Source organism: Vibrio sp. EA2 (assembly GCF_033042495.1).
GTDB lineage: Bacteria > Pseudomonadota > Gammaproteobacteria > Enterobacterales > Vibrionaceae > Vibrio.
Map to the genome: position 1 here is coordinate 115343 of NZ_JAWLID010000009.1, position 57671 is coordinate 173013.

At 44.8% G+C, this 57671-nt stretch carries 55 protein-coding genes (1 of these 55 cut by a window edge); 27 read left to right on the forward strand and 28 right to left on the reverse strand.

Annotated features, from left to right (window positions below):
- The 7 genes from sucC to sdhC all read right to left on the reverse strand — a co-directional run.
- Nucleotides 1-496, reverse strand: the start of a protein-coding gene (gene sucC, locus RXX31_RS17440; RefSeq protein ID WP_264902568.1) for an ADP-forming succinate--CoA ligase subunit beta. The gene continues 671 nt to the left of window position 1, outside the view; 496 of the gene's 1167 nt are visible here — the first part of the coding sequence; the start codon lies at nucleotides 494-496; its stop codon lies off the left edge, out of view.
- Nucleotides 497-690: 194 nt separating this feature from the next.
- Nucleotides 691-1896 (reverse strand): 2-oxoglutarate dehydrogenase complex dihydrolipoyllysine-residue succinyltransferase, encoded by a 1206-nt coding sequence (gene odhB, locus RXX31_RS17445; protein ID WP_317590928.1) that lies wholly within the window; start codon nucleotides 1894-1896, stop codon nucleotides 691-693.
- A 28-nt stretch (nucleotides 1897-1924) separates the two neighbouring features.
- Entirely contained in the window at nucleotides 1925-4750 is a 2826-nt protein-coding gene (gene sucA / locus RXX31_RS17450; protein ID WP_317590929.1) for a 2-oxoglutarate dehydrogenase E1 component, read from the reverse strand.
- Nucleotides 4751-4919: 169 nt separating this feature from the next.
- Entirely contained in the window at nucleotides 4920-5630 is a 711-nt protein-coding gene (locus RXX31_RS17455; RefSeq protein WP_264902571.1) for a succinate dehydrogenase iron-sulfur subunit, read from the reverse strand.
- A 14-nt stretch (nucleotides 5631-5644) separates the two neighbouring features.
- Entirely contained in the window at nucleotides 5645-7411 is a 1767-nt protein-coding gene (sdhA, locus tag RXX31_RS17460) for a succinate dehydrogenase flavoprotein subunit (RefSeq protein ID WP_317590930.1), read from the reverse strand.
- A complete protein-coding gene (sdhD, locus tag RXX31_RS17465) occupies nucleotides 7412-7756 on the reverse strand; it encodes a succinate dehydrogenase, hydrophobic membrane anchor protein (RefSeq protein WP_014231147.1) in 345 nt (114 codons plus the stop codon). It abuts the gene before it with no gap.
- Entirely contained in the window at nucleotides 7750-8142 is a 393-nt protein-coding gene (gene sdhC / locus RXX31_RS17470; RefSeq protein ID WP_317590931.1) for a succinate dehydrogenase cytochrome b556 subunit, read from the reverse strand. Before sdhC ends, sdhD begins: the two co-directional genes overlap by 7 nt.
- A 394-nt stretch (nucleotides 8143-8536) precedes the next feature.
- Here sdhC and RXX31_RS17475 point away from each other — a divergent pair, with 394 nt between their 5' ends.
- Nucleotides 8537-9826 carry a citrate synthase gene (locus RXX31_RS17475; protein WP_317590933.1) on the forward strand — a complete coding sequence of 430 codons (1290 nt, stop codon included), beginning with the start codon at nucleotides 8537-8539 and terminating at the stop codon, nucleotides 9824-9826.
- A 93-nt stretch (nucleotides 9827-9919) separates the two neighbouring features.
- Here the strand turns inward: RXX31_RS17475 and RXX31_RS17480 are convergent, their stop codons facing one another.
- Nucleotides 9920-10678: a Nif3-like dinuclear metal center hexameric protein gene (locus RXX31_RS17480; RefSeq protein WP_317590935.1), complete on the reverse strand. Its 759-nt coding sequence runs from the start codon at nucleotides 10676-10678 to the stop codon at nucleotides 9920-9922.
- Nucleotides 10679-10827: 149 nt separating this feature from the next.
- Here RXX31_RS17480 and RXX31_RS17485 point away from each other — a divergent pair, with 149 nt between their 5' ends.
- Nucleotides 10828-11580, forward strand: a complete 753-nt coding sequence (locus RXX31_RS17485; RefSeq protein WP_317590937.1) for a DUF1853 family protein — start codon at nucleotides 10828-10830, stop codon at nucleotides 11578-11580.
- Nucleotides 11581-11687: 107 nt separating this feature from the next.
- Here the strand turns inward: RXX31_RS17485 and pgm are convergent, their stop codons facing one another.
- On the reverse strand, nucleotides 11688-13334 hold the full coding sequence (pgm, locus tag RXX31_RS17490; protein ID WP_317590939.1) for a phosphoglucomutase (alpha-D-glucose-1,6-bisphosphate-dependent): 1647 nt from the start codon (nucleotides 13332-13334) through the stop codon (nucleotides 11688-11690).
- Nucleotides 13335-13423: 89 nt separating this feature from the next.
- Entirely contained in the window at nucleotides 13424-13966 is a 543-nt protein-coding gene (seqA, locus tag RXX31_RS17495) for a replication initiation negative regulator SeqA (protein WP_317590940.1), read from the reverse strand.
- Nucleotides 13967-14058: 92 nt separating this feature from the next.
- Between seqA and RXX31_RS17500 the strand changes: the two genes are divergently transcribed.
- The 3 genes from RXX31_RS17500 to fldA all read left to right on the forward strand — a co-directional run bounded on the left by RXX31_RS17500 (nucleotide 14059) and on the right by fldA (nucleotide 15741).
- The gene (locus tag RXX31_RS17500; RefSeq protein WP_317590941.1) at nucleotides 14059-14826 is read left to right on the forward strand and encodes an alpha/beta fold hydrolase; all 768 of its coding nucleotides are present in this window, start codon (nucleotides 14059-14061) and stop codon (nucleotides 14824-14826) included.
- Between the two features lie 111 nt (nucleotides 14827-14937).
- Complete coding sequence (locus tag RXX31_RS17505; protein ID WP_005461613.1) at nucleotides 14938-15159, forward strand: DUF2788 domain-containing protein; 222 nt, start codon at nucleotides 14938-14940, stop codon at nucleotides 15157-15159.
- A 48-nt stretch (nucleotides 15160-15207) separates the two neighbouring features.
- Nucleotides 15208-15741 carry a flavodoxin FldA gene (gene fldA / locus RXX31_RS17510; RefSeq protein ID WP_317590943.1) on the forward strand — a complete coding sequence of 178 codons (534 nt, stop codon included), beginning with the start codon at nucleotides 15208-15210 and terminating at the stop codon, nucleotides 15739-15741.
- Between the two features lie 53 nt (nucleotides 15742-15794).
- Here the strand turns inward: fldA and RXX31_RS17515 are convergent, their stop codons facing one another.
- Nucleotides 15795-16298: a DUF4442 domain-containing protein gene (locus RXX31_RS17515; protein ID WP_317590944.1), complete on the reverse strand. Its 504-nt coding sequence runs from the start codon at nucleotides 16296-16298 to the stop codon at nucleotides 15795-15797.
- A gap of 202 nt (nucleotides 16299-16500) precedes the next feature.
- Here RXX31_RS17515 and fcrX point away from each other — a divergent pair, with 202 nt between their 5' ends.
- A complete protein-coding gene (gene fcrX, locus RXX31_RS17520; RefSeq protein WP_264902713.1) occupies nucleotides 16501-16950 on the forward strand; it encodes a ferric iron uptake transcriptional regulator FcrX in 450 nt (149 codons plus the stop codon).
- A gap of 113 nt (nucleotides 16951-17063) precedes the next feature.
- Here fcrX and glnS read toward each other — a convergent pair whose 3' ends face one another.
- Nucleotides 17064-18734, reverse strand: a complete 1671-nt coding sequence (glnS, locus tag RXX31_RS17525) for a glutamine--tRNA ligase (RefSeq protein WP_317590945.1) — start codon at nucleotides 18732-18734, stop codon at nucleotides 17064-17066.
- Nucleotides 18735-18969: 235 nt separating this feature from the next.
- Complete coding sequence (gene nagE, locus RXX31_RS17530; RefSeq protein ID WP_317590946.1) at nucleotides 18970-20541, reverse strand: N-acetylglucosamine-specific PTS transporter subunit IIBC; 1572 nt, start codon at nucleotides 20539-20541, stop codon at nucleotides 18970-18972.
- Between the two features lie 494 nt (nucleotides 20542-21035).
- Here nagE and nagA point away from each other — a divergent pair, with 494 nt between their 5' ends.
- From nagA to asnB, 4 genes are all read left to right on the forward strand, one after another.
- On the forward strand, nucleotides 21036-22172 hold the full coding sequence (gene nagA, locus RXX31_RS17535; protein ID WP_317590947.1) for an N-acetylglucosamine-6-phosphate deacetylase: 1137 nt from the start codon (nucleotides 21036-21038) through the stop codon (nucleotides 22170-22172).
- Between the two features lie 2 nt (nucleotides 22173-22174).
- Nucleotides 22175-23389: an ROK family protein gene (locus RXX31_RS17540; RefSeq protein WP_317590948.1), complete on the forward strand. Its 1215-nt coding sequence runs from the start codon at nucleotides 22175-22177 to the stop codon at nucleotides 23387-23389.
- Between the two features lie 165 nt (nucleotides 23390-23554).
- Nucleotides 23555-25144 carry a cation:proton antiporter family protein gene (locus tag RXX31_RS17545; protein ID WP_317590949.1) on the forward strand — a complete coding sequence of 530 codons (1590 nt, stop codon included), beginning with the start codon at nucleotides 23555-23557 and terminating at the stop codon, nucleotides 25142-25144.
- Between the two features lie 247 nt (nucleotides 25145-25391).
- Entirely contained in the window at nucleotides 25392-27056 is a 1665-nt protein-coding gene (asnB, locus tag RXX31_RS17550; RefSeq protein WP_317590950.1) for an asparagine synthase B, read from the forward strand.
- A gap of 66 nt (nucleotides 27057-27122) precedes the next feature.
- Here asnB and rfaH read toward each other — a convergent pair whose 3' ends face one another.
- The gene (rfaH, locus tag RXX31_RS17555; RefSeq protein WP_317590951.1) at nucleotides 27123-27623 is read right to left on the reverse strand and encodes a transcription/translation regulatory transformer protein RfaH; all 501 of its coding nucleotides are present in this window, start codon (nucleotides 27621-27623) and stop codon (nucleotides 27123-27125) included.
- Between the two features lie 328 nt (nucleotides 27624-27951).
- Here rfaH and RXX31_RS17560 point away from each other — a divergent pair, with 328 nt between their 5' ends.
- Nucleotides 27952-29340: a peptide MFS transporter gene (locus tag RXX31_RS17560; RefSeq protein ID WP_317590953.1), complete on the forward strand. Its 1389-nt coding sequence runs from the start codon at nucleotides 27952-27954 to the stop codon at nucleotides 29338-29340.
- A 67-nt stretch (nucleotides 29341-29407) separates the two neighbouring features.
- On the opposite strand, the gene hemH is transcribed toward RXX31_RS17560, so the two are convergent.
- From hemH to htpG, 3 genes are all read right to left on the reverse strand, one after another.
- On the reverse strand, nucleotides 29408-30370 hold the full coding sequence (hemH, locus tag RXX31_RS17565; protein ID WP_317590955.1) for a ferrochelatase: 963 nt from the start codon (nucleotides 30368-30370) through the stop codon (nucleotides 29408-29410).
- A 163-nt stretch (nucleotides 30371-30533) separates the two neighbouring features.
- Complete coding sequence (gene adk / locus RXX31_RS17570; protein WP_317590956.1) at nucleotides 30534-31178, reverse strand: adenylate kinase; 645 nt, start codon at nucleotides 31176-31178, stop codon at nucleotides 30534-30536.
- 317 nt (nucleotides 31179-31495) lie between these two features.
- A complete protein-coding gene (gene htpG / locus RXX31_RS17575; RefSeq protein ID WP_317590957.1) occupies nucleotides 31496-33400 on the reverse strand; it encodes a molecular chaperone HtpG in 1905 nt (634 codons plus the stop codon).
- A gap of 273 nt (nucleotides 33401-33673) precedes the next feature.
- Between htpG and RXX31_RS17580 the strand changes: the two genes are divergently transcribed.
- The 4 genes from RXX31_RS17580 to RXX31_RS17595 are packed head-to-tail and all read left to right on the forward strand — an operon-like array spanning nucleotide 33674 to nucleotide 36204.
- Nucleotides 33674-34549 carry a transcriptional regulator gene (locus tag RXX31_RS17580; RefSeq protein ID WP_317590958.1) on the forward strand — a complete coding sequence of 292 codons (876 nt, stop codon included), beginning with the start codon at nucleotides 33674-33676 and terminating at the stop codon, nucleotides 34547-34549.
- Nucleotides 34550-34561: 12 nt separating this feature from the next.
- Entirely contained in the window at nucleotides 34562-35077 is a 516-nt protein-coding gene (locus RXX31_RS17585) for a regulatory protein ToxS (protein WP_317590959.1), read from the forward strand.
- Nucleotides 35078-35121: 44 nt separating this feature from the next.
- Nucleotides 35122-35877 carry a sulfite exporter TauE/SafE family protein gene (locus tag RXX31_RS17590; protein ID WP_317590960.1) on the forward strand — a complete coding sequence of 252 codons (756 nt, stop codon included), beginning with the start codon at nucleotides 35122-35124 and terminating at the stop codon, nucleotides 35875-35877.
- Between the two features lie 48 nt (nucleotides 35878-35925).
- Nucleotides 35926-36204: a SelT/SelW/SelH family protein gene (locus tag RXX31_RS17595; protein WP_317590961.1), complete on the forward strand. Its 279-nt coding sequence runs from the start codon at nucleotides 35926-35928 to the stop codon at nucleotides 36202-36204.
- A 57-nt stretch (nucleotides 36205-36261) separates the two neighbouring features.
- Here the strand turns inward: RXX31_RS17595 and yfcE are convergent, their stop codons facing one another.
- The 6 genes from yfcE to RXX31_RS17625 all read right to left on the reverse strand — a co-directional run bounded on the left by yfcE (nucleotide 36262) and on the right by RXX31_RS17625 (nucleotide 39478).
- Entirely contained in the window at nucleotides 36262-36807 is a 546-nt protein-coding gene (gene yfcE / locus RXX31_RS17600; RefSeq protein WP_317590962.1) for a phosphodiesterase, read from the reverse strand.
- Between the two features lie 58 nt (nucleotides 36808-36865).
- Nucleotides 36866-37075, reverse strand: coding sequence for a hypothetical protein (locus tag RXX31_RS17605; RefSeq protein WP_317590964.1), 210 nt, complete (start codon nucleotides 37073-37075; stop codon nucleotides 36866-36868).
- A gap of 142 nt (nucleotides 37076-37217) precedes the next feature.
- Nucleotides 37218-37619 (reverse strand): CBS domain-containing protein, encoded by a 402-nt coding sequence (locus tag RXX31_RS17610; protein ID WP_264902734.1) that lies wholly within the window; start codon nucleotides 37617-37619, stop codon nucleotides 37218-37220.
- Nucleotides 37616-37966 (reverse strand): P-II family nitrogen regulator, encoded by a 351-nt coding sequence (locus tag RXX31_RS17615; protein WP_264902735.1) that lies wholly within the window; start codon nucleotides 37964-37966, stop codon nucleotides 37616-37618. The genes RXX31_RS17610 and RXX31_RS17615 overlap by 4 nt, the downstream gene beginning before the upstream one ends.
- Nucleotides 37956-38747, reverse strand: coding sequence for a DUF1538 domain-containing protein (locus RXX31_RS17620; protein WP_317590966.1), 792 nt, complete (start codon nucleotides 38745-38747; stop codon nucleotides 37956-37958). Before RXX31_RS17620 ends, RXX31_RS17615 begins: the two co-directional genes overlap by 11 nt.
- Nucleotides 38744-39478, reverse strand: coding sequence for a DUF1538 domain-containing protein (locus tag RXX31_RS17625; protein WP_317590967.1), 735 nt, complete (start codon nucleotides 39476-39478; stop codon nucleotides 38744-38746). Before RXX31_RS17625 ends, RXX31_RS17620 begins: the two co-directional genes overlap by 4 nt.
- A gap of 274 nt (nucleotides 39479-39752) precedes the next feature.
- On the opposite strand from RXX31_RS17625, the gene RXX31_RS17630 reads away from it, so the two are divergent.
- From RXX31_RS17630 to RXX31_RS17655, 6 genes are all read left to right on the forward strand, one after another.
- On the forward strand, nucleotides 39753-40670 hold the full coding sequence (locus tag RXX31_RS17630; RefSeq protein ID WP_317590968.1) for a TIGR01777 family oxidoreductase: 918 nt from the start codon (nucleotides 39753-39755) through the stop codon (nucleotides 40668-40670).
- Nucleotides 40671-40709: 39 nt separating this feature from the next.
- Nucleotides 40710-41537, forward strand: coding sequence for an SDR family oxidoreductase (locus RXX31_RS17635; protein WP_317590969.1), 828 nt, complete (start codon nucleotides 40710-40712; stop codon nucleotides 41535-41537).
- Between the two features lie 499 nt (nucleotides 41538-42036).
- Nucleotides 42037-42891: a co-chaperone YbbN gene (locus RXX31_RS17640; protein WP_317590970.1), complete on the forward strand. Its 855-nt coding sequence runs from the start codon at nucleotides 42037-42039 to the stop codon at nucleotides 42889-42891.
- Nucleotides 42892-43048: 157 nt separating this feature from the next.
- Nucleotides 43049-43966 (forward strand): SPFH domain-containing protein, encoded by a 918-nt coding sequence (locus tag RXX31_RS17645; RefSeq protein WP_317590971.1) that lies wholly within the window; start codon nucleotides 43049-43051, stop codon nucleotides 43964-43966.
- Nucleotides 43967-43975: 9 nt separating this feature from the next.
- Nucleotides 43976-44437, forward strand: coding sequence for an NfeD family protein (locus RXX31_RS17650; protein WP_317590972.1), 462 nt, complete (start codon nucleotides 43976-43978; stop codon nucleotides 44435-44437).
- A 575-nt stretch (nucleotides 44438-45012) separates the two neighbouring features.
- Nucleotides 45013-45186, forward strand: a complete 174-nt coding sequence (locus RXX31_RS17655) for a hypothetical protein (RefSeq protein WP_317590973.1) — start codon at nucleotides 45013-45015, stop codon at nucleotides 45184-45186.
- Between the two features lie 105 nt (nucleotides 45187-45291).
- On the opposite strand, the gene RXX31_RS17660 is transcribed toward RXX31_RS17655, so the two are convergent.
- From RXX31_RS17660 to zipA, 4 genes are all read right to left on the reverse strand, one after another.
- Nucleotides 45292-45654 (reverse strand): DUF2799 domain-containing protein, encoded by a 363-nt coding sequence (locus RXX31_RS17660; protein ID WP_317590974.1) that lies wholly within the window; start codon nucleotides 45652-45654, stop codon nucleotides 45292-45294.
- Between the two features lie 96 nt (nucleotides 45655-45750).
- Nucleotides 45751-47148, reverse strand: a complete 1398-nt coding sequence (locus tag RXX31_RS17665) for a multidrug transporter (RefSeq protein WP_317590975.1) — start codon at nucleotides 47146-47148, stop codon at nucleotides 45751-45753.
- A 509-nt stretch (nucleotides 47149-47657) separates the two neighbouring features.
- Nucleotides 47658-49670 carry an NAD-dependent DNA ligase LigA gene (gene ligA, locus RXX31_RS17670; RefSeq protein ID WP_317590977.1) on the reverse strand — a complete coding sequence of 671 codons (2013 nt, stop codon included), beginning with the start codon at nucleotides 49668-49670 and terminating at the stop codon, nucleotides 47658-47660.
- 89 nt (nucleotides 49671-49759) lie between these two features.
- Complete coding sequence (gene zipA / locus RXX31_RS17675) at nucleotides 49760-50701, reverse strand: cell division protein ZipA (RefSeq protein ID WP_317590978.1); 942 nt, start codon at nucleotides 50699-50701, stop codon at nucleotides 49760-49762.
- 243 nt (nucleotides 50702-50944) lie between these two features.
- Between zipA and cysZ the strand changes: the two genes are divergently transcribed.
- The 6 genes from cysZ to RXX31_RS17705 all read left to right on the forward strand — a co-directional run bounded on the left by cysZ (nucleotide 50945) and on the right by RXX31_RS17705 (nucleotide 56323).
- Nucleotides 50945-51694 (forward strand): sulfate transporter CysZ, encoded by a 750-nt coding sequence (cysZ, locus tag RXX31_RS17680; RefSeq protein WP_317590979.1) that lies wholly within the window; start codon nucleotides 50945-50947, stop codon nucleotides 51692-51694.
- A 163-nt stretch (nucleotides 51695-51857) separates the two neighbouring features.
- The gene (gene cysK / locus RXX31_RS17685) at nucleotides 51858-52826 is read left to right on the forward strand and encodes a cysteine synthase A (protein ID WP_317590980.1); all 969 of its coding nucleotides are present in this window, start codon (nucleotides 51858-51860) and stop codon (nucleotides 52824-52826) included.
- A gap of 297 nt (nucleotides 52827-53123) precedes the next feature.
- Nucleotides 53124-53381 (forward strand): HPr family phosphocarrier protein, encoded by a 258-nt coding sequence (locus tag RXX31_RS17690; RefSeq protein WP_317590981.1) that lies wholly within the window; start codon nucleotides 53124-53126, stop codon nucleotides 53379-53381.
- 140 nt (nucleotides 53382-53521) lie between these two features.
- Nucleotides 53522-55246, forward strand: a complete 1725-nt coding sequence (gene ptsI, locus RXX31_RS17695; RefSeq protein WP_317590982.1) for a phosphoenolpyruvate-protein phosphotransferase PtsI — start codon at nucleotides 53522-53524, stop codon at nucleotides 55244-55246.
- Between the two features lie 121 nt (nucleotides 55247-55367).
- Nucleotides 55368-55877, forward strand: coding sequence for a PTS glucose transporter subunit IIA (gene crr / locus RXX31_RS17700; protein ID WP_317590983.1), 510 nt, complete (start codon nucleotides 55368-55370; stop codon nucleotides 55875-55877).
- A 299-nt stretch (nucleotides 55878-56176) separates the two neighbouring features.
- Nucleotides 56177-56323, forward strand: coding sequence for a hypothetical protein (locus RXX31_RS17705; RefSeq protein WP_317590984.1), 147 nt, complete (start codon nucleotides 56177-56179; stop codon nucleotides 56321-56323).
- Between the two features lie 5 nt (nucleotides 56324-56328).
- On the opposite strand, the gene RXX31_RS17710 is transcribed toward RXX31_RS17705, so the two are convergent.
- Nucleotides 56329-57483, reverse strand: coding sequence for a flagellin (locus RXX31_RS17710; RefSeq protein ID WP_317590986.1), 1155 nt, complete (start codon nucleotides 57481-57483; stop codon nucleotides 56329-56331).
- Nucleotides 57484-57671: the final 188 nt, after the last annotated feature.

Here is a 57671-nt window from a genome sequence, read left to right on the forward strand (position 1 = left end):
TGAACGCAAGCTCACGACCTTGGTAAGCTTGTGGGCCGACTAGTGGATCGATTGCTGCTTTGTGGATTAGCTCCGGAGTTTCTTCCGCAACTTTTTCGATTTCCACACCGCCTTCAGTAGAAGCCATGAAAACGATCTTACGGCTAGCACGGTCAACTACCGCGCCTAAGTAAAGTTCGTTTGCAATGTTTGATGCTTCTTCAACAAGGATTTTTGTTACAGGCTGACCATTTGCATCTGTTTGGTAAGTTACTAGGTTTTGACCTAGCCATTTCTGTGCAAACTCTTTTACGCCATCTTTTGTATCGTGTAGCTCTACGCCGCCCGCTTTACCGCGGCCGCCTGCGTGAACCTGACACTTAACGACTTTCTTCGCTGTGCTGATACGGCCCGCAGCTTCAAAAGCTTCTTGTGGTGTATCACATGCGTAGCCTTCTGGCACAGGCAAACCGAATTCTGCAAACAGCTGTTTGGCTTGGTATTCATGCAAATTCATTTCGATATTCCGTTTGTTTTTCCCCAAAGGGATTTATTATTTCCATAACGCTGCAGTCTTGGCTGCTTGTACGTCTGTAGGGTCTTCTCAAATAAACCACAGAGTGATTCAGATGAAGGCCAGACGTCGAGCTAGTCTAGCCATTGAAATTTTTAACGTCTAGCCACGCAAGGCAACTAGACGTTTTAGCGATATTAAACGTCTAATAGGAGACGTGCTGGATCTTCTAGTAGCTCTTTAATGGTTACTAAGAAACCAACAGACTCACGACCATCGATTAAACGGTGATCGTAAGATAGCGCTAGGTACATCATCGGCAGGATTTCTACCTTACCGTCCACCGCCATTGGACGCTCTTGGATCTTATGCATACCAAGAATCGCCGATTGCGGTGGGTTGATGATAGGTGTAGACATTAATGAACCGAACACACCACCGTTAGTGATAGTGAAGTTACCGCCCATTAGCTCGTCTACTGTTAGCTTACCGTCACGACCTTTGATCGCTAGCTCTTTGATGCCTTTTTCTACATCAGCGAAGCCTAGTGTGTCACAGTCTTTTAGTACTGGAGTCACTAGACCACGTGGTGTAGATACTGCCATGCTGATGTCGAAGTAGTTGTGGTAAACGATATCATCGCCATCGATAGACGCGTTTACTTCAGGGTAACGTTTTAGCGCTTCAGTGACGGCTTTCACATAGAAAGACATGAAGCCAAGACGAATACCATGACGCTCTTCGAACTGATCTTTGTACTGTTTACGAAGGTCCATGATTGGCTTCATGTTAACTTCGTTAAACGTCGTTAGCATCGCCGTGCTGTTCTTCGCTTCCAGTAGACGGTTTGCAACAGTCTTACGTAAGCGAGTCATAGGAACACGTTTCTCACTGCGTGCCGCTGCTGGTGCTTCAACCACTGGCGCTTCCGCTTTAGGCGCTGCTTTCGCATTCGCTAGGTGTGCTTCGATGTCTTCACGAGTAATACGACCACCAACACCTGTGCCTTTCACTTGGCCAGCTTCTAGGTTGTGTTCAGCCAGTAGACGACGAACTGCTGGGCTTAGCGCGTCATTATTCTCTTCAGTAAGTGCCGCTTTGTGACGCTTATCTGGAGATGCTTGCGTACCTTCTGTTTTATCTGCAGTTGGCTCACCCGCAACCGCACCAGGCTTCAATTTAGCAATCAGCTGCTTTGAAAGTACTGTCGCACCTTCGCCTTCAACAATAGCTTCCAAAACACCCGCTTCCGGAGCCGGTACTTCTAGCACTACTTTATCGGTCTCGATATCAACCAGTACTTCATCTCGCTCAATAGCGTCGCCTGGTTGTTTGTGCCATGTCGCTACGGTTGCATCTGCAACTGATTCAGGTAAATCTGGAACCAGAATTTCAATTGTCATATCTGTTTCTTCCTTTAACTTCTAGTTCTTAATTCGAAGTTTTTGAGTTCACGTTCAGAGCGTCTTCAACCAACGCTTTTTGTTGTTTCAAGTGCACCGACATGTAGCCAACTGCTGGCGAAGCAGAAGCTGGGCGACCTGCGTATTTAAGATCTGCACCTGCAGGAATAGCGGCACGGAAGTTATGTTGACTACAGTACCAAGCACCTTGGTTCTGAGGCTCTTCCTGACACCACACGAAGTCTTCAACGTTAGTGTATTGAGCAATAGCGGCTTGCACTTCTTCCATTGGGAATGGGTAAAGCTGTTCAATACGCACAATCGCTACGTCTTCTTGTTCGTTGTTGCGACGTTGTTCTAATAGGTCGAAATAAACCTTACCAGAACAGAACACAACACGTTTCACTTTGCTTGCTTCCAGGCTATCAACTTCTGGGATAGCAGCTTGGAATGTACCTTCCGCAAGGTCTTCAATCGAAGAAGTACAAAGTGGATGACGCAGCAATGATTTCGGAGACATTACAATCAGAGGTCTACGCATTGGGCGCACCACCTGACGTCGAATCATGTGGTAAACCTGCGCTGGCGTTGAAGGAACAACCACCTGCATGTTTTGCTCAGCACATAGCTGCAGGTAACGCTCTAGGCGCGCAGATGAGTGCTCAGGTCCCTGACCTTCATAGCCATGAGGCAGAAGCATCGTTAAGCCACATAGACGAGCCCACTTCTGTTCACCAGAAGAGATAAACTGGTCGATAACCACTTGAGCGCCGTTGGCAAAGTCACCAAACTGAGCTTCCCAAATCGTCAAGCCGCCAGGTTCTGCTGTCGCATAACCATATTCAAACGCCAATACAGCCTCTTCTGACAATACAGAGTCGAATACCTGGAAAGGGCCTTGATTATCATGAACGTTTGCTAACGGAATGTACGTGCTAGCGTCCGTTTGGTTGTGAAGAACCGAGTGACGGTGGAAGAAAGTACCACGACCCGAGTCCTGACCAGAGATACGGATACGCTTGCCATCGTCAACCAGTGTTGCGTAAGCCAGAGTTTCTGCCATACCCCAGTCAATCGCCTTTTCACCAGTCATCATTGCTAGACGGTCGTTGTAAAGCTTGTTTACGCGACTTTGTAGCTTATGACTTTCTGGGTACTGACATAGACGAGTACCAAGGTCAACCAGACGTTGCTTATCGTATTGAGAGTCCCACTGCATGTCCCACTCGTGACCTAGATAAGGAGACCAGTCAACCGAGTGCAATGCCATTGGACGCCACTCTTTCACCACAACTTCACCACGGTCAAGCGCATCACGGTACTCGTTGACTAATTGTGTTGCTATCTCAATGTCTGATTCGTTTTTATCGATCAGAACATCTGCGTATAGCTTGCGAGGTGTTGGGTGTTTCTTGATTTTTTGGTACATCAAAGGCTGAGTTGCATTTGGCTCATCGGCCTCGTTGTGGCCATGACGGCGGTAACATACCAAATCAATGACGACATCACGCTTAAATTCGTTACGGTAATCCAGTGCAATACGCGTTACAAAAGCAACGGCTTCTGGATCATCCGCATTTACGTGGAAAATCGGTGCCTGTACCATCTTAGCGATATCAGTACAGTACATGGTCGAGCGAGTATCACGAGGGTTAGATGTTGTAAAACCGACTTGGTTGTTAACCACAACGCGAACCGTACCACCAACACAGAAACCACGAGAAAGAGACATGTTGAATGTTTCCGCAACCACGCCCTGGCCAGCGACAGCAGAGTCACCATGAATCGTGATAGGAAGAACTTTACTGCCTTCTTTGTCACCCAGACGGTCTTGACGAGCGCGCACAGAACCGATAACCACTGGGTTTACGATTTCTAAGTGTGATGGGTTAAATGCTAGCGCTAAGTGAACATCGCCACCTGGCGTTGCGAAGTCTGCGGAGAAACCTTGGTGGTATTTAACGTCACCCGTTCCCCACGTTTCATCGTGCTTGCCTGCGAATTCGTCGAACAGATCTTGTGGCTTCTTACCGAGTACGTTGACCAACATGTTCAAACGACCGCGGTGAGCCATACCAATAACCACTTCACGCATGCCACTGTTACCAGCATGACGGATCAATTCTTTGGTCATTGGGATAAGCGCGTCACCACCTTCTAGAGAGAAGCGTTTTGCGCCTGGGAATTTAGCGCCAAGGTAGCGCTCAAGGCCTTCTGCTGCTGTCAGCTCTTCTAGGAAAGTACGTTTCTCATCGTTATTGAATGATGGCTGGCCTACGACAGACTCAAGTCGTTGTTGAATCCAACGCTTTTGCTCTGTGTCAGTCATGTGCATGTATTCAGCACCGATGGAACCGCAGTAAGTTTTGTTGAGGGCTTCGTAAATGTCTTTCAACTTCATGGTTTCTTGCCCAACAGCAAAAGAACCTACGTTGAAAGTTTCTTCGAAATCTTCTTCGGTAAGATTATGAAATGCAGGGTCTAGCTCAGCAACGGTTGGACGTTGCCATAGACCTAATGGATCTAATTCTGCAGCTTCGTGTCCGCGGAAACGGTATGCGTTGATTAGCTGTAGAACTTTTACTTGTTTTGCATCGACATCAGGGTCACTAACTTGGACATTGTAATGCTTTGTTTCTTGAGCGAGTCGTCGGAAGTAGTCACGGACACGTGAATGCGGCTGTTCTGCCACTTCTTTTGATGGCTTAGGCAAGCCGTCAAAAACACGTTTCCACTCCTCACTTACCAGATCGGGATCACTTAGATACAGTTCGTAGAGTTCCTCTACATACGTTGCATTGGCGCCAGCCAAGTGTGAAGACTCGAGCCATGCCTTCATCACGCCGTTGTGCATATTTTCCCTTAACCAGTAGTTTTCACGTTTGCTTCGGTCTACGCCGAGCTATAAACAGCCGACTAACATAATCGGCAATTTTCATATTCTTCTACTCGAGTGTTTAAGTTGCAGTGAAGTGACAGGGTTTGCTTTGCACAACACTGCAACTGTATCAATTGCGAGTAAATTACACCGAGCGATTGACCAGCATCGACTTAATATGGCCGATAGCTTTCGTCGGGTTGAGTCCTTTAGGACAAACACTTACACAGTTCATGATGCCGTGGCAACGAAAAACGCTAAATGCGTCATCAAGATCTGACAGACGTTCATCTGTCGCAGTATCACGACTATCAATTAACCAGCGGTAAGCAGCTAGTAGTCCTGCAGGACCAATAAATTTGTCCGGATTCCACCAGAATGACGGACAAGAAGTTGTACAACATGCACACATGATACATTCGTACAAACCATCTAGATGCGCACGGTCATCTGGAGACTGCAGATTCTCACGAGAAGGTGGTAATGCACCATCATCGATTAAGAATGGCTTAACTTTCGCATAGTTATCATAGAACTGTGTCATGTCAACAATAAGATCACGTACCACAGGTAGACCTGGTAGAGGACGAATTACGATCTTATCGCCTTGCAGTGCAGATAAAGGTGTTATACATGCCAAACCGTTTTTACCGTTCATGTTCAAGCCGTCAGAGCCACAAACACCTTCACGGCAAGAACGACGGAATGCGATGCTTGGATCTTGCTCTTTAAGCAGGATCAGTGCATCCAGAACCATCATATCTGAGCCTTCATCGACTTCTAGCGTGTAGTCTTTCATGTAAGGCTTAGTATCTACGTCCGGATTGTAACGGTACAAAGAGAAGTTCAGTTTCATAGTCATATCCTCCCTTAGTATGTACGTACTTTCGGCGGGAACGCGTCACGGTGTACTGGCGTCATGTTTACATCACGCTTCGTCATCGCTTCCGTTTCCGGGTTGTAGATTGAGTGGCATAGCCAGTTCTCATCATCACGCTCAGGGAAGTCAAAGCGAGCGTGTGCACCACGGCTTTCCGTACGGTAGTTCGCAGCAACTGCGGTTGAGAATGCCGTTTCCATCAAGTTATCGAGTTCCAGACACTCAATACGTTGCGTGTTGAACTCTGAAGATTTGTCCGCTAAGTGCGCATCTTTCAGACGTTCACGGATAACTTTCAACTCTTCCAGGCCTGTTGCCATTGCATCACCTTCACGGAATACCGAGAAGCTGTTTTGCATGCAGCTTTGCAGGTCTTTACGGATTTGTACTGGATCTTCGCCACCTGTGCTGTTTTCCCAACGCATAGTGCGCGCCAGAGAAGCTTCGATGTCAGATTCAGTTGCCGGACGAGCTTCCGATTGCGCTGCCAACGTTTCACCTAGGTGAAGACCTGTTGCACGACCGAATACCACCAAGTCTAGTAGTGAGTTACCACCTAGACGGTTTGCACCGTGAACCGATACAGAAGCGATTTCACCACATGCGTAGAGGCCTTGAACTTCCGCTTCGCTGCCGTCAGCCTTCTGTGTAATTGCCTGACCAGAAACCTGAGTTGGAACACCACCCATCATGTAGTGACAGGTTGGGATGACTGGAATTGGTTCTTTCACTGGATCAACGTGGGCGAATGTACGAGATAGCTCACAGATACCTGGTAGACGAGATTCAAGTACGTCTTTACCTAAGTGATCAAGTTTCAGCTTGATATGTGGACCCCAAGGGCCTTCGCAACCACGGCCTTCGCGGATTTCGATCATCATAGAACGAGCCACAACGTCACGACCAGCAAGGTCTTTTGCGTTTGGTGCGTAACGTTCCATGAAGCGTTCACCGTCTTTATTCAGAAGGTAACCACCTTCTCCACGACAACCTTCTGTTACAAGAACACCTGCGCCAGCGATACCCGTTGGGTGGAACTGCCACATTTCCATGTCTTGCATTTGAACGCCAGCACGTAGTGCCATACCAACACCGTCACCAGTGTTAATGTGTGCGTTCGTTGTCGAAGCGTAGATACGACCAGCACCGCCAGTCGCCAGGATAGTTGCTTTTGATTTGAAGTAACAGATTTCGCCTGTTTCCATACAAATCGCAGTACAACCCATGATCGCGCCGTCTTGGTTTTTCACCAAATCTAACGCATACCACTCAGAGAAAATGGTTGTCTTATGTTTAACGTTCTGTTGGTAAAGCGTGTGTAGAAGCGCGTGACCGGTACGGTCTGCCGCTGCTGCTGTGCGTGCAGCCTGCTCACCACCAAACTCTTTTGACTGACCGCCAAATGGACGTTGATAAATACTGCCGTTATCAAAACGAGAGAATGGAAGACCCATTTTCTCTAGTTCGATAACAGACTCAGGTCCATTTTTACACATGTATTCGATAGCATTTTGGTCACCGATGTAATCCGAACCTTTTACCGTATCGTACATGTGCCACTGCCAATCATCCTTATGCGAGTTACCTAACGCAACAGTGATACCACCCTGCGCAGATACCGTATGAGAACGAGTTGGGAATACTTTAGACAGCAAAGCACATGAAAGGCCTTGCTCTGAAATTTGTAGTGCAGCGCGCATACCTGCACCACCAGCGCCGATTACTACGGCGTCAAACTCACGAACTGGAATAGACACTTACGCACCCCACAAAATAAATAGACCAGAGAAGACATAGCCGAATAGAACGGCAATAACACCAAGTTGCAATGCGCCACGAAGTTTCGCGCACTTAATATAGTCGGTGAACACTTGCCACATACCAACCCAAGCGTGAATCAGTACCGAAACAAGAGCCAACATGGTGAATACTTTAGTGAAAGTGCCACCAAAGAATTGGGTCCAAGATGCGTAAGAGATATCTGAGAATGCACAGAAGCTAACCAGATAAATCGTGTATAAGGTCATAATGATGGCGGTAGCACGAATCAGTAGGAAATCGTGTACACCGTTACGACCGAATGATGAAACGTGTTTTACCATACCATTATCCCCGCCAATAGTGACAATACTGCAGTCGCACCGAAAGCAACTTTCGCGCTCATCGTGCCTGTATCTAGCTCTTCAAAATAGCCTAGATCCATCATCAGGTGACGGATACCACCAGCAATGTGGTACGCAAGTGCAGTTAGAATTCCCCATAGGATGAATTTTACGAAGAAACCATCAACGATGTCAGCGGCTTCCATAAAACCCATTGGGGATGACAGAGAAATGGACAGTAACCAAAGTAGTATACCCACCGCAACAAACGTAATTACCCCGGACACACGGTGCAGGATGGATGCGATTGCTGTGATAGGAAAGCGGATGGTCTGTAAATCTAAATTAACAGGTCTTGACTTTCTTTCTTTCACGGGCTTGCTCACTCAGCTCCATTGAGCATTTATTGTTATAACCAATTTCAGCGTCCAAATGTACAAAAGTTAACATTTATTTAACAGATACAACCGATAATCACCGAGAATATTGTAAACGAGTTGTTAACACCGGGAGCCATTACCAAACCTCACACTTTGTTATAGCCCCGAATTTATAAGGATTTAACTAAAATTTTCTTTGCCAATATACGGCGAGCAACATTCTAATACAATTGGTGTAACAAATTATGCTACATAGAACAGATTTTTAACGATTTTCAAAGAAAAAATCATAACAAGTGCACACAAAGATGTAGAAAAATTGACTTTACGCCTTAACAACAGTAAAAACATTGCACACAAACATCCTGGACGGATTAAAAAATAAACAAAGGAGATTGTTATGGCGGATAAGAAAGCGACCCTTCATGTTGAAGGTCAAGCGCCAATCGAGCTGCCAATTATGGACGGTACACTAGGTACTCCTGTAATTGACGTTCGTAAACTGGGTGCCAATGGTTACTTTACTTTTGACCCTGGTTTTCTTGCCACTGCATCTTGTGAATCATCAATCACGTATATCGATGGCAGCAAAGGTATCCTTTTGCACCGCGGTTACCCGATTGATCAATTAGCCAATAACGCAGATTACCTAGAAGTATGTTACATCCTTCTTTATGGTGAAGCCCCTACCCGAGACCAATACGAGCAATTCAAGAAAACCGTTACTCGTCATACTATGGTACATGAGCAAATCGCAAGCTTTTTCCACGGCTTCCGACGTGATGCTCACCCAATGGCGGTAATGTGTGGCGTAGTCGGTGCATTAGCAGCCTTCTACCACGATTCGCTCGATATTAATAACGACGAACACCGTGATATTGCGGCGTACCGTCTAATTTCGAAAATGCCTACGCTGGCAGCGATGTGTTACAAATACTCTATCGGTCAGCCATTTATCTACCCACGCAACGACTTAAGCTACGCGGAAAACTACCTACACATGATGTTTGCAAACCCATGTGAAGAGTATGAAGTGAACCCTGTTGTTGCGCGCGCAATGGATAAAATCTTTACGCTTCATGCGGATCACGAACAAAACGCGTCTACATCAACAGTACGTCTGGCTGGTTCTTCTGGTGCTAACCCATTTGCATGTATTGCAGCGGGTATCGCATCTCTTTGGGGCCCGGCACACGGCGGTGCTAACGAAGCATGTCTGAAGATGCTGGAAGAAATCGGCAGTGTCGATAAAATTCCTGAGTACGTAGAGCGTGCGAAAGATAAAGATGACCCATTCCGTTTGATGGGCTTCGGTCACCGTGTTTACAAAAACTACGACCCACGTGCAACTGTAATGCGTGAAACGTGTCACGAAGTTCTAAAAGAGCTAAACATCCAAGATCCGCTGCTTGACGTAGCAATGGAACTTGAACGTATTGCGCTTTCAGATGAGTACTTCGTTTCTAAGAAACTGTACCCGAACGTAGACTTCTACTCAGGTATCATTCTTAAAGCGATTGGTATTCCAGTATCAATGTTTACGGTTATCTTCGCTCTATCTCGTACCGTTGGCTGGATTGCTCACTGGAACGAGATGCACAGCGATCCACTAAACCGCATTGGCCGTCCACGTCAGCTATACACTGGTGAGGAACAACGTGAATTTTCGCCACTGCATGAGCGCGAATAGTCACTTAGCAACATGCTAATTAAAAAAGGGGTTGAGATGTAAGTCTCAACCCCTTTTTATTTTTGCCTATTACTCTAGCAGATAAAACCGCGATTAAACCGGGTTATCAATATCAATAAACTCAACCTGTAAGCCGTATTCATCAGCTAACCATTTTCCGAGTGCTTTAACGCCGTAACGCTCTGTTGCATGATGTCCCGCCGAGAAATAGTGAATATCCATCTCCCGCGCGGTATAGGTGGTACGCTCTGATATTTCACCAGAGATATACGCATCCAACCCATGCTGAACAGCCAGCTCGATAAAATCTTGTCCACCACCAGTACACCAACCCACGGTCTCAATCATCTTATCTGCATTTTCTGGGGCGATATGCAGGGGCGCTCTATCGAGCACCTGATTGATTTTGCTCGCAAATTCAGCACCTGTTAACGACTTTTTCAAACGGCCAAACATCGCTACTGATTGAGGATGACCTTCCAGACCACCTTCAACATCAATTTCCAGCAGCTTTGCCAGCTCTGCGTTGTTACCTAGGTCCGGGTGAATATCAAGCGGAAGGTGGTAGCCGTACAAATTAATATCATTTTTAATTAGGCTTCGGATTCGATTGCCTTTCATGCCACGAATGGGCTCAGGCTCGCCCTTCCAAAAGTAGCCATGATGGACAATCAATGCATCAGCATTAAGCTCAACGGCTTTATCGATCAAAGCCTGTGAAGCCGTCACACCAGTGACGATACGGTTGACGACCGATGTACCTTCTACCTGCAATCCATTCGGGGCGTAATCTTTAATTAATTGTGGTGACAGTTTGTCGTTAAGAATCTGTTCTAGCTTTAAGTTATTCATCATCACTTCCGATTTCTAATGCATATTTAAAGTGTATATCGAACCTGGATACTGATGCCAGACATCCTGTCCCTATCGTTGGCAAATTTCGTTACAATAACGCCACTTAATCACTTATTGTTAATGCTAACGGGTTAAAAGGAAACGAGATGAATCAACTGCAGCGCTTTTATGATTGGATCGCATCATCGCCTCCACTTTTTCAATTACGACCACCGTTTGCAACACTTGAAGATTTATCTGTTACTCCCCTATGCGAGTCTGAAGAATACACGGGCAATCCTAGACTCGGCTTTCTCTACCAGCACTTATGTACCGCAGCACTCGCTAATTCTCATCGATACCAAGTTGTCGCAGAGGAAATTCAACTCAATGACACTAATGGAAGAACCATTGGCGCTGTGGATTTAGTCTTGAAAAATACCGAGTCAGGTCAGTTGGAGCATTGGGAAGTGGCGATTAAATTCTACCTTCTTCATCAAGGCATTTGGTACGGGCCCAATGCTCATGACCAATTACACAAAAAATTAGATAGAATGCTCAGTCATCAATTGAAGATGAGTGAAAGACCAGAGTTTCAGCAAATATTACCTCTTGAAGTACCACCGAAAGAGCGACTGTTGATGCAAGGACGCCTTTATATCAATCCATTTTCTACCGAAGTTACCCCCTCTGACTGCTTGGGTTACGAACTTAATCCCAGTCAGATAAACGGGTATTGGTGCTATCAAAGCCAGTGGGACCTAATTAAAAAGCCGCTCTATCACTTGAGCAAGCCGTGTTGGGCGATTGGCACGGATGACTACTCGCATCAGATTGAAAAACCATCAGATCGATTTGAGCATGCACAGACGCAAGATGGCGAATTCTGGTTTATTGTGCCGGATCAGTGGCCAAACTAGCTTTGATGCGCTGAACGTTATCTTCTTTAATCTCGGCAAAACCAAAATAAAAAGGGTTGATGCTTTCACATCAACCCTTAACGTTTCCATTAAAAAAATTGTCTCGTTTACAGACCTGCGGCTGCAAATACCTGATTAACAATTTCTTGCGCTTCGGCTTCGATTTGTTTTAGGTGCTCTTCACCCTTGAAGCTTTCACAGTAAATTTTGTAGATGTCTTCTGTACCAGATGGACGAGCTGCAAACCAGCCATTTTCAGTCGTGACTTTCAACCCGCCGATTGCCGCACCGTTACCAGGAGCATGAGTGAGTCGAGCAGTGATTGCATCGCCCGCCAATGTTTCAGCAGAGACCATTTCAGGAGACAGTTTCTTCAGTACATCTTTTTGTGGACCGTTGGCAACCGCTTGGATACGGTTGTACTTAGATTCACCGTGCTTCGCCGCTAGCTCTTCGTAGTACTCTTGTGGGTTTTTACCCGTCACTGCTGTGATTTCTGCAGCTAGTAGACAAAGTAGGATGCCATCTTTATCTGTTGACCACGGTGTGCCATCTTTGCGCAGGAAAGAAGCCCCTGCACTTTCTTCGCCACCGAAGCCAAATTTACCGGTGTAAAGGCCATCAACAAACCATTTAAAGCCAACGGGTACTTCACACAGCTCTCGACCAAGATCAGCAACAACACGGTCGATCAGTGCGCTCGAAACCAGTGTCTTACCGACTGCGACATCTTTACCCCATGCATCACGATGACGGTATAAATAGTCGATACATACCGCTAAGTAATGGTTCGGATTCATTAAACCTTTTGGAGTAACAATACCGTGGCGGTCATAATCCGGGTCATTACCAAACGCCAGATCGTATTCATCTTTCAGTGCTAGCAGACCTGCCATGGCATAAGGAGAAGAACAGTCCATACGAACTACGCCATCTTTATCCAGTGACATAAATTGGAAAGATGGGTCAATTGCTTCACTCACCAGAGTAAGGTCTAAGTTGTAAGCTTTGCCAATTTGGCGCCAGTAGTCGATACCGCTGCCACCTAGTGGGTCAACACCAATTTTTAGGTTGGCTTTTTGAATCGCTTCCATATCGATCACGTTAACTAAGTCATCGATGTATGGTTTTACTAAATCAACTTCCACAAACAAGTCAGACGCTTTTGCTTCTTGTAGCGGCAGACGTTTCACGCCTGTTAGCCCTTCGGCGATCAGTGCATTCGCTCTGTCTTCAATTGCCTGAGTCAGTTCAGCTTCTGCGGGACCGCCATGAGTCGGATTGTATTTGATACCGCCGTCTTGTGGTGGGTTGTGCGAAGGAGTGATCACAATGCCATCTGCTTTCTCATCGTGTTTGATGTTGTAAGTCAGAATCGCGTGTGAGATACCTGGGGTTGGTGTGTAACCATTGTCTTGCTGAACGATCACTTTTACACCGTTCGCAATCAAAACTTCGATAACACTAGAAAAAGCTGGCTCTGATAATGCGTGAGTATCTTTACCGACAAACAGTGGCCCTGTCGTGCCCTGATCTGCACGGACTTCTGCAACTGCCTGTGCAATGGCTAAGATGTGATTCTCATTAAAGGTATGCTTGTCTGCAGTACCACGGTGACCTGATGTACCGAATAGAACCTTATGCTCTGGGTTAGTCGTATCTGGTTGAAGTAAGAAGTAGTTAGCAACTAACGCCGGAATATTATGAAGATTTTCCTGTTGCGCTTTTTGCCCGGCACGAGGGTGCATAGCCATATCTGACATCCTTTCTTTAAATATAACAAACTAAAAAGCCTCATAATATCCGCTAAATGCTACACATTATGAGGCTTCTATCAGGTTTCTTATATTGAACCTGTTACTTTTTCTATTAAGTCCGGTTGGAAACCCATGTGTGTCATCACTTGCTCAACCATCTGTCTCTTACGGCTGGTATTATTATTGGTGATAACCCAGAATGGTGTTTCTGGAATGGCTTTAGGTTTGGTTGTATTGCCGTTAGCCAGCAAGGTTTCTTCATTATCCGCAAAGTAGACGCGCTTACGTCCCTTCACATTTGTCGCTTGCGCGAACCCTTCTGGATTTAATTTATGTAATGTTGATAGCACCAACATGAAGCGATCAATCGCTTTCTTAAGATCTGCAAACTCATCAGAGATTAACAGTGAACGCATTGCTTTCACTGTATCAACCTGTTCGGTTTTACCGGCATCTTTACTAACTACAATCCCTTGTGGCTTCTCTACTACAGGCGCAGTTTCTGCTTCCTGCAACTGACCATCAAGGTTTAAAAGGCGTCGCAAAATATCCGAGGCACTTTCACCGATATGCTTAGTCTGACCAGCAATGTAACGGTAAAGATCCTCATCAACCTCAATTGTTTTCATTCGCTTTTCACATTCTCAATGTTTAAACTCTGGGGGATTATAACGAGATCCTTTCGGATACTCCACGTTAAACCCATCACGAATAAGATAAAATGTCAGCATTACTCAACTATAAGCAGGAAGGCCAAGGCCAAACAGTTGTTTTGATTCACGGATTGTTTGGTAGTTTAAGTAATCTGGGCCTTTTGGCTCGTGATCTTGTCCAAGATTACTCCGTGATCAGTATTGATCTGCGAAATCATGGTCTTTCGTTCCACTCGGACACACATACTTACACCGATATGGCGCAAGACGTTGCCGAATTACTTCGCCACTTGAATATTGAGCCAGCGATCATTATTGGCCATTCCATGGGTGGAAAAGTCGCGATGAAGCTCGTAGACATCGCACCACAATTTGTGGAGCAGTTAGTCGTGCTGGACATCGCTCCTGTAGCCTACACAACAAATCGTCATGAAAATGTGTTTAATGGTCTGCAGGCCGTCATTGCTCAGAAGCCAACAAGCCGCCAGCAGGCGATGGACGTGCTTGCACAACACGTGGAGATCGATGGTGTCAGACAGTTTCTTTCTAAGTCTCTGTATAAAGACGGCGAGACAATGGCGTGGCGCTTTAACGTAGAAAGCCTATTGGCTAACTACGCGGAAATCATCGGCTGGCAAGAGATAGCAGCCACTGAGATACCGACTCTATTTATTAAAGGTAGTGAATCAGACTATTTAATGCCAGAGCATCAACCTGCCGTACAGAGACAGTTTAAGCAAGCGAAAGCGCATATCATCGCTAACACAGGCCATTGGTTACATGCAGAAAAGCCAGCGGAAGTGATGCGAGTGATCAGGAAATACATCTCGGGTTAACAAATTCACCAACAACCCTTGATTATTGAAATAACCGCCCTGGTATTGCATTAACTTTACCGGTTAACAGTGGTATAGTGCGCGCAATAATTTTCGGCATGAAGGACTACAATGCTCTACGACTACATGGATATGCTCGAATCTATCGGGCTCGATCTTCTTTTTGCTGCTATCTTCTTCTTCATCGGGATGGCAATAAAAGATGTGCTAAAGCAAGGCAATGTACCTGTTTTTGGTCGTCGTATTGTATGGTTAGTCCTTTTTCTAGGCTGTGCTGGTTTTATCGCGAAAGGGATAATTCAGCTAACGTGGGAAGGCTCAGGGTTAGGCTAAACCCTTAGTACCATCGCCAACAACAAACAATGTAAAGGTATAGACTCTATGGCAAGTGTAGGTATCTTCTTCGGTAGCGACACAGGTAATACTGAAGCCGTTGCAAAGATGATTCAAAAGCAACTAGGTAAGCAACTGGTTCACGTTCAAGACATCGCGAAAAGCAGCAAAGAAGACATTGATAACTTTGATCTTCTGCTTCTAGGTATCCCAACTTGGTACTATGGCGAGTCACAATGTGATTGGGATGACTTTTTCCCGGAACTCGAGCAAATCGACTTCTCTACTAAGTTAGTCGCTATTTTTGGTTGTGGTGACCAGGAAGACTACGCAGAGTATTTCTGTGACGCGATGGGTACAGTACGTGACATCGTAGAATCAAAAGGCGGCACTATCCTGGGTCATACATCAACGGAAGGCTACGAATTCGAAGCGTCTAAAGCGCTTGTCGAAGGTGATGACAGCCAGTTCGTTGGTCTGTGCATCGATGAAGACCGTCAACCTGAGTTAACCGACGAACGTGTCGAAAACTGGGTAAAACAGATTTATGAAGAGATGTGTTTAGCTGAGCTTGAAGGCTAATCGCAGAACCTTATTTAAGACCTCCGCTTTGGAGGTCTTTTTGTATGTAACGTTTACGAAACTTCCGTTGCGACCTCTTCTTCTCGGTACTGAGGTTTTTTACGAACATACAGCTTGCGTTTTACTTCAGACACCACATTCCCGTCCCTGTCTTTGACATGAATAATAAACTCAGGGAACCATTTAGCGCCATTACGCGTTTTTTTTAATATCTCTTCAATCATCCCTTGTGAAATTTCAAAATCGGCAAACAAGTCACTCTGTCCCGGTTTGATAAAGTTAATGCTCGCTTCTTTATCCCAGACATAATATTCCTCGCGTAATATCCCGATCAGCATCATCGAATAAATGGGGTCAGTAAGAGAGAAAATACTGCCACCATATTGAGTTAGATTGGCGTTTTTATTCCACCAATTCAGCTTCAAACGTACTTTAACCAGACGAAAGTCATCAGAAATATGTAAGATTTTGATTCCAGCTCCCCAGAATGGGGGCCAAAGATTGAGTCCAAATTTTATGATTCCTGGCTTATAAATTTTGGCAATCCGCTTATCCATTGCGATCCCTGCTCTCCACGCGATTCATGTTACTAATTTGTAACAGTTAAGAGCTCTAATATAATTGACCAATTCCTAATTTACAAAGAAAGAATATATTAACCCTTTGAAGTTCGTGGTTTAATGTTTTTTGCCATTCGCCTATAATGGTATCAATATTGAATTCTGTTAAATCGCTGCAGATGATCCAACGGGAAAGTATATGTCAGATAATAATCAGGCGCTGAAAGACGCGGGTTTAAAAGTAACCCTTCCAAGGCTAAAAATTCTAGAAGTACTTCAGCAGCCAGACTGCCAGCACATCAGTGCTGAAGATTTGTACAAAAAGTTGATTGATCTAGGTGAAGAAATCGGTCTAGCGACCGTTTATCGAGTACTAAACCAATTCGACGATGCTGGGATTGTCACTCGCCACCACTTTGAAGGTGGTAAATCCGTCTTCGAACTGTCGACTCAACACCACCACGACCACCTAGTGTGTCTAGATTGTGGTGAAGTTATTGAGTTTTCAGACGATCTTATCGAAGAACGTCAAAAAGAAATCGCTGCGAAGTACAACGTGACTCTGACTAACCATAGTCTTTACCTCTACGGTAAATGTGGCGATGGTAGTTGCAAAGACGATCCAAACGCACACAAGCCAAAGAAATAACCATTTATTAAAAATAAAAGCGCTCAGTGAGCGCTTTTATTTTAACGGTTATCTCTTCACCAAATAATAAAAAAATGCCAGTCTCCGGACTGGCATTTTTATTTTTAGCTCAATTATTTAGCTTCAATTTTCGCCCAAGTATCGCGAAGACCAACTGTGCGGTTGAACACTAGTTTATCAGCGCTTGAATCTTTCGAATCAGCACAGAAGTAGCCCATACGCTCAAATTGGTAGCCTTCCTCTGCTTGTGCAGACGCTAGACTTGGCTCAACGAAACCATTAATCACAACAAGTGACTCAGGGTTAATCGTCGAAGCAAAATCTTCAGCAGCAGCAGGATTCGGAACCGTAAATAGACGGTCGTATAGACGAATTTCCGCTGGTAATGCTTTATCCGCTGATACCCAGTGGATTACACCTTTTACTTTACGGCCGTCAGCAGGGTTCTTACCCAGTGTATCAGCATCGTAAGTACAGAAAATTGTAGTGATGTTGCCTTCTGCGTCTTTTTCAACACGCTCAGCTTTGATCACGTAAGCACCACGCAAACGAACTTCTTTACCTAGCACCAAACGCTTGTACTTCTTGTTTGCTTCTTCACGGAAGTCTTCACGTTCAATCCAAACTTCACGTGTAAACGGTACTTCACGCTCGCCCATTTCTGGTTTATTCGGATGGTTAGCTAGAGATAGGTTTTCTACCTTACCCTCTTCAAAGTTTTCAATAACCACTTTTACAGGGTCGAGTACAGCCATTGCACGCGGAGCATTTTCGTTTAGGTCGTCACGAATACAAGATTCTAGTGAGCCAAACTCAATCATGTTGTCTTGTTTTGTAACACCAATACGTTTACAGAACTCACGAATAGATGCTGGCGTGAAGCCACGACGACGTAAACCAGAGACAGTTGGCATACGTGGATCATCCCAGCCGTTTACCAGTTTTTCTGTCACTAGCTGGTTTAGCTTACGCTTAGACATTACTGTGTATTCTAGGTTTAGGCGGCTGAACTCGTACTGATGCGGACGACAATCAATGGTGATGTTGTCTAGCACCCAATCGTAAAGGCGACGGTTATCCATAAACTCGAGCGTACAAATTGAGTGCGTAATGCCCTCTAACGCATCAGAGATACAGTGAGTAAAGTCGTACATTGGGTAAATGCACCACTTATCACCAGTCTGGTGGTGAGTCGCGAAACGAACACGGTATAGAACCGGATCACGCATAACCATGAATGAAGAGCCCATGTCGATCTTCGCACGAAGACAAGCTTTACCTTCTTCGAATTCACCGGCGCGCATTTGTTCAAACTTCGCCAGGTTTTCTTCTACCGAGCGATCACGATACGGGCTTGGTTTACCTGGTGCTTTTAGCGTACCACGGTACTCACGAATCTGCTCTGGACTTAGCTCATCTACGTACGCTAAGCCTTTATTAATCAATTCAATTGCATATTCGTAAAGCTTATCGAAGTAGTTTGATGAGTAACATACTTCACCACTCCACTCGAAGCCCAACCAGTTTACATCTTTCTTGATAGACTCAACGTATTCGATGTCTTCTTTTTCAGGGTTTGTATCGTCGAAACGTAAGTTACATTGACCCTGGTAGTCCTGAGCAATACCGAAGTTCAAACAGATAGACTTAGCATGACCGATATGCAGGTAGCCATTCGGCTCCGGCGGGAATCGAGTATGCACGCTAGTGTGTTTACCATCCGCGAGATCCTTATCAATGATCTGGCGAATAAAGTTTGATGGACGAGCATCAGCTTCACTCATCTATAGCACCTCAAAATATTAGTATTGTCAGAGAAAACGGCACTCTGCACCCAAGTAAGGAATTGCAGAGTGAATTACTGCTAATGATCCACAATTCTACGCAATTAGACAACAAGAACTGGTGCTAAATCGTCAATATTTATCGAGTTAGCATGAAACTACAGCAGAATAGAAGCAACAAAATAAAAAAAGACCTCACAAGGGAGGTCTTTTTCGAATCATCCGCAGAATGTGATTATGGCAGTTTCACATTGGAAAGGTCTTCGTTGGCACCAATTGCCTTCATTTCACCAGCAATGATTTCCGCTAAAGGACCAAGGATAACTTGTAGGTTATTCTCACCGAGTTTCACCACACCTTTCGCGCCAAGCTTCTTCAGTACCGCCTCATCTGCTACTGAACGGTCTTTCAATGTTAGACGTAGACGAGTAATACAAGCATCAATCGCAGTTAGGTTCTCGTGACCACCCAGAGCTTTCAGGTATTGGCGAGCCAAGTCACCGCTTTTCGCTTCGCCAGATGCTGCTGCTTCTGTTTCGCCATCATCTTCACGACCTGGCGATTTCAGGTTGAAAGCGCGGATAGCGAATGTGAATGTGAAGAAGTACAGTGCACCAAAGCCAAGACCAACAGCACCAAGCAGCAGTGGTTTCGTCGCTAGACCGAAGTTCAACCAGTAGTCAATAAGGCCAGCAGAGAACGTGAAACCGTGAAGCGTACCAAGCATGTTAGCCACAACGAGCGACAGACCAGTGAACACGGCGTGAATCGCGTATAGAGCAGGCGCTAAGAACATGAACATGAATTCTAGTGGCTCTGTGATACCGGTTAGGAATGAACAGAATGCAACCGAGAACAGTGCACCACCTACTTGGTGACGTTTTTCAACAGGAGCAGCAAAGTACATCGCCAGAGCCGCGCCAGGCAGACCAAACATCATGATTGGGAAGAAGCCATTCATGAATGTACCAGCACCTTTGTCACCACCAAAGAAGCGATGTAGGTCACCAGATTTAATTGTCTCAGTCACTTCTTTCACTGTTGCTGTGATTTCAGGAGTTACTGAGTTAGCGAATTCAAATGTGTGAGTTTGACCAACAACCAGCGTCTTAGCTAGAGCCGGGTCAACACACAACTGCTGTACTGATGGTAGAGCTTGACCCGCAGCAGAAGCACCTGCAATTACGATTTCCTGACAAGAGCCCATACCGAACCAGAAGAACGAGTTTAGTACGTGGTGTAGACCGACAGGAATCAGCGCACGGTTAAGCGTACCGTATACAAACTGACCGATAGCACCAGATGTAGAGATAGCGTGAGCAAGTGCGTCCAGACCACCTTGGATCGTTGGCCATATAATACCACCAACAGCACCAGCAGCTAGAGCAAAAAGGCCCGCCATAATAGGCACTAGACGTTTGCCAGAGAAGAATGCCAGCCACTCAGGAAGACGGGTAGCGTGAAAAGCATTGTAAGAGTGACCGGCAATGATACCTGCAATGATACCGCCGAAGAATGACATGTTAACTGATGGATCAATTGTTTCCGCTGTAGCTTTGAGCACAAAGTACGCCACCGCACCAGCAAGACCCGCCGCACCTTGGCCGTCTTTAGATAAGCCGATCGCAATACCTAAGCCAAACAACAATGGAAGGTTAGAAAAGATTGAGTTACCAGCTTGTGCCATAAACGCAATATCAAGTACATCAGGTTGGCCCAAACGCAATAACAAACCTGCGATTGGCAAGGTCGCGATAGGAAGCATAAGAGCTTTACCCAACTTCTGCGCGTATCCGAGAATATTCACCTTTAGTTCCCCCTATAGGATTAGATGTTATGTTGAATAACTTATTTTAGTCGTTCAATTTAGTCCTGTTCAGTTTATGACATTAATTTTGCTCCGCAAATTAAAAGCTCACTGTTTGTGATCAGAATCACCAGAATTTACCCTGAAAGAAGGTTTTTGCTAGCGGGATCATAAAACTTATTTTATTATACAAAAAATGGCATTTTAAAGATAAGATCCTCGCACTATATGCAAGGAAGTATCCGTGTTATTTTGGTCTCCAGCGAGTAACCTATGCTAACTTCGCTCTGAAAAAGAATCCGTTGAAAGTAGTTCATTTATCATTTTTCAGTCCGTTATCGTTAGTTACGCCACCATGACCGAGATAAACGCGACTTGCCTTATGTAACCCGTTATCTAATTCCGTGGTACAAACTAAGTAACCATATGACTCAAACAGTCATCGTTTAGCTAACATTACAGACATGAATTCTCACTATAAGGACTAGCTGACTATGTACGCGCTAAGTAACTGTAAAATCTATACCGGTAGTGATGTTCTATACGAACATGCGGTCATCATCGACAACGACCTAATTCAATCCGTTGTGCCAGTTGCCGAACTACCGGAAGACATCGAGGTGAAAGATCTAAATGGTGCGAACCTAAGTCCAGGATTCATTGATCTTCAACTAAACGGTTGTGGTGGAGTGATGTTGAATGACGATATCACGCCAGAAACCATGCAAATCATGCATGAGGCAAACCTCAACTCAGGTTGTACGAGTTACTTGCCAACACTGATTACCTCTTCAGACGAAGACATGCGTGCTGCTATCAGTGCGGCTCGCGAATACCACAATAAATACCAAAATCAGTCACTAGGTCTGCACCTGGAAGGGCCTTATCTTAACGTCGCGAAAAAAGGCATCCACAATGTCGACTTTATTCGCACGTCCGATCAAGACATGATTGACCTAATTTGTGCAAATAGTGACATCATAGCAAAGGTGACGCTAGCACCAGAACAAAACGACCCTGAGCATATTCGTCGCCTAAAAGCGGCTGGTGTCGTCGTTTCTATCGGCCATACCAACGCTACGTACAAAGAAGCACGCAAAGGCTTTGAAGCTGGTATTTCCTTTGCGACTCACTTATTCAACGCGATGACACCAATGGTTGGTCGTGAACCTGGCGTGGTTGGTGCGATTTACGATACACCGGAAGTTTATGCTGGAATTATCGCGGATGGTTTCCACGTAGACTACGCAAACATCAGAATTGCTCATAAAATCAAGGGTGAAAAGCTTGTTTTGGTGACGGATGCCACAGCTCCGGCAGGTGCTAACATTGATCACTTTATTTTTGTCGGTAAGAAAGTATATTACCGAGATGGTAAGTGTGTTGATGAAAATGGCACATTAGGCGGCTCAGCCCTGACTATGATTGAAGCAGTTCAGAATACGGTTGAGCACGCAGGTATCGCTTTAGACGAAGCTCTACGCATGGCCACATTGTATCCAGCAACCGCTATTGGGGTTGAGGATAAACTTGGCCGAGTTCGAACAGGCATGGTAGCAAACCTGACCGTGTTCGATCGTGACTTCAATGTAAAAGCGACGGTTGTTAACGGACAATACGAGCACAATTAAGCATGAATGGCGGACAAATTGGTAATGTAGATTTAGTAAAACAGCTTAACAGCGCTGCGGTATACAGGCTGATAGATCAGCAAGGTCCTATCTCCCGTATTCAAGTCGCAGATGTTAGCCAGCTGGCTCCCGCGAGTGTTACCAAAATAACCCGCCAACTTTTAGAGCGTGGCTTAATTAAAGAAGTCGCGCAGCAAGCTTCTACAGGTGGCCGTCGAGCAATCTCGCTGACCACCGAAGTCAAACCTTTTCATTCGATCGCAGTTCGTCTCGGACGTGACTACATTCAGTTCTGCTTATACGACTTAGGCGGCACCGCTCTAGCCGAAGATCAGCATGAACTGCACTACACCAATCAGGAAGACTTGATTGATGGATTAATCGAATTACTGAAAAGCTTCATTAATCGTAACCAAGATAAAATTGATCAGCTGATTGCCATTGGTATTACTTTACCAGGCTTGGTCAACCCATCTACTGGTGTGGTTGAGTATATGCCAAATACAGATGTTGATAATCTGGCTCTTGGCGAAATCATCAGCGAGAAGTTTAATACCGCTTGTTTCGTTGGGAACGACGTTCGCGGAATGGCGTTAGCTGAACATTACTTTGGCGCGAGCCAGGATTGTCAGGATTCCATTTTAGTCAGTGTTCACCGTGGTACGGGAGCAGGCATCATTGTTAATGGCCAGGTTTTTCTCGGCTTTAACCGTAACGTCGGTGAAATTGGCCATATCCAAATCGACCCGCTGGGTGAACAGTGTCAATGTGGTAATTTTGGTTGTTTAGAAACGGTTGCGGCAAACCCTGCAATCATCCATCGTGTAAAACAGTTAATCGCGCAAGGTTACGAATCCAGCCTTACCGAGCTTGAAAACATCACCATTCAAGATGTGTGTGAACATGCAGTTAACGGTGATGAACTCGCGAAACAAAGTTTAGTTCGTGTTGGTAATCAGCTAGGTAAAGCGATTGCTATCACTATTAACTTATTTAACCCACAGAAAATTGTTATCGCTGGTGACATTACGGCGGCGCAAGAGATTGTATTCCCGGCCATTAAACGTAACGTGGAAAACCAATCACTAAAAACATTCCATAACGCTCTTCCAATTGTTGCCTCACAAATCGACAAGCAGCCGACCATGGGGGCTTTTGCCATGATCAAGCGTGCAATGTTAAACGGGGTTTTGTTACAAAAGTTATTGGAAGACTAAGTATATTCCATCAATTGAGTTACAATCTCGGGCTGTGCTTGCACAGCCCGTTTTTGCATATCAGGAAACTCAACCCTATTTACGGCAAACTTTGCCATGCTCTAAGCGACTTTTCCTGCGCAATGACCTGACTTTAATTTATTGGCATGGGTATAACTTATCAGTATGGAAATAATTCTAATAACAACCGCATTTTTGGCTGGTTTTGTTGCCTTAAAGTGCTCGCTTCCACCTCTCGTTGGCTTCTTACTGGCAGGATTTGGACTGCATGCGTTTGGCTATCAAAGCAACGAAGTGATCGTTGACCTAGCCGATCTCGGCGTAACCCTCTTATTATTTACTATCGGTCTAAAACTCGATGTAAAAACACTGTTATCAAAAGAGATCTGGGGAGGTGCGACAGCACATAACATCCTCTCCACCGCGGTGTTCACCATCGCACTCTCCGGCTTAAAACTACTCGGTCTTACTTCGCTGTCCGGTATGGATATTGGCCAGATTCTGTTACTGGCTTTTGCTTTGTCGTTTTCGAGTACCGTTTTTGCAGTTAAAACACTGCAGGAAAAAGGTGAGATGAGCGCTACTTATGGCACCATCGCGATCGGCATTCTGGTCATGCAGGACATCTTTGCCGTTGTATTTCTGACCGCTTCGACTGGCAAAATTCCAGAATGGTATGCGATTGGTCTGTTTGCCCTACCGCTGCTACGCCCTCTGTTTTATAAGTTGCTGGATAAAGTTGGCCACGGTGAGATGTTGGTATTATTCGGCATATTCTTCGCGCTTGTCGTCGGTGCAGGTTTATTTGAACTCGTAGGCATGAAGCCAGATCTTGGTGCGCTTATTTTAGGCATGTTGTTAGCAGGTCACCGTAAAGCATCTGAGCTTTCTAAATCCCTGTTTAATATGAAAGAGCTGTTCTTAGTTTGCTTCTTCTTGAATATTGGATTATCGGTATCGCTGAGTTTTACCGGAATTGCACTCGCCATTTTATTCATTTTCTTACTACCGATAAAAGGTTTGCTGTACTTTTTAACTATTAACTACTTTAATTTTCGGGTCCGCACATCGCTACTTGCGTCACTATCGCTGTTTAACTACAGCGAGTTTGGCCTGATCGTCGGTGGTCTTGCCTACAAAATGGGCTGGATGCCAAGTGACATGCTCGTCGCAATCGCCGTTGCCGTATCACTTTCATTCATTATCGCTGCGCCACTCAACCGCCTGAGCAACAAAATTTATCAACATTCTGGCAAGTGGCTACAAGAGACTGCGGCTGAGAAGCTTAATCAACGTGATCAGCTGATCAACCCAGGGCATGCTCAGGTTCTAATCCTTGGTATGGGTCGCATAGGGACGGGGGCTTATGATGAGTTATGCTCTCGTTACGGGAAAATCTCTCTTGGAGTAGAAGTTCGCGAGGATGCTGCCGTTAAACACCGCGCCGAAGGTCGTAATGTTATTTCCGGTGATGCCACAGACCCGGACTTTTGGGAGCGTATTCTCGATACAGGACACGTCCAGCTGGTGCTATTGGCAATGCCTCATCACCAAGGTAATCAGACCGCATTGGAACAGCTGCAACGTCGACACTATAAAGGTCAGATAGCCGCAATTGCAGAATACCCAGACCAACTTGACGGCTTGCTTGAAAATGGCGTGCATGCGGCGTTCAATATCTATAATGAAGCCGGTAGTGGTTTTGCTAGGCATGTTTGTCAGCAACTTCAGCCCAAGTTTGCACCAATAAAGTAAGCACTCATGTGAATAACCTAAAAAGCCTTCATGCAAAAAGAAGGCTTTTTTTGTCTTCTTTTTATACCAAACCTTGATTTCATCCACCAAAAACCAGAAATTATTAGAAATTATTTACCCACAAGGGTCTTTTATCTTTTTTTTAATCACAAAGCGTTGCTTTTTTTACTCAAACTGGCAAATTTAAGCCATACCGATTAGAAATCGTTTAGTTTAAAGAAATTGTTTAGTTTAAAAAGGAAGTTGTATGTGTTCAGTATTTGGCATTTTAGACATTAAAAGTGACGCAGCAGCGTTACGCCCTATCGCATTAGAAATGTCGAAAAAGCTTCGTCACCGAGGCCCAGACTGGTCTGGTATCTATTCTTCAGATAGAGCAATTCTGGCTCATGAACGCTTGGCTATTGTTGGCCTAAATAGCGGAGCACAACCACTATACAGCCCTGATAAAAAGCTAATCCTTGCGGTAAACGGTGAAATCTACAACCACAAAGAAATCCGTGCACGCTACGAAGGTAAGTACGAATTCCAAACTGACTCAGATTGTGAAGTTATCCTTGCACTATACCAAGATATGGGTGCAGACCTTCTTGAAGAACTAAACGGTATTTTCGCTTTCGTTCTTTACGATGAAGAGAAAGACGAATACTTAGTTGGTCGTGACCACATTGGTATTATCCCTCTTTACCAAGGTCATGATGAGCACGGCAACTACTATGTTGCTTCTGAGATGAAAGCACTGGTACCTGTTTGTAAAACCGTGGGCGAATTCCCTCCAGGTAGCTACTTAAGCTCTAAAGACGCAGAACCACAACGTTACTACGTTCGTGACTGGAACGAGTACGCTGCAGTTCAAGGTAACAGCACGAGTAAAGAAGAACTAACTGAAGCGCTTGAAGCTGCAGTAAAACGCCAACTAATGACTGACGTACCATATGGTGTGCTTTTATCTGGTGGTTTGGACTCTTCTATCACCTCTGCAGTCGCGAAACGTTTTGCAGCAATGCGTATCGAAGATGATGAAAAGTCAGCAGCTTGGTGGCCACAATTGCACTCATTTGCGGTTGGTCTTGAAGGCGCTCCAGACTTAAAAGCAGCACGTGAAGTTGCTGAACAAATCGGTACTGTGCACCATGAAATGACTTACACCATTCAAGAAGGTCTTGATGCGATTCGTGATGTGATTTACCACATCGAAACGTATGATGTAACAACAATCCGCGCTTCAACTCCAATGTTCCTAATGGGACGTAAGATCAAAGCGATGGGTATCAAAATGGTACTGTCAGGTGAAGGCGCCGATGAAATCTTTGGTGGCTACCTATACTTCCACAAAGCACCAAATGCGCAAGAGTTCCACGAAGAAACGGTTCGTAAACTGCTAGCTCTAAACATGTTTGACTGTGCTCGTGCGAACAAATCACTCGCAGCTTGGGGTGTTGAAGGTCGTGTACCTTTCTTAGACAAAGAGTTTATTGACGTTGCAATGCGCCTAAACCCTGCTGACAAAATGTGCGGCAACGGCAAAATGGAGAAGCATATCCTACGTGAGTGTTTTGAACATTACTTGCCAGAATCTATCGCTTGGCGTCAGAAAGAGCAGTTCTCTGATGGTGTTGGTTACGACTGGATCGACACGCTTAAAGCAACTGCAGAAGCGAAAGTTACCGATCAGCAAATGGAAACAGCGAAGTTCCGCTTCCCTTACAACACACCAACCACGAAAGAAGGTTATGTGTACCGTGAAATCTTTGAAGAACTATTCCCACTGCCATCAGCAGCAGAATGTGTTCCGGGCGGTCCATCTGTCGCTTGTTCTTCAGCAAAAGCGATTGAATGGGATGAGTCGTTCCAAAACTGTGTAGACCCATCGGGCCGAGCAGTACAAAACGTTCACAACGACGCTTACTAAGCAACAGACACGAATAGAATCTAAAAGGGCTGGTTAAAAACCAGCCCTTTTTTATATCTCAAGGTGTTACGTCAAGTCTAAATCACTATTGTCAATACTGACAGGGACTCGCTTGGTTATCATCTGCACCAGCATGATTGAACGTTTCTCGCCATCTTGTTCCTGGAAGATGGCATCAATACCAGCGAACTGACCACTTTTGACCCGAATCTGATCACCGCGCTTAGGCATACCTTCGCAGACTGCTTTTTGATGACAGCATTTTTCTATTTGCTTTAGCTCAGCGACCAGGTCACCTTGAATTTCTTTTGGCTGCGCACCAAATCGGACAAAATCAACAACACCGCGTGTTGAACGAACGGATGTAAAGTTCGGTCCTTCCTCGTAGTCAAAACGAGCAAACACATATGATGGAAACAGTGGCTCTTCGACTTTTTGTCGCTTACCACGTAATATTTTCTCGACTTCAACGGTCGGATAAAAGCACTCCACCCCTTGAAGTTCAAGGTGCTGTTTCGCCCTAACCTGCTCCCCTCGTTTACAATAAAGTAGATACCAACGTTTCATTTTTTACTAGCCAATTCTATTTTTTCAGCATCCTAGCATTAAGCCAGTGTTGAGTCATGAGCAATTACTTTATCTACAGAATTATAAATAAATATCGCTCACAGAAATCAAATTCTCTTCAACCGTTGTACAAACATCCTCCACTCCCAAAAATGGAAAATTAGTTTTACCCACAACGAAGAACCATAAATTATTCCACATACAACCGATAAAACAGTCACTTATACAAACCAAACCGCACTTACGCAAAATTTATCATTTGTTAACTGTTAAATATAAAGGTATATATTTGTCTCGAAAAATGTAACAACTATTATTAAAAGATTCTATGTCAAACCAACATCAATATTTTGGCCACCCACGTGGCCTGTTTTTACTGTTCGGCACCGAATTGTGGGAACGCTTCTCTTACTATGCAATGCGTGCCATTCTCGTCCTTTACCTCACAGATACCACAATGAATGGCGGACTGGGCTGGTCAACTAAAGACGCATTAGACCTTTACGGCATCTATACAGGACTTGTTTACATCACGCCACTCATTGGTGGCTACCTGGCAGATAACTATCTAGGACAACGCCGCTCCATTTTGCTTGGCGGCGCTTTGATGGCTATTGGTCAATTTACTTTGGCATTACCTGCAGATGCGCTAGGACTGGGTTCTCTTCACACCTTTTATTTAGGTCTTGCGCTTTTAATCTCGGGTAACGGCCTGTTCAAGCCAAACATTTCTACTATGGTTGGTGACCTCTACAAAGAAGGTGACAACCGCCGCGATGGCGCATTCACCATCTTTTACATGGGTATCAATCTAGGGGCTCTGCTTGCTGGTGTCGTTTCTGGTTCCGTTACCAACTCTTTCGGTTGGAAGGCGGGTTTCGTTGCTGCGGGTATCGGTATGCTTATGAGTCTTGTGATGCAAATGACTTTCGCTCAATCATGGCTAGGTGATATCGGCCGTGAACCAGCGGCTAAACGCGCGTTAGCAAATCAGAAATCAACTAAGAAGCAGCCACTTACTAAAGAAGAAGTGGATCGCATTAAAGTGATTTTGGTCATGAGCCTTTTCACCATCGTATTCTGGGCTGGCTTTGAGCAAGCAGGTGGCCTGATGAATATCTATACACAGCAATACACTGACCGTATGATTGGCAGTTTCGAAGTGCCTGCGGCCTGGTTCCAGTCACTTAACCCATTCTTTATCATTACGCTTGCACCTGTTCTTGCGGTGCTATGGGTGAAGCTGGGTAAACGTGAGCCAAACTCACCGGTAAAATTTGCTCTAGCGATGTTCTTCTTAGCTCTCGGCTTCCTATGTATGGTGGGGGCGGTACTGGAGCAAGGCGGCGACACCACGGTGAAAACTTCAATGCTATGGCTGGTTGGTGCCTTCTTCTTCCATACCCTGGGTGAACTTTGCCTATCTCCGATCGGCTTGTCTCTGGTCACCAAGCTAGCGCCTCTGCGTTTGGCATCACTAATGATGGGGGCATGGTTCGGTTGTAATGCGATTGCAAACTACGTCGCTGGCTATGTGGGCTCTCACGTTGGTGAACTCGGTGCGATGGCAATCTTTAGCGGTATTGCAGCGAGTGCAACTGTCAGCGGCCTTATCCTGCTACTGTTCTCCAATACGCTAGTGCGCTGGATGCACGGTGCTGAAAGTACATCAAGTAATGCAGAACAAGTAGAAGAGCAACAAGTACAAGTGGCTTAAACCATCATTCAAACTAAAAAGGGTCGCACTTGCGACCCTTTTTGTTAGAACCTTTTCAGGACAACGATTACAGCTTATTACGAACCAACTCTGCCATCATCTCAATATGTCGGTCATCATCATTCAGACAAGGAATGTAATTAAACTGCTCACCACCTGCTTCTAAGAAAATGTGTTTGTTTTCTCCTGCGATTTCTTCTAACGTTTCCAAACAATCCGAAGAAAATGCTGGTGTCATGATATCAATCTTTTTAATACCCTTGGCAGGCAACGTTTCCAGAGTTTTATCAGTGTATGGCTGTAGCCATTCTTCACGCCCAAAACGGGACTGATAAGCCATTCCTATCTGCGTTTCATTCAATCCAAGCGCTTCACCCAGCAAACGAGTGGTCGTTTCACAATGCTGAGGATAAATGTCACCGTTATCTGCATAGCGCTTTGGAATGCCGTGGTAAGAACATAACAGATACTCACCTTGCCCATGTTCAGCCCAATACGCTCGCACTGATTGAGCCAAGGCATCAATGAACATAGGATGATCGTGATAATCGCGAATTAAGCTATATGCAGGTATGACTGGTAATTGTTTAAATGCTTTGGTTATTCCATCAGAAACCGCTGCTGTTGTCGTGCCTGAATACTGAGGATATAAAGGCAATACGATAACCTCATCAACATCTTGTGCCAGCAAGGCTTCAAAGCCCGCTTGTAAACTTGGATTACCATAAGTCATACCTAGCTCTACGGGCATATCTAACTGCTGAGCCAGTTTCTTCGCTTGGCGCTTTGAGTACACCATGAGCGGTGAGCCCTCTTCCATCCAAACGGACTCGTAAAGCTTGGCAACTTTTGGGGCACGTATCGGTAAAATAACCCCGTGCAAAATTGGACACCATAGCCATCGTGTCATGTCGACCACACGATGATCATGAAGAAACTGGCTCAAGAAGCGCTTTACAGCAGGAGCAGTTGGTTCGTCAGGCGTCCCTAGGTTAACCAGTAGCACACCTTGTTTTTTTATTTTTGGCATAGCGTCCCTTTGTTTCCAGCTTAAACCAATGCCAGCCACTCTAATCAGTAACAATAAAAAGATATGACGGGGATTGGTATTATAAATATGTATAAAAAAAGCGACCTTACGGTCGCTTAACTATAACAAAATTCTTAAAAATTTTGATAATAGGTATTAACTATTATGCTAATGCCTTCTCGATATCAGCACTCACTTCAGCAACTTGTTTAGTACCATCGAATTTTAGGTACTTAGTTTTGCCAGCTTCTGCTTCTTTACCGTAGTAGTTGATAAGTGGTGCAGTTTGCTCATGGTAAACGCCTAGACGTGCACGTACTGTTTCTTCTTTATCGTCATCACGAACAACAAGATCTTCACCAGTTACGTCATCTTTACCTTCCACTTTAGGTGGGTTGTAAACAACGTGGTAAGTACGACCTGAAGGAAGGTGAGCACGACGACCCGCCATACGCTCAACGATCACATCGTCAGCAACGTCGAATTCAATAACGTAATCAACGTCAACACCCATTTCTTTTAGGCCATCAGCCTGAGGGATAGTGCGAGGGAAACCGTCAAGTAGGAAGCCTTTTGCGCAATCGTCTTGAGCAATACGCTCTTTGATAAGGCCAAGGATGATTTCATCAGAAACTAGCTGACCAGCGTCGATAACAGCTTTTGCTTGTTTACCAAGCTCTGTACCTGCTTTGATCGCCGCACGAAGCATATCACCAGTAGAGATTTGTGGAATACCGTATTTTTCCATGATGAAGTTTGCTTGTGTGCCTTTACCTGCACCTGGAGCACCTAGAAGAATGATGCGCATGATTTATCCTCTTTAATATTTAAGATTTATACCGAAGCTCACAATAGCCTGCCTGCTCAGGGTTAAAACCTAAGCAGCACTCGCAACGATAAGTTTCGGTATAACGTTAGGCGGCAAAAATACACGCCTTGTGACTGACATTCAAGTCACAGATTCTAACACAGGTTATGTGAGCAAAGAGTGAATTAAGACTAAAGAATGTTAACAACCGCATCTTTCTGCCACTATTGACCATTAACTCAACACCTGTAATGCAAATTTATGCGTTAACAAACAAAAAGCTCGCGATATGCGAGCTTTTTGATGTCTAGCGACTATTAAACCTTAGTCAAAAGTTGATTGATCGCACCTAAGAACTGCGCAGGATCTTCCATAGAACCACGTTCAGCAAGCATCGCCTGTCCTAGAAGTACTTCAACCCAGCGGCCAAATGCTTCCTCGTCAGCTTCATCAGCCATACGCTTAACCAGTTCATGCTCCGGGTTGATTTCGAAGATGTACTTCACTTCTGGTACCGCTTGACCTGCCGCCTCAAGAAGCTTAGCCATTTGTGTCCCCATCTCGTAATCATCCGTCACAACAACCGCTGGCGTTGACGCCAGTTTAAAGGTTGTACGAACTTCTTTTACGCGATCGCCTAGGTAAGACTTCGTACGTTCAACGACTGACTTAAACTCTTCCTCGGTCTCTTTCTGCTTTTCTTTCTCAGCTTCGTCTTCGAAGTTGCTCAGATCCAGACCCGCTTTGGTGATTGACTGGAACTGCTTACCGTCAAACTCAGTCAGGTAGTTCATCAACCACTCATCGATGCGGTCGTACATCAGGATAACTTCGATGCCTTTTGCTTTGAACTGCTCTAAGTGAGGGCTGTTTTTCGCTGCCGCATAGCTGTCTGCTGTCAGGTAGTAGATCTTATCCTGGCCTTCCTTCATACGCTCAACGTAGTCAGCCAACGCGACGGTTTGCTCAGCAGAGTCAACCTCGGTAGAGACAAAACGTAACAGACCAGCGATCTTCTCTTTGTTTGTGAAGTCTTCAGCCGGGCCTTCTTTTAGTACCAGACCGAACTCTTTCCAGAATGACAGGTATTTCTCTGAATCATTCTTCGCCATGCGCTCTAGCATAGTCAGCACACGTTTGGTACAAGCATTACGCAGTGACTGAGTCACTTTGTTGTCTTGCAGAATCTCACGCGATACGTTGAGTGGAAGATCGTTTGAATCTATCAAACCACGTACAAAACGCAGGTAAGACGGCATAAACTGCTCAGCATCGTCCATGATGAATACACGCTGGACGTACAGTTTCAAACCAGACTTATGGTCACGGTTCATCATATCCCAAGGTGCTTTGGATGGGATGTACAACAGACTGGTGTAGTCGTTTTTACCTTCTACACGGTTATGACTCCAGACCAAAGGATCCGCGAAGTCATGAGAAACATGCTTGTAAAACTCGTGATACTCTTCTTCTGAGATATCCGATTTATTACGAGTCCACAGTGCTTGAGCTTTGTTGATTTGCTCCCACTTTTTCTCGCCCGTTTCGTTACCTTCTTCATCACGTACCGTGGTTTGGATAGAAACCGGGATACCGATATGATCAGAGTACTTACTGATCACTTCACGCAAACGCCATTCGCTTAAGAACTCTTTACCTTCTTCACGCATGTGCAGAATGATATCAGTACCGCGAGACTCTTTTACGATGTTTTCGATGGTATATTCACCTTCACCCGCAGAGTGCCATTGCACGGCTTCTTCAGCGGAAACACCTGCAGCACGAGTTCGTACAGTAACCGCATCTGCGACAATAAACGCAGAGTAGAAGCCGACACCAAACTGACCAATCAATTGTGAGTCTTTGCTTTGGTCTTCAGACAGTTTTGAGAAGAAGTCTGCCGTGCCAGATTTTGCAATGGTACCCAGATGCTCGATCACATCATCACGGCTCATGCCGATACCGTTGTCAGAGACCGTTAGGGTATTTGCGCCTTCGTCAAATGACAGTTTTACACCAAGATCAGCGTTGCCCTGATATAGATCTGGGTTAGACAGGGCCTGAAAACGCAATTTGTCTGATGCATCTGATGCGTTAGAAATCAGCTCACGCAAAAAGATCTCTTTGTTGGAATAAAGAGAATGGATCATTAGATGAAGTAGTTGTTTTACTTCTGATTGAAAACCACGAGTTTCTTTATTTTGAGATACAGTTTCGCTCATGTTTGCTCCATAACATCTAAACTAACCAGCCACCTCAGGGAGAAAAGTAAACACCTCAACTCCGTGAAATAGCGTTTCTAATATGTCATGTAACATGTGGCTGACAAATGTAAATTCAAGGTCAATCCAACTAAAAACAGTGTTTTTTTACAAAAATTTAATTATCCTACCCGGCTAAAAGCATCTAAAACGTCGTGCATATCCCATACGCATAGCTTAAATTTGTGATATAAATCACTATAATTTCAACATCATCCATCTAAGAAGAACTAAATGACTAGCATTGGCACCAAATTCCTACTTGCTCAAAGGTTTACTTTTGACCCAAATAGTAATTCGCTCGCTGACCAACAAAATGGCACCGACGTTGTACGATTAGGAAGCAACGAAAGCCGCATTCTCTTGATGTTGGCAGAAAGACCCAACGAAGTGTTAACCCGTAACGAACTCCACGAGTTTGTCTGGCGTGAGCAAGGTTTTGAGGTGGATGACTCAAGTCTTACTCAAGCGATCTCCACTCTGCGTAAGATGTTGAAGGATTCAACAAAATCGCCACAGTTTGTAAAAACGGTCCCAAAGCGCGGCTACCAGCTGATCTGTTCTGTAGAGCGAATCAATCCGCTTTCCTCTGTGCTTAACTCAGAAACTGAAGAGCTAGCTTCAGACGATGAGTCAGACAACACAGAAAGTGAGATCATATCGAATCCGCCACCAGCAGAATCTATCTCGGAAACAAAGGTAGACAATGAACCTAGCCGTGAGCAACTTCAGGTTCAGACTGGTAGAAGACCAAATGCGTGGTTATCTCGCCTAATGATATTGGTAGCCATATTACTGCCAATTAGCGTATTGTTATTCACTAATCCTGCTGAATCCAAGTTCCGCCAGGTAGACATCTATCAAAATGTACCTGTGCTAACTCCGGTGAATCACCCGCAAATTAATGACTGGCTGCCTTCAATCAAGCAGTGTGTTGAACGCTACGTGGAACATCACGCAAAGGATTCATCACCTGTTGAAGTCATCGCAACGGGGGGCCAGAACAATCAATTGGTACTTAACTATATCCATGACATTAACCACTCGTATGAGAACGTCACTCTGCGTATTGTTTCCGGTCAAAATGACCCAGCCGATATCTGTAAATAAGAGGAGGCCATTATGAAGATAAAGTTTGCATCTGCGGTTTTGGCCGTATCCGCTCTTTTCAGTGGTTGGTTATATTGGGGAAGTGACCTCAAAATTGAACAGGTCCTTACCGCAAACGAGTGGCAATCCGCCATGGTGACGCTCATTACCGATAAATTACCGAGCGACACGGTAGGTCCGCTGCGTAAGGTCAATGTAGAATCCAACGTGAAATATCTGCCGAATGGCGAATACATTCGTGTCGCCAACATTAAGCTTTTTGCCCAAGGTTCTACGGCAGAATCGACTATCAATATCTCAGAGAAGGGACGCTGGGAGGTCAGCGATAATTACCTGCTCGTTTCGCCTTCTGAGTTCAAAGACATTTCGTCTTCTCAGTCGAGAGATTTCTCTGAAGAGCAACTGCGCTTGATCACACAAATCTTCAGGCTTGATGCAGAGCAGAGTCGTCGTATTGACGTCGTTAACGAGAAAACATTGTTATTAACTAGCCTGAACCACGGTTCTACGGTACTGTTTAAAAACTGATTTTTTGCTTGAAGAGGGGGCGAGATGCCCCCTTTGTTGTTCATATGGACTGGCTAGACACATTCGCTCTCTTTTTTGGCTCACTTATCGCAAACACGTTGGCCTCGCTTTCCGGCGGCGGTGCGGGCTTATTGCAATTCCCCTTACTTATTTTTTTAGGTCTACCTTTTTCTGTCGCGCTCGGCACGCATAAAGTCGCGTCCGTGGCCCTAGGATTAGGGGCTGCAAGCACACATTTAAAAGCCGGTACGATAAAACTCCCCATAGCGCTATATCTGATCCTGGTCGGCAGTATTGGAGTCATTATTGGTGCCAATATCATCGTCCATATTCCTGATGGTATTGCAGAGAAGATGTTAGGTATCATGATTCTTGGCCTTGGTGTCTACTCACGGTTGAAAAAGCAGCTAGGGCAATCAGAGATGATGCGACACCGCGATCGGCTTGGTTGGATCGTAGGTGGCGTTGGGCTGATGCTGATTGGAATTATTAATGGTTCACTTACTGCCGGTTCTGGTCTGCTTGTTACGCTGTTTTTGGTTCGCTGGTTCGGGTTTGATTATAAACAAGCCGTCGCTTACACCATGATTTGCGTTGGGTTATTTTGGAATGGTATAGGTGGCGTCGCTGTCGTTCAGGCTGGCGCACCTATTCACTGGGCATGGTTACCCGTTTTGCTGTTGAGCTCTTTCTTAGGAGGAAGTTTGGGAGCTTGGGGGGCCACTAGATATAGCAACCGCGTAATAAAAATTGCCTTTGAGGTTCTTACCTTTGCTGTAGGAATTAAGCTGCTGGTTTAATGGTAAGCGTAGAAATTAACGGGCTATTGTAGTTAAAAGGAAAATAGAATGGAAAAAGCGGTTATTAACATTTACTACTGTCGTCAGTGCAATTGGATGTTACGTTCAACCTGGCTTTCACAAGAGTTGCTGCATACGTTCAGCGAAGAGATTGAATCCGTTACTTTACATCCAGATACCGGTGGTCGATTCGAAATCTTCTGTAATGGGCAGCAAATCTGGGAGCGTAAAAAAGATGGCGGTTTTCCGGAAGCAAAGGTCTTGAAACAGAAGGTCAGAGATATTATTGCACCAGACAGAGATTTGGGACATTCGGATTCAAAGTAAGGGAGTGCAGCACTCCCTATCATAGTTAACTAAAGAATCTCAAGCTGACTACAAACACTATATCTCTGTCTGTGCCAACACTTCACCCTTTGGCGTTTGTACTGTTAATGTCTTTCCATTCATCAAGCCATAGCTTCGTGGTAAGTCGTTGCGTGGAAACGTCATCGAACCAGGGTTGAAAACAGTAACACCATCTTGTAACTCCGCGACCGGTATGTGGGTGTGACCGTGGGCGATTACATCCCCTTGTTTCAATTCAGGGCGCTGACTGCTGTTGTATATATGGCCATGAGTTAAAAACAGGCGCTGACCAGACTCAAGTAACACCCAGGCATAGTCCATCATCATCGGAAAGCTTAATAGCATCTGATCCACTTCACTATCACAGTTACCTCGTACTGCAATAATCTGCTTGCTGTACTGATTCAAAAGATCAGCCACTTGAGCTGGATTATACCCTTCCGGTATTGGATTTCTTGGCCCATGGTAGAGAATATCGCCCAACAGAACCAAATGTTCCGCGCCTGATGCATTAAACAGGTCGATGGTTTCTCTCGTCGCAGGTAAAGAACCATGCAAATCTGAGGCAAAAAATAGTTTCACAGCATTATCTCCTCATAAAAACAGAGGCTATTCTACGCCATTCTGAACGCAGCTCAACTTACTGGTTACGTACAAACTCAATAAGCATTGGCAACAAGTAAACCCATGCTGCATAACCTACCCCTACGAGTACCAGCAACCAAAAAACCATTGAGATAAACTTTGACTTGGCTAAATGATTCAATGGGTCCGGCTCCCCACACCCCGGACAGGTATGCGCTCGTTTAGAAATCTGTTTTTCACAAACCGGACAAGCAACTAAAGGCATGATAAAAATCCTCGACTAAATACTTAGGGCACAAAGGATAAGTGCCAGCAAACACATATGCAACATCATAAATATATAATGTGTTATAAATTGATGACTTTCACTGACATGGGAAGATTTTAGTCCTAATTTACCTTTACACTCAGTCTCTTACCATGCCATTAATGACGATATTGTTGTAACTGACCATGCCGATCACCTCACCATCCTCAATAACCGGTGCGCGGCTAATGCCGAACCGTTCAAACATTCTGGCACAATATTTCACATTCATGTCCGGCCCGACGCACAGAGCGGGCTTGGTCATAATCTCGTATATATTAGTTCGCTGAGGTGAGCGATTATTCGACAGCACTTTTTTGGCAATATCATTCATCAATACTATGCCGAATTCATCATTGTCATCGCGTTTTTTCACCACCAGCGCTTTCACTTGATACTTTTTCGCTAGTGTAATCCCTTCATAAACGGTCATTAGCCCATCTACCATGACGTAAGTCGCGGCCATGACATCTCGAACACGTACAATCGCCTGATTACTCATAACTCGTCCTCAACAACCTTAGTCAATGTTTCAACCTGATGAGCGACACCGACAGCGTCTTCAATATCAATTTGAATCGCAATGCCCTGCCCTGACTCCTTATCAAACTCACCGACATCACTGATGGTTTCCAAAATGTGCCGAGAGAGATGCTCCTCCACCACAAACAGCAGCACATCTTTTTGTACTTCTAAGGTCAAACCAAAAAACGTTCGCTTCTGATTTAATCCCTGGCCTCGTGCATTATTAATTACCGTAGCGCCGGTAGCCCCCGCTTCGCGAGCGGCATCAAGCACCTTATCGGTTCTGGCATCCTCAACAAACGCAAGTATCAATTTAAAGCGCATTTTCTTCGTCCTCCGAGGTGTCTTTATTAAGCCATTGAGTTATTTGCGCATACCCCATAACGGATATCATTGGAAACAAACTGGCAAAGGCAATTAAACCAAAGCCGTCTATCATTGGGTTCCTCCCTGGTACGGTAGACGCGAGGCCTAACCCCAGAGCCGCCACCAGTGGGACAGTGACTGTCGATGTCGTCACACCGCCAGAGTCATAAGCCAAAGGGACGATCATCTGCGGCGCATAAAAGGTCTGAACCACCACCACGACATAACCGGCCATAATGTAATAGTGAATCGGGTCTCCGACGACAATCCGGTAACTCCCCAGCGCAATGCCAATCGCCACCCCTAGTGCTACAGCAATACGCAGGCCACTCACACTAATACTGCCACCGGACACTTGATTCGCTTTAATGGCCACCGCAATTAATGATGGTTCCGCAATCGTCGTACTGAAACCAATACAAAAAGCAAAGGTGTACACCCAATAATAGTCGACCCACTCTAGTTGCTGCCCAACTGATACTTTGAACTCTCGTACAAAATCGGGCGTGGTAAGTTGTACGGCCATGGTTTCGCCTAGGGGGAATAACGCCATTTCCAGCCCAAGTAAGAACAGCGACAAACCCAAAATGACGTAGGCGAAACCAAAAAGCACTTTTCTCAGGTTATTTACCGGGCGACGAAGTACGGCAAGTTGAAAGCCAAAAATGATGGCAGTGATAGGAATAACATCGCGAATAGTGGACAAAAGCGTCTCGAAAAAGTGCTCAAATGAAATCATGCCACGACCATCCCATAAATCATGACAAACATCATTGGCAGTAACGAAGCAAAAGCAATTAAACCAAAGCCATCGACCATTGGATTACGTCCTTTAATTGCGGAGGCGAGGCCTACTCCAAGCGCTGTTACTAACGGAACCGTGATAGTCGACGTCGTCACGCCACCGGAATCATATGCCACGCCAATGATCGATTCAGGAGCAAACCAAGTTAGCACCACCACGCCCACATATCCGCCGATGATCATGTAATGGATAGGCCAACCTTTGAGAATACGCAGCACACCAATCACAATGGCAATACCGACAGACAACGCCACAGTCACGCGAAGCCCGGTGCCATACTCCTGGATCGATGACTCTGAGTTGGCAATCATCCCGCCCTCGGCAGCTACCTGAGCGGCTTTCTCGGCAACGGCAGTCAGAGCAGGCTCCGCGATGGTGGTGCCAAACCCTAAACAGAATGCGAAGACCAGAAGCCAAAAAACGCTGCCCTTTTGGGCAAACGCCTGAGCCATGCTCTCACCAATAGGAAACAGCCCCAGTTCCAATCCAAAGATAAAAAACGTCAACCCGAGGACGACAAGCAATAAGCCAAAAAGAATAGAGACCAGATTAGGTAAAGGCTCTTGTAACACCACCAGTTGAAAGAAAGTGATCACCAGGACGATGGGAAGCAGATCGCGCGCACTATTAAGGAGAGCCCGAAAAAGAGCAATAAACGCTTCCATACCGCCTCCTTTAGAACACCGTGACTAACTGAGCCATAACTGATTGGTATGCTTTAACCAACTAGTATCAGTCTGGCATAAATTTCTTAACGCAAATGTGAGGGAGCCATTGTCACCAATAACAACTAGTTACAATTTTTCAATATGTGAAGTGGATGCAGGGCCAAACTTTTTCCTGGCGCGTGACGGTTAACGACGAAACACAAGAGAATATGATCAAGCCACAAACAAAATGACTATAATGTTGTCATGTTTTTTCATTCAATGAGACGCCATGAAGATATTACTAACCGGCGGAACAGGATTTATTGGCTCAGAGTTACTTAAGCTAATCACCACTCATCAAGTGGTGCTGTTGACACGTTCACCAGAAAAAGCGAAACAGCACCTACAACATGCTGATGTTGGGAACATAGAGTATCTTGATTCTCTCGATCAACTTGCCGATCTCAACCATATTGATGCGGTCATTAACCTAGCGGGAGAGCCGATCGCTGATAAACGTTGGACCAAAAAGCAGAAAGAAAAAATTTGTAAAAGTCGCTGGAAAATTACAGAGCAAATTGTGGAACTTATCCATGCGAGTACAAAACCTCCCTCAGTTTTCATCAGTGGCTCTGCGGTCGGCTATTATGGCGACCAACAAGAGCACCCCTTTGACGAATGCCTTCATGTCAACAATGAAGAGTTCCCCCACCTTGTTTGTGAAAAATGGGAGCAGATTGCCAAGCGTGCAGAATCAGAAGATACACGAGTATGCTTATTGCGAACCGGTGTTGTACTCGGCGCACATGGCGGTGCCTTGGCGAAAATGTTATTACCCTACAAGTTAGGTTTGGGTGGACCACTTGGAAACGGTAACCAATACCTACCCTGGATTCACATTCTCGACATGGTGCGTGCCATCATGTACTTGCTTAATACACCTCATGCGCACGGGGCGTTTAACATGTGTGCTCCTCACCCAGTGACTAATCGAATTTTCAGTGCGACGTTAGCTAAAACGCTCAAACGACCACACATCTTATTTACGCCTAAATGGGTCATGGAGTTACTAATGGGAGAATCAGCCTGTCTGTTGTTCGATAGCATCAGAGCCAAGCCGAAAAAACTCACAGAATTAGATTTCCAGTTCAGTTACTCAAGGATTGAGCCAGCACTTAAGCACTTGCTTCATGAACGAAGCTGTTGAATGATAAACCTTATTCTACGTTTATCCTGAGCTAAAATTATGAACAAGTCTATTCTTATCACTGGTTGCTCGACCGGTATTGGCTATGTATGTGCCCACGCTTTGAAAGCGCAGGGCTTTGACGTCATTGCGTCTTGCAGAAACCAAGACGATGTCCAGCGGTTGCAAGCCGAAGGGTTAACCTGCATACAAATCGACCTTAATGATCCCGCCAGTATCACTCAAGGCGCTGAAGAGGCGATAAGTTTAGCTCAGGGAAAACTCTACGCCCTATTTAACAACGGGGCGTATGGTCAGCCTGGTGCTTTGGAAGATCTGCCAACCGAAGCGCTCAAAGCCCAGTTCCAGACAAACTTTTTCGGCTGGCACCAACTGGTGCAAGAGATTCTCCCTCATCTACGTTCACAAGGTGAAGGTCGCATCATTCAAAACAGCTCAGTACTGGGCTTTGCCGCAATGAAATACCGCGGCGCATATAATGCTTCAAAGTTTGCTTTGGAGGGGTGGACCGATACGTTAAGACTTGAACTGGCCGACACCAATATTAAAGTGGCCATTATCGAACCGGGACCTATCGAAACTCAGTTTAGACACAATGCGCTTAAAGCATTTGAAAAGTGGATTGATGTGGAGTCTAGCCCACACCGCATCGCATACCAAGGTCAGAAGCAACGCTTAGACAACGACAAGTCAAACAATAAATTTGCGCTGCCAGCAGAAGCATGTGTTGCTCCTGTCCTGCACGCACTCACCAGCGATTCACCGAAAATCCGCTACCGTATTACTACACCAACCAAGCTGTTCGCTGTGTTAAAAAGAGTATTACCCACCCGGATACTCGATAAAATTTTGCGACAAGCAGCATAAATTTCTTTTGTCGTCGTGTAATTTCATCGTAACAATGTGATGTCATTATGAACATGTAGGTTAAAAAAACCACACTTGTTCGAATCAATATCTAGGCAACTCTGCTCCAAAATGAATGCGATTTTGGCTACAGATTTGATTAGATTTGGTATCGCCACCCGTTCTGTTTTGTAGCAATTTTTTGTTCCGATGCGAGACAATAATGACATTAAATCAGCTTAACTGGCTTAGTGTGGGTGTAGTGGTGACGTTGTTCATCCTATTCTGATACCACACCTTGCACGATAAAAATGATAATCACTGTGCAGGACTCGCCAATTTCATAGCACCTTCGCTTGCTATTAGGACAACGCTGCTTCGGCAGCGTTTCTCCTTTCTATGCCATCTCCATCCAAGTAACCCAAACATCTCGAGCTTATTTGTCTATACAGCTTGATTTTCCACTAAATCAACTCCATATCTACAACCAACGACAAGAAACAAAAGCAAGGATACTCTGATGCAATCCCCATTTATCGTTGAGATCACAGAACAGAACTTTCGCGAAACGCTTGAAGGATCAATGAACACGCCCGTTCTGATCCATTTTTGGGCCAACGCTCAACCAGAAAGCGCACAAATATTGCCTGAGTTACAAGCTCTGGCTCAACAGTACAATGGTGCTTTTACCCTTGCTTTACTGAACTGTGAAGACCAACCAGCTTTAGCATCTCAGTTTGGTGTTCAGGTCCTGCCGACCATCGCGTTGTTTATTAACGGTCAGGCGGTAGACGGGTTAGGCGGACCTCAACCAATTGACGCCATCGCAGCCATGCTCCAAAAGCACCTGCCAAGCCCGGATGAACAATTACTTAAGCAAGTTACTGAGCTTTTACAACAAGGTCAGCACGCTGAAGCTTTGAGTATCATTCACACACTGCCTGCTGAGTTACAATCACGTGGTGATGTCAAACTAGCAACTGCAGACTGCCTATTGGAAACCAAGCAGTTTGACGTTGCTCAAGATCTCTTAGCCTCCATCCCTCTTGAGTATCAGGATAACTACTACAAAGGCTTAATGGCCAAGCTTGAATTACATCTTCAGGCAGCAGACAGCCCAGAGCTCCAGCGTCTGGAGCAAGAATACGCGGCAAATACAGATAATCTGGAGTTAGCCTGTGAGTTAGCGGTTCAATACAACCAAGTGGGCCGAGATGAAGAAGCGTTGGATCTGCTTTGGAACATCCTGAAAGTGAATTTAGGTGCTCAAGATGGCGAAGTAAAGAAAACCTTTATGGACATTCTGAGTGCATTAGGACAAGGCAATGCCCTAGCAAGTAAATATCGTCGACAACTTTACTCTATCTTGTACTAAGTCAGTCAAAATATGGATTTGAAATAAAGGCCGGTGTATTCCGGCTTTTATTTTGTCTGGCTTCAAACTACTGGTACCTGTTCTCATATATTCAATTGTCTAATCGCGTTAAATGAGTAAAAATGAATCAGATTTTATGCATATAAAGGAATATCCTATGCCTATTGATTCGTTGATTACTATCGGTATTTTTGTTGTTCTTGCCATTGTTATTCTTTCATCCGCCATAAAAACCGTTCCTCAGGGGAACAACTGGACTGTTGAGCGTTTTGGTCGCTACACCCATACTCTCAAACCCGGTTTAAATCTAATTATCCCCTTCATCGACCGTATTGGTCATAAAATAAATATGATGGAGCGCGTACTGGATATTCCGGCACAAGAGGTCATCAGTAAAGATAATGCCAATGTAACAATTGATGCCGTCTGTTTCGTACAAGTGGTCGACGCGTCAAAAGCAGCCTATGAAGTGAACGACCTGGAGCATGCGATCAGAAACCTTACGCTTACCAATATTCGTACCGTGTTGGGCTCAATGGAGCTCGATGAAATGCTCAGTCAGCGCGATATGATCAACTCGAAGCTGCTTATCATTGTTGACCAAGCCACCAACCCCTGGGGCATAAAGGTAACGCGTATCGAAATCAAAGATGTACAGCCACCAGCGGATCTGACAGCCGCAATGAATGCGCAAATGAAGGCTGAACGGAACAAACGCGCAGAAATCCTGGAAGCAGAGGGTGTGCGTCAAGCTGAGATATTAAAAGCGGAAGGACACAAGCAATCAGAAATTCTAAAAGCGGAAGGTGAGAAACAAGCTGCGATTCTGCACGCAGAAGCTCGAGAACGCGCGGCACAAGCGGAAGCCAAAGCAACCTATATGGTTTCTGAAGCAATAGCAAAAGGAGATATGCAAGCTGTGAATTACTTTATTGCTCAGGGCTATACCGATGCAATAAAGAGCATTGGTCAAGCGGAAAACGGTAAAATCATCATGCTACCTCTGGAAGCAACTGGGCTCATGGGATCCGTTGCCGGTATTGCAGAGATGTTTAAACAACAAAACAAAGATTAAGACCTGCCTATGGACTTTATAAGCTTACTTGATGGGATCACCTTCTGGCATTGGCTCGCGCTGGGATTTGGACTACTTGCTGTAGAATTACTCGGCACTGCGGGTTACTTCCTCTGGCTTGGTCTGTCTGCCCTGTTGGTCGGCATTTTATTGTCACTACTGCCGATGAGCTGGCAACTGCAATGGCTTTGTTTTGCCACGTTCAGTTTGGTCACCACCTGGTTGTGGTGGCGACGTCAGTGGAAAAAAGACAAACAAGACGATCAAACCAGAGATCTAAACCAGAAGTACAAACAACTGATTGGAAAAACTCTCACGATAGAGGAAGACTTCTCTATTGGATTAAACAGAATCCATGTTGCTGACACCACTTGGTCTGCTCAAAGTGACCAAGCTCTTCCTGCCGGAACCAGAGTAAAAATTGTTGCTGTAGAGGGAATTATTCTGATCATTAAACCTATTGATGGTTAATTTATGTCAAAATAATGGAGATTATCTTTCTCCATTATTTTATTTCCTTACTATCTCTTTTATTTCATAACCTTATTTTAATTCCTAATTAAAATTAAGTTAAGGTGCACTATTATCATCCTATCTTTATACTTCATCAGTTCGTTGTGCTAAATAATAGAATCAAATAGATATTAAACAACTTGAAAACCATATTTACTTTAATTTCAATTTAAAAAATTAACTTATCGCTAATTATTTTTTGATCTTTATTAGTCTGGATACATACTTAACGAATAAGCATTGCCATTTAATGCTTATATTTTAGGTAAGTAAAAGGTGTACCAGGAGAATCGATATTGTTTTAGCTTGGTGATGGTTGCCACTCATCAGAAGCTGTTTAAATAGTCAACTGAGATAGCAACAACATGAGTACCAATTACCCCATTGAGGCAATAGTATGCTTGCAGTTGAACAAGAGTGCTCAACATCTAGCGAAATCGTATTTAAGCTTAGTCACCTTTTGAAAATTAATCTGATTATAAATTAGTGATATAGAGACAACTCTATATTTATTAATAAGTAAGAGGTTTACCATGAAACGAATTGCTACTTTAATATTTGCTTGCTTGGTATTTTCTTCACCGGTTTCGTTAGCTCAAAATGCAGGTCATGTATTTGGTGCTGGAGTAGACTGCACTTTTAGTGATGGCACGGTTAAGCAACTTCCTCGAGAATTGTGCAAAATGTATGGTGGAGTATATAAATAACGATGAGTATTAATTGATTGTACGAAGTTTATCTACCGTCACTAAGTGACCCTGGGTAAACTTCGTAATCAAAACCAAAAATACCGCGTCATCGCGTTTTGTTACTTAGAGCTTGTAAAAGTCAGATCCGATAAACGCCTCCCATCCTCTCTGCCACTCCGCTTTAATCATGACTTCTTGGGGGTGATCACTACACTGCCCATTGTAACGAATGCCTTGGATCCCCTTTTCGAAAGCTTTAAACGGATCGCAATACTCGGCTTTACCAGCTTTATAGCCCCTCTTATATGACGGTTCATCAAAAGCGACCGACTCTTTAAGCGTCGTCAATATGTCATTGTCATACTGATAGCCGTTTGCACCAAATCGCTCACCTTGACCATACCAGTAGTCCTCGGCCGATTTGGGGTTGGCGCTGCATGCTTGCAAAGTAAGTAATACTACTGAAACTAAGAGAACTGTCTTCATAACATCACCTAGTTGAATAGTAACAAGATAGGGTGAAAGCCTGATGGCTATGATCAAAAAAGCTGGGCGATGCCCAGCTTTACCTTTAATTACTGATTATTTTACGCCAAATGGCATAGTTAAAATCAGTTTAAAGTCTGTCTCATCGTTAAATGCGTTTGAGTATGGACCCCAATCTGGCGCATCTGAATCGTTGTAGAAGTTTGTGTAGTAGAAGCTGATGTTAGCATCTTTCAGCGCACCACCTTGAATTGCGTAGTTTGCGAAGAAGCTGTAAGAGTACTCTACCAACTCATCGTAGCCTGAAGCTTTAGCGCCACCACCGTATGCACCGCTTAGACCAGCACTGAACCCGTTACCACCGATGTCAGCAAAGTCACGAGAAGCGGATAGGAAAAACGCGTATTCACCATCGTGGTTAAAGTCAGAACGGTTGTTCCACCAGATGTCGTATGAACCGTTTGAGCCACCATATTGCTCAGTCAGACGGTAAGCCATGTTACCTACTTGGCCTCGCTTGTCATCTGAATCAGCTGACGTGTAAGTTGCTTCAGCACGGAAACTGTATTGGCCCATTGATTGAGAAGTCAAAAGCGCTACCTGGAATGCAGTGCTGTCGTATTGGTTGTCATCATCAACTACGTATAACTGAGGAGACCAGTACAAACCGCCTTCTGTTGTACCTTTCACTTTGAAGTGGAAGTTCTTACGGTCGCCATCAGTCAGGGCACCGTAACCTGTGTCAAAAGAGATACCGTTGTCTAAAGCGTAGCGAGCACCAAATGAGTAAGCATCACCGACATCTTTACCTGCACCACCCCAGAAGCTACCTTCGTTGAACTCGTAAGTTTCTTTGAACCATGGCGCTTTGTATTCATCTGCATAAACAAAGCCAAGAGCAAGTTTGCCAAAGTTCGCACCGATTTGACCACCACGGTATGTACCTGGGGCAAATGACCAGTTCACTCCTAACGTACTAGGGACCGATGGTTGGAAGTAACCTAATTTAGCGTTGAAGTTCTCACCAAACTTAAATTTAAGGGCTGCTGAAGCGAAAGAGACACCGTTGTCAGTATTGAATGAGTCACATGAGTCGCCAGCACCGTAAGGAGAATCACAGTCAAAGAAGTTCATTTCGTGTTCAAATGAACCACCTGTATCTTCACCAGCCCACATGTCGAATGTAGAGTAAATTACTGTATCGAAACCGATGGTGTCAGCCACGTAGCCAGAGTGGAAGCCGAGGTTGGCAAAAATTGAGCCGTGGTCTAGGTTAGTAACTTTAGAAGTATCATTTCCATTTGCATCCATACCGGCACGGTCACGTGCACGCATGAAGAAGTTAACGTTACCGCTGATAGTAGACTCAGAGAAGAATTCTGAAACTGCACCCGCATATTCTGGGCCGACTGGATCTTCAGCCATTGCAGGAGCAGCAACTACCGCCCCCATCATTGCTGCAGTAAGAGCAGATACTTTAAAAAATTTGTCCATGGATAAACTCCTGAAAAATAGATATAGCTGTTTTCTCTATCTCACCTTTAGTTGGCCGCCGAAGGAGAGAAGTAATTTCGTGCTAAAGCTTCATTATTGCTAACTCGGCTTTTTTAGTTCCTGCATACACACCGGGTGTAACACGTTATTAAGACTAACTTCGCGACTAAAAACATCCAAATGGAACTTATTTTTTTTCTAAAAAAATATGAGCCACAACAAAGTTCCATATAAGTTATTGATCCAGATCTTATTTTTGTAATCATTACGGACGATCAGTAAAATAACTTTAAAAATCAGAAATATAGGAAAATATAGAAATATCAACATGAAGTGCCTCGCAGAGTCTGAAATAAAATAATTTCAATCTCCCAAGGAGAGAGGTTGATCACTGAAAAGATCAATACATGCAAAAAACAGAAATATGAGAACTTAATACAAGGAATTAAAAAGCCCCAGAAGCTTAGCTACTGGGGCTTATTTGAAGGGGGTTGGTATTTGAGCTTAACTTAATTCATTAAGTCTAGTAAGTCTTGCTCGGTTTTAATTTCAATTCCCAGGTCTTGAGCTTTCGTCAATTTTGAACCTGCATTTTCACCTGCAAATAAAATATCGGTTTTCTTCGAAACACTGCCAGTCACTTTAGCCCCCATCGATTGCAAGGCTTCTTTCGCTTCAGAACGACCTAGCTGAGAAAGCGTGCCTGTTAATACAACCGTCTTGCCTTCTAACGGCAGTTCAACACCTTGCTTAGGAGCACTAATTTCTGGCCAGTGAATACCTTGCTCTAGTAAGTCTTTCACTACTGCTTGGTTTTGCTCTTCACCAAAGAAAGTAGTGATATGCTGAGCAACAATGACACCGATATCCTGTACTTCAATCAACTGCTCTTCTGTCGCAACCTGGATCGCCTCTAGCGTTTTGAAGTGCTGAGCTAAGTTAGCCGCTGTCGCTTCGCCGACTTCTCGAATGCCTAATGAATATAAAAAGCGAGGTAATGTGGTTAACTTCGACTTGTTTAATGCGTTTACAATGTTCTGTGCTGACTTTGGCCCCATACGCTCTAAGACCGTCAAAACACCCGCAGATAGCTTAAACAGATCCGCTGGGGTTTCCACCATTTCGCGATCGACAAGTTGTTCTATCACTTTATCGCCAAGGCCATCGACATCTAAGGCTTTACGCGACACAAAGTGCTTTAAAGCCTGCTTACGCTGAGCTTGGCAAACTAAACCGCCAGTACAGCGCGTTACCGCTTCTCCTTCGATGCGTTCCACATGTGAGCCACACACTGGGCATGACGAAGGAAAAAGGATATCTCGTGCACTTTCAGGTCGACGTTCTCGGATAACGGATACCACCTGTGGAATGACGTCACCAGCTCGACGAATCACGACCTGATCACCAATTTTTACTTGCAGACGTTCAATTTCATCCGCGTTGTGTAATGTTGCATTACTGACCGTCACGCCACCGACAAAAATAGGTTCTAGTTTTGCCACTGGCGTAATCGCACCAGTACGCCCTACCTGGAATTCCACTTCGTTCAATGTGGTGATCTCTTCCTGCGCTGGGAATTTATAAGCAATAGCCCAGCGAGGAGCTCGAGCCACAAAACCCAGCCTCTCTTGAATCGCGATATCGTCGATTTTTATAACGACACCATCAATCTCATAAGGTAATGCATCACGACGCTGTAATATATCCTGGTAGTACGCTTTGACGTCAGCCATGCTCTCTACGCGCTTAGTCTCAGGGCACATCGGTAATCCCCATGACTTAATTTGCAGGAAACGCTCGTAATGACTCGACGCTAGTTCTGCTCCCTGAACAACACCCACACTGTAGGCATAAAAACTCAGCGGGCGCGAAGCGGTCACACGTGAATCAAGCTGACGTAAGCTACCTGCTGCGGCATTACGAGGGTTAACAAACACTTTGTCTCCCTTTTGACGCGCCAGTTCGTTGAGTTTTTCAAAGCCCGCTTTAGGCATGAAGACTTCACCGCGCACTTCAAGACGCTCCGGCCAATCATTTCCTCTTAATTTAAGTGGGATGGCCTTGATGGTCCGAACGTTTTCCGTAATGTTTTCACCCGTGGTTCCATCGCCACGCGTCGCAGCCTGAACAAGGACACCGTTTTCGTACAACAGACTTACTGCTAAACCATCCAACTTTGGCTCACAACAGTATTGTTTAACACTTTGAGTGCCTACTCTGTCTTGAGCTCGTTTGTGAAAACTGTCCAACTCACTGTCGTCAAACGCATTATCTAGTGACAGCATCGGAACTTCGTGCTTCACTTCACTAAATTGAGATAACGGTTGCCCACCAACACGCTGGCTAGGCGAATCAACGGTCACTAAATCCGGGTGTTGAGCTTCAATATCCAGCAATTCACGCATGAGTCGATCATATTCAGCATCAGGAATCTCTGGGTTATCTTCCACGTAGTAACGAACGGCGTGGTAATGCAACGACTCTTTTAATTCTTCTAGTCGTTGAAGTACGGATTCAGACATATTAAAGCCCCATGTATTGTCATTCTGTGAGGTTAGGAATCGAAGAAAAAGGGCTCCTATCGGAGCCCTTTTATCATTTGGTGTCAAGATTATGCGTTCGCCGTCTTAAACTCAACTATTTGACGTCGATAAGCCGCTAATCGGTCAGGCGTCATTAAGTTTCTTTGCTCATCCAGAACATTCCCTCCCATGTCGTCCGCAATCTGTTGCGCTGTACGAAGCATCAGGTTGAAGTTTTGTTCCGCTTCACCAAAACAAGGTAGTGTCATAAAGAATGAGATACCTTTAGTCGTAAATTCGGCTGGGTCTCCGTGTGCTAGCGTGCCTGGATGCATCATATTCGCCACACTAAACAGTACTTTGCCGTTACCAGACAGGTCAACATGGCGATGGAAGATATCCATCTCGCCGTAAATAAGCCCATTTTCCTGCATGCTGGCAAACAGTTCTGTACCAACAAACGGCTCTTCACCAGCACAATGCACATTGAGAACAATCACCTGCATTTCTGGTTCAGGTTTAGGCTCTTCTGGTGGTGGAGCCGCGACTGTCGGTTGCTCAGCTTCTTCTGCCATTGATTTTTCAAACGCGGAAGGTGCCGCTTCCTCAACGAATGGCTGTGCAGGCTCAGGTTCTTTCACCACGGGCTCTTCAATAACGACGTCATCATAATTCTTTTGTGCCACAAATGGAGGAACCTCTTCTTCCGGTTCTTCCTTAAACGGCTTATCTTCTGGAACACCGCCGAGTAAAGGATCCGCCTCAAACTTCGAATCAAACGCATTGTCCATCCCGAAGTCTGGCTCTTTGCGTTCTTTACGAACAATTTCAAAATCGTCTTCAGGAGCAGCACCAACGTTTCGCTCTTGCTCTACTGAGTCTGCATCCCCTTGGTCAACCTCTAATTTACCCAAAGGTTTATTTCCAAATTTCGCTTTGCCTTCTTTCTTACTGCTCCATAAACCATGAAACAGTAATGCCGCAATGGCTAACACGCCAACAACAATGAGTACGAATCGCAATTCCTGCATTATTTACTCTCAATATACTTGTTTGTACTACTCGCAGTTCCTTGAGCAGCAACCCAAGTTAATAATTCTGAATGATACGTTTACTTTACCAAAACTATATGTAGGTTTAGAACAACTTAATGCAAGAAGTTCATTTTTTTGTTGTGATTCTTGCCACGATTCCACTTTACGAGAGGCTATTTGTTAAGGCATTGAAAGAAAAGTGGCGACAGGTACAATGAGTTTTCTTTCTTTTTAAACGAAATGGATACGATGCTAAACAATCAGCCAAGAACCGGATTCGGATATTTCCTGTATGGAATAAAGCTAGCACTTTCTCCTAAGATCAGACGCTTTGTCGTATTACCACTACTCGCAAACGTTCTTCTTGTTGGTGGCGCCATTTTTTACCTGTTCTCTCATCTTAATGTATGGATTGAGAACTGGATTGGGCAACTGCCAGAGTTTCTATCCTGGCTCACCTATATACTATGGCCTATTCTCGCGTTGACCATACTTGCCACGTTCTCCTATTTCTTTAGTACCTTAGCAAACTTTATTGCCGCACCATTCAACGGACTTTTGTCTGAAAAAGTAGAAGAATACCTAACCGGACAAAAAATCAATGATGACGGTTTCGCGGCTGTGATTAAAGATGTCCCTCGAGTGTTAGGACGAGAGTGGCGCAAGCTGCTTTATACTCTGCCTAAGGCGATTGGCTTATTTTTGCTCCTGCTGATTCCAGCACTCGGTCAAACGGTTGGTCCCTTCCTTTGGTTTATCTTTACTGCCTGGATGTTGGCTATCCAATACTGTGATTACCCGTTTGATAACCACAAAATCCCGTTCAACGATATGCGTTACAAATTGAAACAAAAACAAGGCAAAGCCTATGGGTTTGGTGTTCTGGTTTCGGTATTCACCACCATTCCAATTTTGAACCTTATTGTCATGCCCGTTGCAATATGCGGTGCCACTGCAATGTGGGTCGCTGAGTTCAAACACCAAAGATAAGCTATGCTTTCCTGAGGCACGGGAAAGGCACCTGCTTTTCCCGGTTACCTAGCTGAAATCCGGACAACCTAATAAGATATAACTTTTTAATCCTTTTCCCTTTTTTTTAGACCGAATATTCTTCTCACTATATTCACAAAACGTGTAATGAAGGAACATAACTATGAGCAAGATCTACGACGATAACTCTCTTACTATCGGTAACACTCCCCTAGTTCGCTTAAACAAAGTGAGCAAAGGTAACGTTCTAGCAAAAATCGAAGCGCGTAACCCAAGCTTCAGCGTTAAATGCCGTATCGGTGCGAACATGATTTGGGATGCGGAGAAATCAGGCAAACTTAAGCCAGGCGTAGAACTAGTAGAACCAACCAGCGGTAACACAGGTATCGCATTAGCGTTCGTAGCAGCGGCTCGCGGTTACAAACTGACTCTGACTATGCCTGAGTCTATGAGCTTGGAACGTCGTAAGCTTCTTAAAGCTTTAGGCGCAAACTTAGAGCTAACTGAAGCAGCAAAAGGCATGAAAGGCGCGATTGCTAAAGCGGAAGAAATCGTCGCAAGCAACCCAGAACAGTACCTACTTCTTCAACAGTTCAACAACCCAGCAAACCCAGAGATTCACGAAAAGACGACTGGTCCTGAAATCTGGGAAGCAACTGACGGTGAAATCGACGTTCTCGTTGCTGGTGTTGGTACTGGCGGTACGATTACAGGTACAAGCCGTTACATTAAAGGCGAAAAAGGCAAAGCGATTACTTCTGTTGCTGTAGAACCTGCAGAATCACCAGTCATTGCACAAGCGCTAGCAGGCGAAGAAATCCAACCAGCGCCACACAAAATTCAAGGTATCGGTGCAGGTTTTATCCCTGGTAACCTAGATTTAGAGCTTTTAGACCGCGTTGAGCAAGTTACTTCTGAAGAAGCAATTGAGATGGCTCGCCGTCTGATGGAAGAGGAAGGTATCCTTGCTGGTATTTCTTCTGGTGCCGCCGTCGTTGCAGCGAACCGCCTTGCAGAACTTCCTGAATTTGAAGGAAAAACAATTGTAACAATCTTGCCAAGCTCAGGCGAACGTTACCTAAGTACTGCGCTATTTGCAGGCATCTTTACGGAAAAAGAGAACCAACAGTAATATGTGTTCAAATCAATTTTTCGTCTAAAAAAGCCCCGTTCAGGGGCTTTTTTGTTGATCCCTGCCCCACCTTTGGTAATATCAGGGTGTTTTATTTCTAGCTTCAAAATAAAGAAGCAGAACACAAAAAGGTTTCAAAGTTATTACGCACGCAAACAGTTGCGCAACTACAAATCTTTTGACTAGTATCAGAACTAACACGCTTTCAACTCTCCCGTGCTAGCGCACAAGGTATAAAGCAGTTAAGCTCAATCTAGTCACTACTAACAAAAAAATACATTTATTGGGGTATATCACATGTACGAGAAGCAAGTAGAAATCACAGCAGAAAACGGTCTTCACACTCGTCCAGCTGCACAGTTTGTAAAAGAAGCGAAAGCATTCGATGCAGACATCACTGTGACTTCTAATGGTAAAAGCGCTAGCGCTAAGAGCCTTTTCAAACTTCAAACACTAGGCCTAGTAAAAGGTACTCAAGTAACTATCTCTGCGGAAGGCCCACAAGCTGAGCAAGCAGTTGAACACCTAGTTGCTCTGATGGACCAACTACACTAATCAGTGTTTCCTACTCCAAAAGCCATTTTGTGAAAACAAAATGGCTTTGTTGGAAATAGGCTCTAAACTAAGCTAAAAGTATTCGTTAGCACACCCATTATTCTCCCGTTTATAAAGTTGACCAAACTTAAGGTAAAGCTATGATTTCAGGCATCCTAGCATCTCCTGGTATTGCAATCGGTAAAGCATTACTACTTCAAGAAGATGAAATTGTCCTAAACACAAACACTATTTCTGATGATCAAGTAGAAGCTGAAGTTCAGCGTTTTTTTGACGCTCGTGATAAATCTGCAGCTCAACTAGAAACAATCAAGCAAAAAGCGCTTGAAACGTTTGGTGAAGAAAAAGAAGCGATCTTTGAAGGTCACATTATGCTTCTTGAAGACGAAGAGCTAGAAGAAGAAATCCTAGCACTAATCAAAGACGACAAGCTGACTGCAGATAACGCTATCCATACGGTTATCGAAGAGCAAGCGACAGCGCTTGAGTCTCTAGATGATGAATACCTAAAAGAGCGTGCTACTGATATTCGTGATATCGGTTCTCGCTTCGTTAAAAACGCACTAGGTATCAACATTGTATCGCTAAGCGACATCAATGAAGAAGTTATCCTAGTTGCTTATGACCTAACACCATCTGAAACCGCACAAATCAACCTAGATTACGTTCTTGGTTTTGCTTGTGATATCGGTGGTCGTACTTCGCACACTTCAATCATGGCGCGCTCACTTGAGCTACCTGCTATCGTTGGTACTAACGACATCACTAAGCAAGTTAAGAACGGCGATACGCTGATTCTTGACGCAATGAACAACAAGATCGTTGTGAACCCTTCTGATGCTGAGCTAGAAGAAGCGAAAGCAGTAAAAGCGGCATTCCTAGCGGAAAAAGAAGAGCTAGCGAAACTAAAAGATTTACACGCAGAAACGACTGACGGTCACCGCGTAGAAGTTTGCGGTAACATCGGTACAGTGAAAGACTGTGACGGTATCATCCGTAATGGCGGTGAAGGCGTTGGTCTGTACCGTACTGAATTCCTATTTATGGACCGTACTGCGCTACCAACTGAAGACGAACAGTACCAAGCGTACAAAGAAGTTGCAGAAGCAATGAACGGTCAAGCTGTGATCATCCGTACTATGGATATCGGCGGCGACAAAGATCTACCATACATGGATCTACCTCAAGAGATGAACCCTTTCCTAGGCTGGCGTGCAGTACGTATCAGCTTGGATCGTCGTGAAATCCTTCGTGACCAGCTACGTGGTATCCTACGTGCATCTGCACACGGCAAACTACGTATCATGTTCCCAATGATCATCTCTGTTGAAGAAATCCGTGAGCTTAAGAAAGCAATCGAAGAGTACAAAGCAGAGCTACGTGATGAAGGTCATGCATTCGACGAAGACATCGAAATCGGTGTAATGGTTGAGACTCCAGCTGCAGCAGCAATCGCACACCACCTAGCGAAAGAAGTTTCTTTCTTCTCTATCGGTACAAACGACCTGACTCAGTACACACTAGCGGTTGACCGTGGTAACGAGATGATTTCTCATCTTTACAACCCACTATCACCAGCAGTACTAACCGTGATCAAGCAAGTTATCGACGCTTCTCACGCTGAAGGTAAGTGGACTGGTATGTGTGGTGAGCTTGCTGGTGATGAGCGTGCAACACTTCTACTTCTAGGTATGGGTCTGGACGAGTTCTCTATGAGCGGCATCTCTATCCCTACAGTGAAGAAAGTTATCCGTAACTCTAATTTCGCAGAAGTTAAAGCGATGGCGGAAGAAGCACTATCTCTACCAACAGCCGCTGAAATTGAAGCAGTCGTTGAAAAGTTCATTGCTGAGAAGGCTCAGTAAGCAGTAGTACCAAGTAATTCAATATCTAATGGCCATTAGACGGCGAAAAAAGTCGTCTAATGAGCTATATTGGTATACTATAATTCGACAGAATAAAACTAAACCTTAGGAGCATGACACAATGGGTCTGTTTGACAAACTTAAGAAGCTTGTATCTGATGACAGCGCTGATGCTGGTGCAATCGAAATTATCGCGCCTCTTTCAGGTGAGATCGTAAACATCGAAGACGTGCCAGATGTCGTTTTCGCTGAGAAAATCGTTGGTGACGGTATCGCTATCAAGCCATCAGGCGACAAAATGGTAGCTCCTGTAAACGGTACTATCGGTAAGATCTTCGAAACTAACCACGCATTCTCTATCGAGTCTGACGACGGTGTTGAGCTTTTCGTTCACTTCGGTATCGACACAGTTGAACTAAAAGGCGAAGGCTTCACGCGTATCGCTGAAGAAGGTCAATCGGTTAAAGCTGGCGACACTATCATTGAATTTGATCTAGCTGTTCTTGAAGAGAAAGCGAAATCAACGCTAACGCCAGTTGTTATCTCTAACATGGACGAAATCAAAGAGCTTAACAAGCTTTCTGGTTCTGTAACTGTTGGTGAAACTCCAGTTCTACGTGTAACTAAGTAATCTTTACTTAGCCTCAAACACGGAAAAAACGCTGCCAACGGCAGCGTTTTTTATTGCCTGAATTTTACGTCAAATCTAGATAAATAAATGACGACTGCTTGCCCCGTAAAAAAATACAGCTAGCAATAACTCATTCCACCAATAGCTCCTATAGCACGCCTGGTGGTGATGTTGTTGAGTAAGAGTGGTCTGGTAAGGGTTTAGGCGTGTTGCTGGGATAGGGAAAAGAAAAAGCCCCTTTTCCTTTGAGAGAACCGGGGCTGGGTTGGTCGCCAGAGCCTATGTGGAGATCAAGAGAAATGAACACATTTCCGGCATACCGAGTGCAACTTTACATTGAAAATGATTGGCAGGTGAGAGATGAGAGAGCCGCTCATTCTGTTATAAAGTTGCTTGCCAATAGCCTGCATTACCATCCACGTCTGGATACATCGAATACAGGCTAGGTAAACTACTGCAATAATGACATTGCAGAGTTTGGCAACTGTTTCGCTTGAGCAAGAATCGATGTACCTGCTTGTTGCAAAATTTGTGCTTTGGTCATTTGCGTGGTTTCTTTCGCAAAGTCCGTGTCTTTAATTCGGCTGTTCGACGCATCGACGTTTTCCTGAATATTCGCCAAGTTATTGATGCTGTGGCTCAGGCGGTTCTGCTTTGCACCTAAATCTGCACGCTGTGAATCAACATATTTCAACGCACTGTCCAATACAGAAATCGCGTTCTGAGAGCCCTGAACAGATGTCATATCAATATCTTGTACCGATGTTCTAACAGGTTCGCTGTTTAAGCCTAACTCAGACGCCAGACCACCGGAGATAGAAATATCGCCTTGGACATTTGGGTGAGCCACAAAAATCTGTAGCTTGCCGTCTTCGCTCACGGACGCGTTGATCATATCTGACTGGCCATTAATATACGTCGCCAGTTCTTCAATGTCGTCACCCGCTTTAGCGGTAATGCTAATGTCTAGATCATCTACATTTCCGTCTTCATCCGTACCCATACCTGGCAGAGTAATATTGAGGTCCGCTTTCGTCGGATCGACGCCCCAGTCTTTGCCTTTGCCATCTTCCGAGAAGTAAGTTACACCACCCATGCGCGTATCATCAGCACGAATACTGGTCAGGCCCATAATCATCGCTTCACCCGAACTCGCGCCGATCTGAAACGCCGCTTCACCAAATGACCCGTTAAGTAGACGACGACCACCGAATGAGGTCGTTTCTGCAATTCGGTTTAGCTCATCAATCAAAGCAGAAGACTCTTCGTTAATCGCCTGACGCTCCGCCGGGGAGTTGGTACCGTTTGATGATTGAATCGCCAAATCACGCATACGCTGCATCACTGACGTTGCTTCATTCATCGCGCCTTCAGCCGTTTGAGCTATCGAAATACCATCGTTCGCGTTACGCATCGCCACATCTAGGCCACGAGACTGAGCAGTAAGACGGTTCGAGATCTGCAAACCTGCCGCGTCGTCTTTCGCACTGTTAATCTTGTGACCTGATGATAAGCGTTCCATCGACGTATTGAGCTCGTCTGTCGCTTTGTTTAAATAACGCTGCGCGGTCATCGCGGAGACGTTAGTACTTACTGTTACAGCCATTTTGCTCTCCTATGAGTTCGCAATCTTTGCGAAGCGGCCAGCTTTACTCTCATTTGGATAAGCACCGGCCGTAAAAGTTACTCACTAAATCTGCCTAAATACAGTGTTTAGAATTTTAAAATCCGTTCTGATAACATTAATACAATTTGTATGCCAACTTAAAAGTCACATAAAAGCCGAACAACAAA

Bases quoted from the DNA above. Each gene is read 5' to 3' on its own strand.
- odhB (WP_317590928.1), bottom strand. From the start codon at position 1,896: ATGACAATTGAAATTCTGGTTCCAGATTTACCTGAATCAGTTGCAGAT.
- sucA (WP_317590929.1), bottom strand. From the start codon at position 4,750: ATGCACAACGGCGTGATGAAGGCATGGCTCGAGTCTTCACACTTGGCT.
- RXX31_RS17455 (WP_264902571.1), bottom strand. From the start codon at position 5,630: ATGAAACTGAACTTCTCTTTGTACCGTTACAATCCGGACGTAGATACT.
- sdhD (WP_014231147.1), bottom strand. From the start codon at position 7,756: ATGGTAAAACACGTTTCATCATTCGGTCGTAACGGTGTACACGATTTC.
- RXX31_RS17475 (WP_317590933.1), top strand. From the start codon at position 8,537: ATGGCGGATAAGAAAGCGACCCTTCATGTTGAAGGTCAAGCGCCAATC.
- RXX31_RS17480 (WP_317590935.1), bottom strand. From the start codon at position 10,678: ATGAATAACTTAAAGCTAGAACAGATTCTTAACGACAAACTGTCACCA.
- RXX31_RS17485 (WP_317590937.1), top strand. From the start codon at position 10,828: ATGAATCAACTGCAGCGCTTTTATGATTGGATCGCATCATCGCCTCCA.
- pgm (WP_317590939.1), bottom strand. From the start codon at position 13,334: ATGGCTATGCACCCTCGTGCCGGGCAAAAAGCGCAACAGGAAAATCTT.
- seqA (WP_317590940.1), bottom strand. From the start codon at position 13,966: ATGAAAACAATTGAGGTTGATGAGGATCTTTACCGTTACATTGCTGGT.
- RXX31_RS17500 (WP_317590941.1), top strand. From the start codon at position 14,059: ATGTCAGCATTACTCAACTATAAGCAGGAAGGCCAAGGCCAAACAGTT.
- RXX31_RS17505 (WP_005461613.1), top strand. From the start codon at position 14,938: ATGCTCTACGACTACATGGATATGCTCGAATCTATCGGGCTCGATCTT.
- fldA (WP_317590943.1), top strand. From the start codon at position 15,208: ATGGCAAGTGTAGGTATCTTCTTCGGTAGCGACACAGGTAATACTGAA.
- RXX31_RS17515 (WP_317590944.1), bottom strand. From the start codon at position 16,298: ATGGATAAGCGGATTGCCAAAATTTATAAGCCAGGAATCATAAAATTT.
- fcrX (WP_264902713.1), top strand. From the start codon at position 16,501: ATGTCAGATAATAATCAGGCGCTGAAAGACGCGGGTTTAAAAGTAACC.
- glnS (WP_317590945.1), bottom strand. From the start codon at position 18,734: ATGAGTGAAGCTGATGCTCGTCCATCAAACTTTATTCGCCAGATCATT.
- nagA (WP_317590947.1), top strand. From the start codon at position 21,036: ATGTACGCGCTAAGTAACTGTAAAATCTATACCGGTAGTGATGTTCTA.
- RXX31_RS17540 (WP_317590948.1), top strand. From the start codon at position 22,175: ATGAATGGCGGACAAATTGGTAATGTAGATTTAGTAAAACAGCTTAAC.
- RXX31_RS17545 (WP_317590949.1), top strand. From the start codon at position 23,555: ATGGAAATAATTCTAATAACAACCGCATTTTTGGCTGGTTTTGTTGCC.
- asnB (WP_317590950.1), top strand. From the start codon at position 25,392: ATGTGTTCAGTATTTGGCATTTTAGACATTAAAAGTGACGCAGCAGCG.
- rfaH (WP_317590951.1), bottom strand. From the start codon at position 27,623: ATGAAACGTTGGTATCTACTTTATTGTAAACGAGGGGAGCAGGTTAGG.
- RXX31_RS17560 (WP_317590953.1), top strand. From the start codon at position 27,952: ATGTCAAACCAACATCAATATTTTGGCCACCCACGTGGCCTGTTTTTA.
- hemH (WP_317590955.1), bottom strand. From the start codon at position 30,370: ATGCCAAAAATAAAAAAACAAGGTGTGCTACTGGTTAACCTAGGGACG.
- adk (WP_317590956.1), bottom strand. From the start codon at position 31,178: ATGCGCATCATTCTTCTAGGTGCTCCAGGTGCAGGTAAAGGCACACAA.
- htpG (WP_317590957.1), bottom strand. From the start codon at position 33,400: ATGAGCGAAACTGTATCTCAAAATAAAGAAACTCGTGGTTTTCAATCA.
- RXX31_RS17580 (WP_317590958.1), top strand. From the start codon at position 33,674: ATGACTAGCATTGGCACCAAATTCCTACTTGCTCAAAGGTTTACTTTT.
- RXX31_RS17585 (WP_317590959.1), top strand. From the start codon at position 34,562: ATGAAGATAAAGTTTGCATCTGCGGTTTTGGCCGTATCCGCTCTTTTC.
- RXX31_RS17590 (WP_317590960.1), top strand. From the start codon at position 35,122: ATGGACTGGCTAGACACATTCGCTCTCTTTTTTGGCTCACTTATCGCA.
- RXX31_RS17595 (WP_317590961.1), top strand. From the start codon at position 35,926: ATGGAAAAAGCGGTTATTAACATTTACTACTGTCGTCAGTGCAATTGG.
- RXX31_RS17605 (WP_317590964.1), bottom strand. From the start codon at position 37,075: ATGCCTTTAGTTGCTTGTCCGGTTTGTGAAAAACAGATTTCTAAACGA.
- RXX31_RS17610 (WP_264902734.1), bottom strand. From the start codon at position 37,619: ATGAGTAATCAGGCGATTGTACGTGTTCGAGATGTCATGGCCGCGACT.
- RXX31_RS17615 (WP_264902735.1), bottom strand. From the start codon at position 37,966: ATGCGCTTTAAATTGATACTTGCGTTTGTTGAGGATGCCAGAACCGAT.
- RXX31_RS17620 (WP_317590966.1), bottom strand. From the start codon at position 38,747: ATGATTTCATTTGAGCACTTTTTCGAGACGCTTTTGTCCACTATTCGC.
- RXX31_RS17625 (WP_317590967.1), bottom strand. From the start codon at position 39,478: ATGGAAGCGTTTATTGCTCTTTTTCGGGCTCTCCTTAATAGTGCGCGC.
- RXX31_RS17630 (WP_317590968.1), top strand. From the start codon at position 39,753: ATGAAGATATTACTAACCGGCGGAACAGGATTTATTGGCTCAGAGTTA.
- RXX31_RS17635 (WP_317590969.1), top strand. From the start codon at position 40,710: ATGAACAAGTCTATTCTTATCACTGGTTGCTCGACCGGTATTGGCTAT.
- RXX31_RS17640 (WP_317590970.1), top strand. From the start codon at position 42,037: ATGCAATCCCCATTTATCGTTGAGATCACAGAACAGAACTTTCGCGAA.
- RXX31_RS17645 (WP_317590971.1), top strand. From the start codon at position 43,049: ATGCCTATTGATTCGTTGATTACTATCGGTATTTTTGTTGTTCTTGCC.
- RXX31_RS17650 (WP_317590972.1), top strand. From the start codon at position 43,976: ATGGACTTTATAAGCTTACTTGATGGGATCACCTTCTGGCATTGGCTC.
- RXX31_RS17655 (WP_317590973.1), top strand. From the start codon at position 45,013: ATGAAACGAATTGCTACTTTAATATTTGCTTGCTTGGTATTTTCTTCA.
- RXX31_RS17660 (WP_317590974.1), bottom strand. From the start codon at position 45,654: ATGAAGACAGTTCTCTTAGTTTCAGTAGTATTACTTACTTTGCAAGCA.
- RXX31_RS17665 (WP_317590975.1), bottom strand. From the start codon at position 47,148: ATGGACAAATTTTTTAAAGTATCTGCTCTTACTGCAGCAATGATGGGG.
- ligA (WP_317590977.1), bottom strand. From the start codon at position 49,670: ATGTCTGAATCCGTACTTCAACGACTAGAAGAATTAAAAGAGTCGTTG.
- zipA (WP_317590978.1), bottom strand. From the start codon at position 50,701: ATGCAGGAATTGCGATTCGTACTCATTGTTGTTGGCGTGTTAGCCATT.
- cysZ (WP_317590979.1), top strand. From the start codon at position 50,945: ATGGATACGATGCTAAACAATCAGCCAAGAACCGGATTCGGATATTTC.
- cysK (WP_317590980.1), top strand. From the start codon at position 51,858: ATGAGCAAGATCTACGACGATAACTCTCTTACTATCGGTAACACTCCC.
- RXX31_RS17690 (WP_317590981.1), top strand. From the start codon at position 53,124: ATGTACGAGAAGCAAGTAGAAATCACAGCAGAAAACGGTCTTCACACT.
- ptsI (WP_317590982.1), top strand. From the start codon at position 53,522: ATGATTTCAGGCATCCTAGCATCTCCTGGTATTGCAATCGGTAAAGCA.
- crr (WP_317590983.1), top strand. From the start codon at position 55,368: ATGGGTCTGTTTGACAAACTTAAGAAGCTTGTATCTGATGACAGCGCT.
- RXX31_RS17705 (WP_317590984.1), top strand. From the start codon at position 56,177: ATGAACACATTTCCGGCATACCGAGTGCAACTTTACATTGAAAATGAT.
- RXX31_RS17710 (WP_317590986.1), bottom strand. From the start codon at position 57,483: ATGGCTGTAACAGTAAGTACTAACGTCTCCGCGATGACCGCGCAGCGT.